Origin of the sequence: Paenibacillus profundus (genome assembly GCF_021369635.1) — a bacterium.
In the GTDB taxonomy this organism is placed as follows: Bacteria; Bacillota; Bacilli; order Paenibacillales; family Paenibacillaceae; genus Paenibacillus_B; species Paenibacillus_B profundus.
The window spans coordinates 155,024-212,694 of record NZ_JAJNBZ010000002.1 but is presented as its reverse complement, the minus strand read 5'-3'; the positions used below and the strand labels follow the sequence as shown (position 1 = coordinate 212,694).

Here is a 57,671-nt window from a genome sequence, read left to right as displayed (position 1 = left end):
TTCCTTATACAAACGGGGTACTTCCGCAAGCTGGCCGTGCGCGGAGCAGATGCCTGCGCTTGCCGTCAGCTTGAGCGACGTCTTGATGTGCTCCAGCATTTTGCCAGCTATCGCATGAATGCCGAGCATCGCGTCGCCGTCCGCTGCAACGCTATCGCCACCGGCGTGCCGGAACAGAATGCCGATCGGCTTATCGACGTCACGGCACACCAGAGCGGATCCGGCCCCCATTGCCCTGAGCGTCTCTTCGGCCACTTGGCCAACGGCGAATTGCAAGAGCGCTGCATCTTCGCCGAAGGCTTGCATCCGCTCGGGCGGAAATGGATCGGGCTCGATGACCATGACGGCATAGCGCTCCTCCTGCACAAGGTCGATGCCAAGCTCCGCCAACCGCTGGCGGAAGGCGGCGGCGGAGAGGCTCGCTTCCATGCCCAAGCGCAGCGTGCGCTGCTGCAACACCGGCAGATGATCATGCCACTGCTGCCGCAGCGAGGCGTAATCGTGCTTGCGCTGAATCTCTTGGCGGCGCTCCGCGACCGCCTCCGAGACGGCCTGCACAATCGCCTCCTGTCCCGCCGGCTTCAGCAAATATTGCTTGACGCCCAAGGCTAGCGCCTCCTGCGCGTAAGGAAAATGATCGTGTCCGCTCAAGATGACCGTCTTCACCTCGGCGTTCCATTCCATCGCTTGACGTGCCAGAGCTAGGCCGTCTCCATCCGGCAGTTGGATGTCCACGAGCAAAATATCCGGCCGCTTCACCTGGAGCCAACGTCTTCCTTCCTCCACGGTCGCGGCCGACGTGACTCCCGTTATTCCCGCTTGCTCCCACGGCATCATGTCCGTTAAGCTGTGGCGAAGGCGGGGTTCATCCTCCACGATTAATAAATTCATTCCACTGTTTCCTCCTTTGAACCTTATTAAGCAGAATTCATCTCGGTTGAGTTGGCCATCTGCCTGTCTTCTTATTAATGGAATCGATTGCGATGATTACGACATTTCATGCCATTGCGGCCTTGGGCTCGTACGGCTCGGACAAGGGCAGAATGAGCGTTACGGTCGTGCCCTTCCCCAAGGCGCTATCGATACGGATATCGGCATGCGGGCCATAATTCAAGCGCATGCGCGCCACGACGTTTCTCAGCCCGTAGCCCGCATCTGCATCGCCTTCTAACTGCATGCCATGCTGCACGGGCTGCTGCAGCACGGCCGACAGTTGCCGCTGAAGCCGTTCCCGCACCGCTTCGCTCATACCTGCGCCCGAATCGGACACGGCGATGATGAGCGCTTGCTGCGGTCCTGCATCTTCAAGCCGCACCGTGATGCGCAGCAGCTCCTCTTGCGCTGACTTCTCCACGCCATGGATGAGCGCGTTCTCGACGATCGGCTGCACGAGCAGCTTGACGATAGGCAGCGGCTCGGCCCGCGGATCGACGTCATATTCGACCCGGAACTGATCCATGAACCGCAGCTGCTGAATACGGACATACGCGTGCAAATGCTCCAGGCTTTCCTTTACAGTGAGCGCATCCTTGCCTTTGCTCAGGCTCAATCGGAAAAAGCGCGACAAATTCAGCACTATTTCCGAAATGTCCTCCGCATCCGATTGCTTCGCCATCCAATAGATGGAATCTAGCGTATTGTACAAAAAATGAGGGTGGATTTGCGACTGAAGCAGCTTCAGTTCTGTGTTGGTCAGCCTAAGGCTCTGTTCATAGTGGTCTTGAATGAGATGCTGCTGCTGCGAGGCCATGTGGTTGAATAGATACGTCACCATGCCGAACTCATCTTGCCGGTCCGATACCAGACGCACGTCCAGGTTGCCGCTTGTCATGTCCCGCATGCCGCGAGCGAGCTTCCGCATGGGGGCGGCGATGCTTTTGTAAATGCTAAATGCCATAACTAGAGCGAGCACGACGCTCAAGACGATCATGAAGACCGCATAATGCTCCAATTGATAGGATTGGGCAAAAATTTCATCCTTCGGTTGAGCCAACGTCAAAGACCAGCCGTAATAAGGCGATTCGGTGCGAATGAGCACTTGGTTGTGCTTCTCGGCGTAAGAGGCATAGCTGTCATACGATTCCGGCCGCTGGGCTGTTCCCGTCACCCATTTTCCATCGGCCGTATACAGATGAATCTCCGCCTGCGCAGAAGGCAGAAGAGAGCGGATATATTGCTGTATGCGCGGAGTATTGAGACTAATAATGAGCGCATGCCGTTCCCGGTTCGGATTATAGATGTCCATGGAACGCACCACTGCCAGACTATCCGCGCCGAATACTTGGCCGAACGGCTTGCCTCCGCCAATACGCTCATCGGGCAGCATGTACACAATCCCGGTGCCCATCCCATTCAGCGTCTGCCGCAGCCATATGCGTTCATCCGCGCGAGCGACAGGCAGCACGCCATGCGCCGTCGATATGACCGAGTTCGAATGATCATGATACACGGCAATCTGTGAGAACATCGGATGTATGGACAGGAAATCGGACAGTTGGCGGCGCATGCGAACGAACGCCATCACGTCTTTTGCTTCCACAGTGCGTCTGGATTGAGCCAGCGTAGCGTTCATTTCTGGGTCCGTCGACAGCATGGCGGACAGTTCCTCTACGTTCTGCAGCACGAGTTCAATGTTGTCCATCAGGGCATGCATCGCGCTTTCCGTTCGCGCCGTCGTCTCAGACAACAACAGCTGCTGCGAGCGCTCATTCGAGAACCAACCCGTCAGCAGCAGCGGAATGAGAATGAGCACGAAATAGACGGTCAGGCGCCACTGAATGCGCTGGCGGAATCGGTTAAAAAGAGCCTGAAGCATGGCCACTACTCCCCTCTGGTTCACTGTGGAATGCTGCCGAACCCACCCGGTTCCTGCTGTATTGGAACCACGCATTCGCTTCGCGGGTCATCTCTTCCCCGCCTTCGGCCAACCACTCGGCTGCATATCGTTCGAAATCGTCCAGTGGCCGGTTCCCGAGCACAATATCAATTAACATATCGTTTTTCTTCAACAGGAGCGGCGCATACCGAGTCATCGCCGGAGTCGGAAGCGATTGAAAGGCGCTCGGCCGCACATAGGTGGCCATATACCGAAGGTTGTCGTACAAGTGATAGCGCATACCGAGCGCATCGAGCCGACTCTGCGTATAGCCTTCATCGGGAATGTCGGACAGATTCGCATACAGTCCGCGGTAATGATCCCGATTGTGCACCTCCATGTTCGTCACCCGATCTCCATCCTTCCACTCCCACACTTTACCTTCAAATCCGAACTTTAACGTGTCGCGCCCCTCTCCAGAAATAAAGCTCAAGAGCTGCAGCGCTTCGACTGCATGCGGGCTTGATGTCGGAATAACTTGATAAGAACGTACCGTCGGCAACGCATAAATGCCGGTTCCTCCAGGACCCTGCGGATACGGAATTGAAATCCATTCCGCACTTGGATGACGCGCCGCGCTTCTCTCCAGCACACCGCGGGTATCATACCATGTGCCCGCGAACAGTCCGAGGCGCCCTTCCATCACTTGCCGTTCCAAGCCCCGCTGCGTCTGGATTGGAAAGAGCGGATCGACAAGTCCTTCCTCCACGAGCCCGCGTAAAAAGGCGAGGGCGTCCTTCATTTCCGGCAGCATATTCGAATACACCAGCTTGCCATCCCGCTCCACCCATTGGTTCAGCTGAACTCCAAATGCGCCGAACCACGGAGAGGAGCGTCCGAATTCTTCGATAAAGCTAGTGCCGTACGTATCCCGCACTCCGTTGCCATCCGGATCGAGCGCGACAAAGGCCCGCATCATTTCCACCATATCCTCGAGCGTCTCCGGCGGCTTAAGCCCGAAGCGGTCCAACCAGTCTTTGCGGACGTACATCATCTCCAAGCCTTCCGCTTCATTCAGACTCGGAATGGCATACACCTGCCCGTTAAAAGACACTTGCTCCCATACCTCAGGCGGGATCCGCTCCTTCAGCTGCGGGGCATAGCGCGCAATCAAATGATCGAGGGGCGCCAGCATCTGCTTGCGCGCATAATGCGACACCCAATTCGGGTCGGAAATGCTGATGAGATCAGGCGTATGGCTCGACATCATCATTGCGCCGACGCGATCCTCGTATCGGTGCGACGGAGGAATGATGACTTCCACATTAAGTCCGGTCTTCGCTTCTATGTACGACAAATATGGGTTGTCATTCTCCGTCAACGGCTCGGGGAAGGTTATGCCGAGACTGTTCAACACGACCGTGACCGGTGGATTGGACACGTCCCGCTCCACATTTTTTTGTTCCAAGCTCGCCGAATGACAGCTGACTAGCGACAATAATAGCGAGCATCCTATTCCTATAGCTATGACAGGCTTACATTTGGACAAATCAAACCACCGCATCCCTCTCGAAAACGCCCTCAAAACAAGCCCCGCTGCCGTTATTTCAGATTCATGCCCTTGCATGCACACATCTCTCCCTTCGCCGGCAAGGGTGCTGCACCATGCCGTCAAATATAGAAAAAGGGCCTATCAGTATGTATGTCCTGACAGACCCTTGCCCTAGCTTATTCTACTCTTCTGCCGACAATCGCTTCAAGTCGCTGACATGCTTGTCCAGTCTCGCGTATCCGTCGACCAACGCCTTAATATCACTGTGCTGGTGCTCCATATTGGCCAATGCCTCTTCGACGGAAGCCATATGCTGCTCCGTGCTGTCCGTAACGGTGACTACGCCTTGCGCCATGCTCGCGTATTGCTGCTGCAGCTCCTGCACTGCTTCGCGCATCGCTTCGGATTGGCGGTTCACCATATCCGTGTTCTCCGTCATGCTGCGCATGATGCGCTCGACCTCGCCTGTCGCCTCAACGCTTGACGTCACAGCGGATTGACCACGCTGCACCTGTCCGGCTGCTTCATTGATCTGCGCACCAATCGCTCCGAGAATGCGCGTAATATCTTCCGTCGCGCCACGCGTATGGTCTGCCAGCTTGCGGACTTCTCCAGACACGACGGCGAAGCCCTTCCCGTGTTCGCCCGCGCGGGCCGCTTCAATCGCCGCATTCAAGGATAGCAGATTCGTCTGCGCGGATATATCGCTAATCGTACTTACGATATCGCGTACCTGTTCCGTCTGAGCGTTCAAATCGTTCATCAGCTCCACCGTCTTCCGCACCACTCGTTCCACACGGTCGATTTCATTGACTAGCATGTCAATTTGCCCGCTGCCATGCTCTACCAACTGGCGTGTAGCCGAGGCCACCTGCTCCAGTTGATTCGTTCCGTCCGCAACATGGCCCACGGCGCGATCCACGAATTGCACCGAGCTGCCGATGCCGTGCAGATTATCCGTCTGCCGCTCGATAGTCGACGAGATCTGGGCGAATGTCCCTGTCACCTCGCGAGAGATGGCTCCAGTCGATTCCGCGCGCCCCTTCTGCTCTTGGCTGAATTCATCCAGCATCGTAATCGAAGATTGAATTTGCTCAAGCAGCCCTTCGGCCCGCTCCTTCGCCTTCAGCGCCTCTGTACCGCGAACGAGCACTTGACGCTGCAGCCTTTCGCTAAAGACGGCTGATGCGCTGAGCGCAATCGTCACAAAGAGGAGATACATTAATAAATATAGCAACGGCTCGCCCTCAAACAACTGTTTACTCAGAACCGGATCAGACACGACGTAGACCGTCATCGCCATGCTAATAACTCCGGTAAATACGATAGGACGGTAATTCTGATATAACGTCATCAATCCAATAACGACATAGAACAATAAATACGTGCTAAATATCGGATTCGGATCCGACTTCATCAACATCAATACGAGGGAGCATAAAAATACCGGAATCAGGTACATGATGTACTGTGTCCCGATGCGCTTATAGGTCAAAAAGGTAGCCAAGCCGCAAGCGGCAGCCCCGATACCTATCAGCATATATAGCATGGCTCCTGTAATCCCCGCTGCGACATCCGCAACAATGCCGATGCCGAGCATGACCCATATAATTTTGACAAACAATCGGTTGCGCTGGTCAAGTATTGAATGTTCATTCACGCCATCTACCAACTTTCTATCGTTCGAGTTTAATATATTAATAATATGAAATAGTAATGCCATTAAAGTTCACATCAACCAGGTTGACAGCTCATCGAAATATACCATGGATAGGATTCAGGGTCGTGCCAAATGTCGCCGACATGAATGAGTGTCGGAACGACATCATCTCCTTTATAATACGTCTTCTTGCCTACTTGCCTCATTGGGACGTGAAATGAGATGCGAAGAGCCCGGGCAAATACCGGTTCCATCAAGCAAGCGCAATGAACAATGTTATACTGTCGAGAATAATGGACAATGGATGATAAGAGACGTGAAACATTTTGACCTCGATATTCTCGCAGCAAAGCAACCTTATCGACTTCAGCCACAGAGCAAGGATCGGCAGTAATCTCGGCTTGCTCCCGAAACGGGGCGATTTCGTTCAAAGGACTTCCGTTAAAGTGGTACGGCTTTAACTCAAATGTGCCGACAGGAACATTTGCTTCATTAAAGACCAGAACTTGTGCCAACGTATGGGCCGAAGGCTCTATTTCATATCCCTCTTCCTTCCAGACTGTTGTCCAAATGGATTGAAAGACGTTGCGATCCGCTTCATGAATTACCACTTTGTGCATTTTTCCAGTGACTCCTTTATGTAAATGATGATGTAGTTATCGGTCACGGATATGGATTTGTTAATGAACAAATATTGAAAATATAGTGTTTTTTCAGGAAAAAAGCATCCTTTCACATTGTAAATAAGCTTGTTCTTTATGCCAACCAAAGTTGCTAAAATTCATACTAATGACCTATATGTGTAATTGTTCATATATAATTTATGTACCTTTTTACAGCTGCAGATGTTCTATAACACGATCCACTTTGTAACTTTACATTTGTCAAAAATGTAAACCTCAATTATACTTGTACTAACTCTACACGGTACGTATTACATGTTTGCTAATCAACCACTAATCGGAGCGATGAACAAATGGCACAATCAAAGATTACCCAACAGCATATCGCCGATGCGCTGAGCTTGTCCCGCAACACCGTCTCCAAGGCGCTCAACAACGATCCGGGTATGCCCGAGGATACGAAACGTCGCGTCATTCAAAAAGCGCTCGAGCTCGGCTATACAAAATTTCATCAAGACCTGCCTTCGGCGGAATCTGCGCCGGCCAAAAATCGGCTTGTTTCCTTACTGACTCATTCTGATTATATGGGCAACCATTACTGGTCGACCTTCCTGAGGGGCTTGAACGGGACGTTGAAGGATGCCGGCTATACGCTGGCTATGACCATCGTCGATATGGAAGAGGAAAGGGAACTGCGGCTGCCTGCGTTTTTCTTGCAGCAGAAGCCGGCAGGCGTCATTATGATCGGGCCCTTCTTGCGCGAATATTACGAAGTGATTGAATCGGCCGGCATTCCATCTATATTTATCGATACGCATGCCGAATTTAACTTAGGGCTGCTGCGCAGCGATATTATGTTGGTGGATAACACTCATAGCGTATATATGCTAACGCGAGAATTGATTGCTCAGGGACATCGCCAGATCGGGTTCGTGGGCGATATCGGTTCGTGCCTAAGCTATCAAGAACGCTGGACTGGCTTCCAGCAAGCGCTGCGTGAAGCCGACCTGCGTGTGAACGAATCGTGCTGCATCATTAACACGATGCCACGGCACTATTATAATGAGGCCGAGCTTCAAGAAGCGTTCGCAGCCATGAAGCACAAGCCGACGGCCTTCGTCTGCGTCAATGACGCCATCGCGCTTGAAATGATGCAAGTAATCCGGAATGCAGGCTTGCGCATCCCGGATAATATTGCCTTAACCGGCTTCGACAATATTACCGAAGCGATGCTCGTGCAGCCTTCCTTAACGACGGTGCATGTGCCGAAGGAAGAGCTTGGCATGCGCGCAGGCGAGCAAATCGTATGGCGCATGAGCAATATCGGCCGTCCGAAGGAACTCGTTCGCCTCGCTGTCGACATTATCTGGCGCGATTCGGTTAAACAGCCTGTTTAAGTTTACATTTGCACAATAAATGTCACATATTTCAGGTATTTTGCACACAATATTGGATGTAAAATGCCCAAAACCAACTTGACATTATGCATGCTCTGTTTTACTCTTTAGGTATACGGTAACGCTCCTACAAGAGGGGATCACCGGTTGATTATGTACACAAGTGAGTGTTCAAATACCAAAAGATCATCGTGATCAAAAGGGAACTTTTTGAACAACCTCTACAAGCAACACGTTGCGGCACAGGTCTATTGACGATGTAACATGACAACAATACTAACAAGGCTCTCAACCTTAGTCTCAAGGTCTCAACGATGTCATTGTACTTATGCTGCACAGGTTCAACATGAAAATTAACGCAAAGCGAGGTTTGCATCATGAGCCAAATTAAAATCATCGGTCCAGACATTCCGAACATGCCATGGGAAGAACGTCCAGAAGGCCATCGCGACGTCTTGTGGCGCTACAGCCAAAATCCTGTTATTCCACGGGACCTGCTGCCGAACTCGAACAGTATCTTCAACAGTGCTGTCGTTCCATTTGAAGGCGGATTCGCCGGCGTATTCCGTTGTGACGACCGCAATCGCTACATGCGTTTGCATGCTGGCTTCAGTAAAGACGGCTTGAACTGGGACATCAACCCAGAGCCTCTCACGTTTGAATGCGACGATCCTGAGATCGGCAACTTCATCGAGGGCTACGACCCGCGCGTATGCTGGATTGAAGACCGTTTTATCGTTACTTGGTGCAACATTTACCACGGACCGACGATCGGTGTAGCGTACACGCATGACTTCAAAACATTCCACCAATTAGAGAATGCATTCTTGCCTTATAACCGGAACGGCGTTATGTTCCCACGCAAGATTAACGGCAACTACGCAATGGTGAGCCGTCCGTCCGATACGGGCCATACTCCATTCGGCGATATCTTCTACAGCGAGAGCCCGGATCTGGAATTCTGGGGACGTCATCGTCACGTAATGGCACCGCTTGGCGGCTGGCAGAGCAAGAAAGTCGGCGCAGGTCCGATTCCGATCGAGACAAGCGAAGGCTGGTTGATGATTTACCATGGCGTATTGAATTCCTGCAACGGCTTCGTATACGCATTCGGTGCTGCGATTCTCGACCTGGATCAACCATGGAAAGTGAAATACCGCAGCGAACCGTACTTGCTGCAACCGTCCACACTGTATGAGTGCGTAGGCGACGTGCCTAACGTAGCGTTCCCTTGCGCATCACTTGTCGACGCTGCAACAGGCCGCATCGCGATTTACTACGGCGCTGCCGATACAGTAACGGCGATGGCATTCGGTTATGTCGATGAAATCATCGACTTCGTGAAGAACAACTCCCGCGTGGAGTAAACCCTAATGCAACCACAAAGAATGCAAGTCAAGGACCTTACGGTACACTCGCTTTCTTTGTAACCCCTATAACCTATGGCAATACGAAAATCCCCTTAAGACTAGACCGTTGATTACGGTCTGCTTAGGGGGATTTTTGCTTCACATCAACTGCATATTCTGCTCGTATTGCTCGTATTGCTCATACTGCTTATACCATCGCTTTTTGCAATTGCCGGAGATATCGCCACCGAATGATGAGGAAGTATACGATTTGCACGGCGAAAAAGCTGGCGAGCACGGTTAACGTGCTTTTTCCGACCGAAAAATGGACCAATTGCTGCAGTGCTGTAAAGGCAACTCCGCTATGAATGACAGCAACTACGATCGGCAAGAAGAACATAATGAGAAGCTGGCGCGTCACCACTTGATGCAGTTCTTTTCGGGTCAAACCGATTTTAGACAGTAATTCCACCTGCTGTTGATCCCGTTCCCTATCCGTATAGAGACGGAAGTACAAGAAGCTTGCGGCAAAAGTGAAAAACACGACTCCGATCAATACGCTGACGAGCAATAACAAGCCATTGGCCTGCTTGGCCATAACCCATTGAGGATACAACGCAACAAAGGAGAATGCCCCTTCTTCGTAATTATTCTTATTCTCAGGGTAGAAAAATGTCATTAATTTATCCGTCACGGCTCCCGCCTTCTCCCAATGGTCCACGACAAAGCCATGTACCGTATAAGAAGCTCCCCCTTCCCGGTCGTTATCCGGCAGCTTGTCATACATGGAGTCCGACACGACAACGAGCTGAATAATTCCATAATCTTGCGGAAGCACCTGATGAGAGGCCGCCTTGATGAGTTGGAATGCCATTTTCGTCTTTCCTTCGGTTAATTGAACCTCATCAACCGCACCCTGATTGCTATATATTCTTTCCTGATACACGGAAGTAGGAACGACGAAAGCCTCGTTGTCCTGTGTTAACGTCTCTGTCTCATAGCCGAGCGCTGCAGCCATATTGTTATAGTCGGACAACTTCATGAATGTCAAATCGTTCCCGGCATATTTCAAAGCAGCGGATGCTTCCCGGTATGAAACATTCGCCTCATCAAGCCGCTTCTTAATCTCTGCAGCATGCTCAGCTTCCCGCTCATTTCCCTTGTAAGAGTAATAGGTGAAGGCATACGGATTCGTCATTTCCGCCAAGCCTTGATGTCCGATCGCGGTACACGTGCCGATAGCTGTAAAAGCGACCGCGGAAATAACCGCGACAATAAAAAACAGCTTCGCATTGTCCTTCAACCGGTACGCAAGCTCCGAGATCGTAAGCAGATTCGTCTTCTTAAAGTACATCCGTTCTTTTCGCTTCAACGCGCGCATCACATATACGCTCAATTGGGTGAACAAGAAATACGTTCCTACGACAACGAGTACGACACCTGTCATGAGCACAATCAGTGAATAACTCAATCCCGTGGCAAAGGAAAACACAGTCATGTACCCTGCTCCAATGAGAAGGATGGCTAAGAGCGACAACCAAACCGATGCTTGCGGATCCGGTTTGGGCTTCTCTGATCCTTTTAGCAAGTCAATCAACCGATTGACTCTCACCATTCTGGATGTAACTAGGGAGATGAGAACAAAGAGAACCAGAAAGGCTGCTAACGTAGTAACGACCGCTTGAACGGGAACATAGAACGAAAGACCATTATCTATCGCCAATAATTTTGAAATCATAGCTAGAATGAACTTGGAAAATAGAAGCCCGATCGCAATCCCAGTCATACTGGCAGCACAGCCTATCAGCATATTCTCGATGAACACCAGGTTGCGGAATTGCCGATGAGACATCCCGTGCATCATCAGAATGCCGAATTCTTTGTTTCGGGTCTTGAGAAACGAACCGACAGAATACAAGATAAAGAAAAATGAGAAAATAACAAGTAAAACTTGCGATACGCGCAGTCCCATCGTCCCTAGCAGGCTCATCGTCACGCTCGATGACGCAAGCTCGCTATCCAAATCCGGGTGAAACAAGAGCAAGGCATAGGTGAAAAACATCAAAACAGAAAACGCGCTGCTCCAAAAATGCGCCGCATACATTCGTTTATTGCGAACGATATTATGATAGGCCAACTGTGAAAAGGTCATCTCGATTTCCTCCTAGCACAGATAGAACATCCATAATATTGCGCATGAAAATATGCTGATTGTCACTGCGTGAAATTTCATGATGAAGCCGGCCGTCTTTGATAAACACGACGCGATCGCAATAGCTCGCCGCCATCGCATCATGAGTAACAAGCATCATCGTCGTTCCGTCCTCCTTATTGAGCTTGGACATCGTCTCCATCACGTCGCGGGATGCTTTGGAGTCCAAGTTGCCGGTCGGCTCATCGGCCAGCAGCAGCTTAGGACGGTGAATGATGGCGCGTGCAATCGCCGCACGCTGGGCCTGTCCTCCGGATATTTCATAGGTCCGCTTATGCAATATCGTGGTAATCCCTAATTTTTCCGCGATAGCTTCTACTTTGCGATTCAATTCTTCTACGCTAACTCCATCCAGCGTTAAGGGAAGCACAATATTTTCCTTCACCGTCAATGTACCTAGCAAATTAAAGGCCTGAAAGACAAATCCCAGTTCACGACGGCGGAATATGGCCAGCTTTTCCGATGACAAATGGAATGGATTACTTCCATGAATCAACACTTCGCCCGACGTCGGAGCATCGATTGTCGCGATCATATTCATCAGAGTCGTCTTCCCGCTTCCAGACGGCCCCATAATACCGACAAATTCCCCTTCCGCTATCGAGACATTAATATGGGACAGCGCTTCGTAACTTATTTTCCCTGCATATGTTTTGCTTATATCTTTTATTTCTACCATCGACATCTTTATCAATCTCCCACGTTTTCTTATAGTTGAAAATTATGCTTTGAACCGCTCAAAACCGTAATCGAGCAGTTCTTGCGAATCCGACCATACGCTGTCTGCGTTCGAATGAAGCACGACCGCGATAATCCGGTGTCCCTCCCGCTCGGCGGAAGAGACGAGGCAGTATCCCGCTTCATCCGTGAATCCGGTCTTTATTCCTGTCGCGCCCTCGTAGTAGTAGCCGCTGTCTTGCTGCAGAAGCCGATTCCGGTTCGTCAGCGTCTTCATCACCGCACTCGGAGCAGAAGAAACGAGCTTCACTTCTGCCGCGACTTGGCCGACAATGCTGCGGAACAGCTCGTTCTTCATTGCTTCCTTCGCTATTACTGCCAAATCATAAGCGGAGCTATAATGATTCGCATTATGCAGTCCGTGCGGATTCGCAAAGTGGGTGTTGCGCAGCCCCAGTTCTTCCGCCCGCTTATTCATCAGGTCCACAAAGGCGGTCATAGCCTCTTCTTCGCTTAATGAGGCATCTTGCCGTGACTGCCTCCCCAGCTGAACGGCGATCGTGCGCGCCGCATCATTGCCTGAGGGCAGCATCATCGCTTCAACGAGCTGCTTCCACGTGAGCCGTTGCCCGAAGCTTAATCCAGCCACGCTTTCCCCAGGCTCGGTCCATAGCACTTCCTTCCCGACGGTCACCACCGTATTCATATCCGCCATTTCGAGCGCCAACAGCGCTGTCATCATTTTCGTCGTGCTGGCCGGAGCCTTCCGCTCTTGATCGTTTTTATAAAACAAAACTTCCCCCGTATCTTGGTCCATTACAACTGCAGACTTAGCTGATAGCTCCTCCATGGCAAATGCCCGATTGCTGGAAGATACCTCTATATGTTCCACGACCTTATTCACGAGATGCTTGATACGGTTAGAAGAAGGATGAATAACCATCCAAATGCCCAAGGCCAAGATTCCGCCTATAAACAACCAATTCTTTATCTTGAATTTCAATGCTATCACCCTCGAATATCATTATAATCTCGAATTTCGTTTCGATAATCGTAATGATAAAGGAGAGGCTTTAACAATGTTCTAAGCAAAGATGAAGAAAACTTAAAAAAAGATGAAGAAAAGATGAAGTTGTAACGATGAGCGGCGAATGTAGAAGGAAATAACAATTCATTTACGATTTTGTGAAAAAAAGTGCAATTCCATCTTAATGTCCTGCCGAACTGGACTTTAGCAGGGGGTGATTCGCATGAAGAGATTTATAATGGAAGTATAGCTATGAAAGTTGAAACATGATGAAGGAGGTACACCCATGAAACGTAACATCATTGCTTCTGTTCTCATCTTAGGAGGAAGCCTCTTATTAGGTACTACCGTCTACCAAGGCGTCGCTCAACTCGCGGGAAGCGATTCCGGATTATCCCGTGACCGCGGGGGGAACGATAACGATACACATATGATGGAGCGCGCGAATATGAATGAACACATGAATCGAATGGAGCGCTCAGGGATGTCGATGCACACGGACCGTATGGAGCGTGCGAATATGCCGATGCGCACGGAAAGATCGGACATGATGGAGCAGTCCGGAAACCATTGCCACAACATATAGATGAAGGATGAACCGAAGGACGTGACTTCCACGCCTTCGGTTCTCGTCTGTTCAGCCAGTGCCGGACGGCGAAGCGATGCAGGGAAGTTCGATAGTGAACCGGGTGCTCTCCATATCGCTGGCAGCCGTAATCGTGCCGCGATGCAGCTCCACAATCGTTTTTGAGATCGCGAGTCCCAGACCGGAGCCGCCCGTTTCCTCCGAACGCGACTTCTCTATCCGGTAGAACCGATCGAAGATATAGGGCAGATCCTGCTCTGGAATCGGTTCCCCGCAGCTGTTCACGGTGATGGCAACCCGGTTCCCGCTCCGCCGCAGGCCTATTTCCACTAGGGTGCCTGGTTGAGCATAGCTCATGGCGTTCGTCAACAGGTTGTCGAATACTCGCACCAGCTTGTCCGGATCCGCTTCCACCCAGTATTGATCCGCCTGACTGTTCATGCGGATGGAAAGTCCCGCCTGCTCCATCGGATATCGGTAATGCACGCACAGCTGTCCCGCCATTTCCGCCACATTCAGCGGCTTCGTCCGCAACGCCATCCCCCCGTTCATTCGGGTATACTCGAATAGATCGTTAATCATGACGTTCAGCCGCTGCGCTTTTTCATACGCAATGTTCGTATAATGTCTCAGCTCTACTTCATCCCGATATCGATCCTGCTCCACCAACCCGAGATACCCGATAATCGAGGTGAGCGGTGTACGCAAGTCGTGCGATACGCTGGTTACGAGCTCATTTTTGGTGCGCTCCGCTTGGCGTTCTTCCTCCATAGACCGTTTAAGCCGCCGTGTCATCATATTGATGTTGTCAGCCAGACGGCCTAACTCGTCATTTGTTACAATGTCGCACTGCGCATCCAGATTGCCGTCCGCAATGTGCTGCACGGTCTCCGTTATCTTCTCAATATTTTTAATGAGTCGGCGGTTCAGCAAGAAATAAATGAGGATAAACAGCACTAGTCCTGCGATAACAAGTGACGGCACCTCTCCTAAATTATTGTCGGCAAACCTGATCAACCTGTTAATAAACGGAATGCGAAATTCAGTATATACCAGAAATACCACATAAACGAGCAATGCCAGACTCCCCAGTGTCAGCACGATGCTGAGAGCAAACGTAAACAACAGCTTCCACCGGATGCTTCTATACCAAGGCTTGTTCAATCTTGTATCCTACTCCCCATACGGTCTGAATGAACTTGCCGCCGCTCGATTCCAGCTTGTCCCGCAGCTTGCTAATATGAACCGCCACCGTATTGTGCGATCCGTTAAAGCCTTCCTTCCAGACGCGTTCATACAGCTCCTCTGCACTGAACACCCGCCCGGGATGCCCGGCCATCAAATACAAAATATCAAACTCCATGCTCGTCAGATGAACGACATGTCCGTCTACCTTCACCGAATGAGTCTCCTTATTAATTTCCAACCCCTGAATACGGATGATGCCTTGAGGTGCCGTATTCACCTGCAGCTGAGCATTCAATTGGTACGCACGCCGCAGCAAAGACTTCACGCGCGCGACCAGTTCCAGCGGATTAAATGGCTTTACCATGTAATCGTCGGCGCCGGTCATGAGCCCCATAATTTTGTCCATATCCTCTGCCTTCGCACTCAGCATCAGCACCGGAGTAGCCTGCTTCTCGCGAATCTTCATGCATGCAGCAAGCCCGTCCAGCTTGGGCATCATCACGTCCAGTATGACTAAATCCACCCGCTGGTGTTCGATCACATTCAATGCCTCAAGACCATCGTACGCTTTTATGGACTGGTATCCTTCATTTTTCAAATAAATTTCAATCAATTCAGCAATTTCCTTGTCGTCATCGACAATTAAAATGTCCGTCACGTTCCGTTCCTCCTTGCCATTTCCTCGCGGCAATCATCTGGCAATAGAATACCTTGATTTCCCCTGAGGTTCAACTCGCATGACCAAGCTCCCGCAATAGGAGCGACTATCTTGTCATTTTCTCCGTTCTGTCCCCTACTAATTAAACGAAAAACTACATAAAGGATCGGAAAAAATCTAAAAACCGTCTTCCCTCCGTCACATCGCGCTTCATTATCGCATACGTCCGTGCCGTCGGCAGCTTCAGCTCTGGACAGTCCACCTGCAAGAGACGCCCCTCCATCCGTTCTCTCCGCACCGTAATTTCGGGCAAGAACGAGATGCCGAGGCCTTCTTCAATAAAACGCTTCGTCACATGCACCTGCGTGACAAGCATCGTTCTTAGATACGGGTACCTCATCTGCAGCTCCTGCATAATCGGTTCCCAATACTCCGGATGATTATAGGTAAGCAGCATATGTCTCGCGAGCAGTTCCTCTAGATCCAGCGGGGCGGCGACCTCGTTATCATAACCATCATGCGGCGCCACGAGTATAACCCGATCCTCGCCCAGCACTTCGCACGACAAGCTATCATCGTTAGCCCACATACGTGACAAGCCGAGATCGACTTGATTTTGCAGAACGGCGTCCGCAATATGCTTAGATTCAAGCACCTGCACCTGAATCTCCACATCCGGGTTCGTGTCGACGTACTGGCTCAGCACATGCGGGATGAGATATGCAGCAACCAGCGGCGAGACCGCCAAATTCAAGCTGCGTGAGAACCCCTGCTTGAAGCGGAGCAAATCCTGCAGCCCCTCCTTGTGCACGTCGAGCAGATGCTTCGCGTGCGGCAAAAAGCGGCGCCCTGCTTCCGTAAGCTGCACCCGCCTCCCTACCCTTGTAAAGAGCTGGCAGCCCAAGTATTGCTCCAACTGCTTCATCTGTATCGTGACCGTCGGTTGGGAAATGTACAGATCTTCCGCAGTCCGCCGGAAATTTTCATGGGCCGCCGCATGCACGAACGTATGAATCCATTTTAAATCCATTGCGAGCCCTCCCTGATTATGATTTCTTATCAAATCAATAGAAACGTTTCAATATCTTTAATCAATTTCATTGTATATAATAAATCATAATTTGTGGAGGAGGAAGATGATGGTTGACAAAGGGTTAAAGGGTGTAATTGCTGCCGAGACCGAGTTAAGCTTTATCGATGGAGATCAAGGTATTCTGTTGTACCGGGGATACGAGGCGAAGCAACTGGCCGTTCGTTATTCATTCGAAGAAGTTGCTTATTTGTTGTGGTACGGCTCTCTGCCTACACCGGCTGAGCTGACGGCTTTTAAGGCAAAATGGGTGCGCTATCGACAGCTTCCTGAACCCGTCATCCATTGTCTCAAGCAGATTCCTTCCGATATGGATTTGATGAGTCAACTGCGGACAGCCGTCTCCTCTCTGGGCATGAAGCCGTTCGAGGGAACACCGCAGGCGGATCATGCCATTGCATTAACGGCAATGATGCCTGCTCTTATCGCGAATCTGTATCGAGCTCAGAACGGACAGCCGCTCATAACGAGCATACCAACCAATGAATCGTTAAATCATACGGCCCATTACTTATATTTGCTGACAGGCGAGCTTCCGTCGGACGTTCACGTTAACGCGCTTGAGGCGTATATGATTTTGACGATGGAGCACGGATTGAACGCCTCGACCTTCACGGCGCGCGTCATTGCATCCACCGAGTCGGATATCGTCTCAGCCTTGACCGGTGCTATCGGCGCCATGAAAGGCCCGCTGCACGGCGGAGCGCCGTCCGCGGTTACCAACATGCTGGAAGCGATAGGCACCCCCGAACGGGTGGAGCCGTGGCTGCGGGAGCAGCTGGAACAGCGCCGCCGCTTAATGGGATTCGGGCATCGCATCTACCGGACGAGAGATCCGCGCGCCGAGGCGCTGAAGCAGCGCATTGCGCTGATGGAATCTCACGATCCGTGGCTGAATCTTGCCCTTCTGGTGGAGGATACCGCCGTCCGGCTGCTGGCTGAATACAAGCCGGGGCGGGGGCTCTACACGAACGTCGAGTTCTACGCAGCCGCCATCATGCGAGCCATCGGAATGCCGAGCGAGCTATTTACGCCGACATTTACCGCCAGCCGCACAGTGGGATGGACCGCTCATATTTTGGAGCAAGCCAGCGACAACGTCATTTACCGGCCGGAGGCCAAATATGTCGGACCGAGACATTCATCGGTGAACGTCTCCTAACGATGCAGGCACGGCGCTTCTGCGATAATGAGCTTACCGTTCATCGCCGCTTAAGAAGTGCCGCGCCTCTTTTTACGTTCATGAAAGAGTGCTCCCAATCCATCGCAGGCGGGCTTCACGCCACCACGCCAGACGATTATGCGAGTCCGTACTCTTTGCACATTTCGCGTATCGTCCATTAAATCTTCATCTGAATCTGTCCATTTCCCGTTCATGCCAGCTCCCCCTAATATATGCATGTTTTGAAATGATCGTACAAGAAATGCCTGTACAGCTCCGAGACGGCGCGAGTCACCCGTATATTTATAATTGATGACTTACGTAAGGCCACAGCACGTGATGAGAAATCGATTAAGTTGATGGATGCTCAATGGATAGTCGATGGATAATACTACATCGTTCCCCCTCTTGCTTCACTCTCCCATTTAATCAGAAACACCTTTAAAAAAGTCAAAAAAACCATTGCAGTTACTACGAATATGTGCACGTTCTGTATGACCTCGTGATTACATTTTTTGCGAGCAGGACTGTCAATGGACTGTAATTTGATAAATGTGGCGCTTTACCGCAGCGGCCACTGCACACGCCCGGCTACCAGAATCTCTGCCACTATCAATCCTTGTACGCATTTGCCTATCTGAGTTTCGGCAGACAACCCTCTGATGTCGCGATTACTGCGATCCCTGAGCATGCGGGAGAGTGGACGCAAGGAGCAGATAACGAACTATTGGCGGCAGCATGGTTATCAATAATCTGTGCGAGTCACGAACGGCTTGCAGCCAACCGTTAATGAGCCCTCATCATCATCAGCTGCATCAATTCAGGATGCCGAATAAAGAGCGGCTGAATGCCGTACTCGCGAATCCGTCCGCGCAACCGATACACATCATATAGCTCGGCGCCAGCCGGTAAATCCATGAACTGCTTTATATCACGGTGCGTTATTGATAACTTGAGTCATGTGGTCTTGGAATTGAACGTCGAGTTCTGTGCTGGAAAGAGAAGTACGTAAATATCGTGAAATCCACAGGTTCCATCCGAGGTCGCCGCAAAGAAATGCGCAGGGCCTACGTACAGCCTTCCTTGAATGAACTCTAAGCCAAGCCTATAAGGAAAATAAAACCAACGTAATGAGGAAAATTATGTTCTCTTGTAAATTCGTTCCCCCTTTTCCTTACGCCGCAACCATACCGACACACAAATAGATATGAAAAAGCGAACGATTTCCTATTTAAATAGGATTCCGAATTGGAACACAATTGAGATGCCAGAATAACAATATATATGGTTTTTTTATCCACAATCCCTTTTCCGGAAAAAAACAATCGTCCTCTCGACGGGGACAATCTTAAACGGCTCCAATCCGCTCTGCTGTAAGGGTAGTATCACGTCAACTATTTCCTTCATACGGTTCACATTCGTTCCTTGTCCTCTTGACAAGGACGAAGAAAGCGCTTCATATTGACATATTTTTTCTATAAAAAGGTTTTATACCCATAAAAGAATAATTCGATGTAAGAAAATTTATCACCCTGTGTAAAATAATCTTTTAACTTTTTTATGAATTTTGATAGGTTATGTATTTCAAAATACGCACGTTGACAGTATAATGTTTGAAAAGTGTTCCTATATAGCTTGAGAGGATGGGTGATGAGCCTTGGAAATTTTACAACGTGAACAATCAGAAGTGCTAAACCCGTACGAAATCGTACAGAAGCAAATTGACGCTGCGGCCGCAAAATTACAATTGCCTAAACATGTAACGGAATTGTTAAAAAAGCCCAAGCGCGTTTTGTCAGTGAGCTTTCCTGTTCGGATGGACGATGGTACGGTACGCATTTTTGACGGATACCGTTCGCAGCATAACGATGCGATTGGCCCGACAAAAGGCGGCATTCGATTCCATCCTGACGTTACGTTAGACGAAGTTAAAGCACTCTCGATGTGGATGACGTTCAAATGCGGTGTCGTGGGATTGCCATACGGCGGCGGTAAAGGCGGCGTCATTTGCGACCCGCGCCAAATGAGCAAGGGTGAGCTCGAACGCGTCAGCCGCGCTTTCATGGAATCTATCGCAGACATCGTAGGACCTGAGCGTGATATCCCGGCTCCAGACGTATACACCACTCCGCAAATCATGGGCTGGATGATGGATACTTACAGCCGGTTGCGCGGTCATTATTCTCCTGGTGTCATCACAGGCAAGCCGATTATTATCGGCGGATCGCAAGGACGGAATGCAGCGACCGCTCAAGGCTGTGTCTACGCCATTCAATCAGCGCTGGAAGATATCAGCCTGCCGATGGAGAAAGCAACTGTAGCGGTTCAAGGCTTCGGCAACGCTGGACGCATTGCGGCACGCCTGTTGACCGACCTCGGAGCAACCGTAGTTGCGGTGAGCGACTCCCGCGGCGGAATCTATGATGCGAACGGCCTCGACTTGAACCGCGTCGAACAATTGAAAGATGAAGCGACAATCCTGGACTACGGCGTGCAATATCATATCAGCAATGAGCAATTGCTGGAGCTGGGTGTAGATATTCTTATTCCGGCAGCGCTTGAAAATGTCATTACGAAAGAGAATGCACCTCGCGTACAAGCGCGCATTATCGCTGAGGCGGCGAACGGTCCGACTACGCCGGAAGCAGATGCCATTCTCAACGAGAAAGGCTGCATCGTTATTCCGGATATTTTGGCCAATGCAGGCGGCGTGACCGTATCCTACTTCGAATGGGTGCAGAACTTGATGAACTACTACTGGAGCGAAGAGGAAGTCCTCGAGAAGCTGCAGGTCAATATGGTGAAATCATACGATGCAGTTCGTAATATGGCGAAAGAGTATGAAACTGACTTGCGTACGGCAGCGTACATGATCTCACTTCAGCGCGTTACCGAAGCTATGCGAGCTCGTGGCTGGGTATAATGGTGTAAAGGCTGTAATTTTGCCACAGCTTCAAAATAAATGAAGAGGCGCCTGCCCTTATGGGAGGCGCTTTTCCTGTTGCAATTCATGTCGAAGATGAGTTACCTCTGCTGGAAGGATCAACATTTCATTTGGTCAGAAGCAGATCCTATTTTATAATGGAAATGATAAGAAATGATATCATGTTCAAAGGAAACTCTGTTATGACCAAACCTAAAAAGAAATCCCGATTTTTATCCTTTCAAACTACACGGGACATCCTGCAAGTATGGACGCATGCGCACCGCCCTTTTCTACTGTTCGAACTGGTATACAAGCTGATGACTATCGGACTGTTTATTCCTTTACTTTCGGTTATTTTTAACAAAGTATTGGATATTGGCGGCTTCGACGCTGCGGCCAATCATGATCTGCTCCGCTTCGTCTTCAGCCGCTATGGACTGCTCAGCCTGATCCTCATGGCGCCAGTGGCGATGATGCTCATTTATACCGAATTTGCAGTGCTCATCTACATTGCCTATTACGGCATGCAAGGAAAAAGAGCACGTATTCGCGCCGTACTGCTGAAGGCATTGTCACGCCTGCCTAGCTTATGGCGAATCGGAGTCTTCGGGCTATCGCTTTACTTGCTGCTCTTAATCCCGCTGCTTGATGTGGGCTTCGGTCCGTCCTTGCTGCCAAATGTCACAATCCCGAACTTTATTACTGGAGAACTGTTGAAGACCGGGCTCGGTACCATCATGTTCTTTCTGTTTTTTCTAATTATTCTCGTATTGAACTGCCTTTGCATTTATGCGCTGCCCATTCTCGTATTGGAAAATACGAACCGATTTTGGTACGCAGTTCGGAAGAGCGGCCGTTTATTTTGGAAGAGCAAATGGTCGATTGTAAAAGCAGTGTTGGAGTGGGTGCTCGTATTTGTACTTGCCGTCATTGTCTTGCTCGTCATCTTAATCGCGTTACTGTGGCTACTCCCTGAAGACACGGGCATTCCGGCAGCCGCCGTTCTGGCACTTGGCGTCATAATAAGTATCGGTGTATATGCGCTCACCTTGGTGATGACCCCGCTATTCATTACACTTATTACCCGCCTGTACGTCAAATACGCGGGCAAGGACGCCGTCGCTATCGAGACAGATGGATTCAATGCTGCCGTGTGGGAAAGCAGAGAAACGCGCCGCAACTTTATCCAGCGCCACCGTCCGAAGCTGGCGACATTTGGATTGCTCGTATTAATCGCAGTCGGCTGGGGAGTATCGGCGCTGCTTACCGATGTTGGAGAGGCTAAGGATGAATTTATCATCATGGCCCACCGCGGGGATGTCTTATCTGGGGTCGAAAATACGCTCGGCGCTTTTGAGGGTGCCATTGAGGCCGGAGCCGATTATATCGAGCTGGACATTCTGCAGACGAAGGACCACAAGCTTGCCGTCATTCATGACGAAAACCTTAAACGGCTCTCAGGGGAAAATGTCAATGTGTTTGACCTGACTTTGGATGAATTGAAGAAAATTCAGTTACGCCAAGATGGATTCGAAGGTTATGTTTCCTCACTGGATGAGGTATTGGAATTTACGAAGGGACGCATTCGGTTAAATATCGAATTGAAGACGCACGGGCACGAGCGCAATTATGTTCCCATCTTTATCGATACGGTGCGCCGCCATAAGGCGGAGAAAGACATCGTGGTGCAAAGTCTCGAATACGATCTAATTCAACACGTGAAGGCGGCGGCTCCCGATTTGACGGTGGGTTACGTTATCTATGCAACTTTTGCACAGCTTGGCCGCTTTGAGGCGGACTTCTTCGTTGTGGAGGAAGCTTTTGTAAGACCGCGATTGGTGGCTTCCGCCAAGCTAGCCGGCAAACCGCTGTATGTGTGGACCGTGAATGACCCCGAACAGGTAGAGCATTTCTATACGCTCGGCGTGGATGGCATCATCACGGATATCTCCGCGGAAGCGAGAGACACGATTGAGCTGCTGAACGAGCCTGCTGCCAAGACGGAGAACGAACCGTAACGCAATATGCCATATAACGAACAAAGCGGCGTCCCGGTTGCTTTGCGCTCATGCGCAAAGGCGGGACGCCGCTTCATCTCATTAAGCATTCAGCTTCTCTCTAACCGATTCAAGCTTCTGTACAACCGAAGACGCTTTGTCCCGGCGGTCGTCGATCTTAACAACGGTTGATACGCGCTTCGCCCCCGCTTGAAACGGACTCTCATGCAGGGCTTGTATGGCCGCAAACAATCGGTCGAGCGGACCTTCAATAATCGTCCCCATTGCAGTCAACTCGTACGTTATTCCCTCCACTTGGTCAATCGCCCGCTGCATATCAGCGACATAGCGGCTCAGGCTCGTGGAACCCGTGCCAACCGGAATTACGGTAATCTCGGCTATCGCCATATCCTCAACTCCTTTTCCTATGAGTATACATCCATCCTGAAAGCATTGCTTGCATGATTTCCAACTGTCCGAAAAGTTGCTTTTGTCCTCATCATACCTCAACGTTCGTCTCACCTCAATTCCCCCTTCATTACACTGTCACTGACTTTGTGCGTACAATCACAAGTCGGATAGGTTATCCATGCTACTGTAGCATTACAGGTATGAGAATAGTTCTCATTCTTGTGATGTGCTGAACCTGTGTAATCCCTAATCCATTAGAGGTGCTTCTACCATGAACAAAACACTGGATTTGACGAAATCCGTTTACGACCTATGTACATCAGACCCTGACGTCATACGCATCATGCAGTCATTAGGGTTTGATCAGATGGCGAACCCCATTATTTTGAACACCGCCGGACGGGTCATGACCATTCCGAAAGGCGCAAAGGCCCGGGGAAAGGATCTGAACCACATTATCGGGACGTTCGAACGCGAAGGCTACCACGTTATGGGAAAGGAGCGGTCTCATCATGAGTGAAATGATTAATAATCGCGAGCAAGACAGCGCAGCATCCAACCACCACCGCCAGCAGTTGTTGAAGGAGATCATAAAGGAACTACATGATGGCAAAAGCGTAGAGGAAGTCAAAGCCCGGTTCGAAAAAGCAGTAGGCGACGTCACGGTGGCAGAAATCTCGGCAATGGAGCATGCTCTCATGACCGAGGAGGGCATTCCTGTCGAGGAGGTGCAACGCCTCTGTTCGGTTCACACGGCCATATTCAAGGGATCGATTCAAGAAATTCACCGTCCTACGCAGCCAGAAGAACACCCCGGTCATCCGGTGCACACATTCATGCTGGAGAATCTTGAATTGGAGCAGCTCGTTCAATTCAAGCTGTCCCTTCATACCGAGCGCTTCGCGCAGGACGGCAGTGAGCGGAACAGATTAAGGCTGCTGGAGGACCTGAATCTGCTGATGGATGTAGATAAACATTACAGCCGCAAAGAGAACCTGCTATTTCCGTATCTTGAGAAATACGGCATTAACGGTCCGACACAAGTAATGTGGGGCGTTGACGATCGGATACGCGCCGCGCTGAAGACGGTGAAGCAGGCGATTATCGACTATCCGCAGGACGGCAGCCTGGACAGGGGAACCATCGCAGCACAATTGCAGGATGTCATTCACGAAGTGAGCGAAATGATATTTAAAGAAGAAAACATATTATTCCCCATGTCACTGCAAACGTTAACCGAAGATGAGTGGCTGCGCATCGCCGCTGAAAGCGGGGATATCGGGTATTGCCTCGCCGAACCCGCCGGCGTATGGAAGCCTGAACGCGCGCCAGCCGCAGCAGAAGATACGGCCATAAGCAAAGGGTTCATCCGCTTGGACACCGGCGTGCTTTCCTTGGCCCAACTGGAACTGCTGCTGAATCATCTGCCCGTAGATATTACATTCATTGATGAACATGATGTCGTTCGCTACTATTCTCACGGCAAAGAGCGCATCTTTACCCGCACCAAGTCCGTCATCGGCCGCACCGTACAGAACTGCCATCCGCCGCAAAGCGTGCATGTCGTGAATCAGCTATTGGTCGATTTCAAATCTGGAGCGAAGGATGTGGAAGATTTCTGGATTCGAATGAAAGACAAGTACGTGCTCATCCGTTATTTTGCTGTACGCGATGCGGACGGCCGTTATATGGGAACACTTGAATTTACGCAGAACATTGCGCCCATCCAAGCTATTGAAGGTGAAAAGCGCATTTATTCCGCAGTCCCGCAATAAATAAAAAGGAGGACGTCCCTTCGTCATCAATCCTGACTACCGGGACATCCTCTTTCTTATCGTTCACCAGCTTAAGCATCTCGCGCACGGCTAGGGTCATCGACACCATTGCGCCCGATTCAGCCTTCACTGATTCTCCCGCCTCCAACTGAATCACTAAGAGCGGAAATGCCGCTTTTTCTCACTTAGAGGTAAAATGAAAACGAGGACCTGATTATAAGAAACCAAGTCCTCAATCTGTAATCACGTTTGGAGCTAGCAGCAAGCAGCGTTACACCTTCAGCAAGTTCACCCGTTCCTCCGCTCCTCCGTTCTCCGCTTCCCGCCCGAATCATTCCATACTTCGGACGTTTAGGAACGCTTCAAGCACTACAGAAGCCCGACGATACGATCCTGCCCGTCAAGCTTAATCCGCTCCGCCGCAGGGGCCTTCGGCATGCCCGGCATGGTCATCACTTGACCCGTATGCACGACAGCGAAGCCCGCCCCCCTCGACCAACGAATATCCTGAACTTCGATCGCAAATCCTTCTGGCGCACCGAGCAAGCTCGGCCGATCCGTGAACGAATACGGCGTCTTCGCCATGCAGACAGGCACATTCCCTGCTCCGCGGCGCGCGAGCTCCTGAAGGGCCCGCTTCGCTGCCGGGCGGTATTTCACCTCAGACCCGCGGTAGATGCGTGTTACGATTGTGGCGATTTTGTCTTCGATCGTCATGTTGTCCGGATAGAGAAGACGGAAGTTCTCCTTCGCCTCCGATTGGTCCGCCAGCTCTGCCACCCGCTCCGCAAGCGCCCGGCAGCCTTCGCCGCCCTTATCCCACGCTTCCGAGATGACGGCTTCCGTACCCGCATCCCGGCATAAGGACATCACCGCCTCCAGCTCCGCTTCTGTGTCCGTAGCGAACCGGTTCACAGCCACCAGCACCGGCGCGCCGAACTGGCGCATATTCTCAATATGCCGCTTCACGTTGCAGAATCCGGCACGCACCGCCTCGACCTGCTCATGCGCAAGCTCCTGCTTCGGAACGCCGCCGTTGAACTTCATCGCCCGGACCGTCGCAACAATTACAATCACCGACGGGAAAAGGCCCGTCTGGCGGCATTTGATGTCCATGAATTTCTCAGCGCCAAGATCGGCTCCGAATCCCGCTTCAGTCACCACGTAATCCGCCAGCTTCAGCGCGTATCTCGTCGCGCGCACGCTGCTGCAGCCATGTGCGATATTGGCAAATGGACCGCCATGCACAAGCACCGGATCGCCCTCGATAGTCTGCACGAGATTCGGATGAATGGCGTCCTTCAAGAGCGCGCACATGGCATCGACCGCCTGCAAATCGGATGCGGATACCGGCTCGCCGCTATCGTTATACGCAATCACTATTTTACCCAGCCGTTCTCGCAGATCGTTCATATCTTCCGCAAGGCACAGAATCGCCATCACTTCCGAAGCGGTTGAAATCATAAATCCGTCCTCGCGCACCACTCCGTTGCCCTCGCCGATGCCGATGACAATGTTGCGCAAAGCGCGGTCATTCATATCCACAGCACGCTTCCACATCATGCGCGACGGGTTGATACGCAGTGCATTGCCTTGATGAAGATGATTATCCAGCAATGCCGCAAGCAAATTATGCGCCGAGGTAATCGCATGAATATCGCCGGTAAAGTGAAGATTGATATCCTCTGCCGGAACAATCTGCGCACTGCCGCTTCCGGTCGCGCCACCCTTCATGCCCATGCAAGGCCCAAGAGACGGCTCCCGCAGAGCGGCTGCCGCTCGCCGCCCGATACGATTCAGGCCTTGCGTCAGCCCGATCGTGGTCAATGTTTTCCCTTCCCCGGCCGGCGTCGGATTCATGGCCGTTACCAGAATTAGCTTGCCATCCGGACGGAGGGCGATATCGTCCCACACTTCACGTCCTAGCTTGGCCTTGTACTTGCCGTAAAGCTCAAGCTGTTCCTGTGCAATTCCTAGCTGTGCTGCCACGTCAACGATTGGTTTCATGATGCCTCCCGTAGGTTTCATTGGTAATATAGGTGACTCTATCTGCCTATTATTATACATGGTTGCGGTCACGAAGCTATACGTTCCCACACACGAAAAAAAGCCATGCCCAGGCTGCGGACCTTCGACATAACGACAAAGTGCCCGCTAACGGTACATGGCTTTCGGTTATAGTTATTCGTTGCCTCCGATGCGAATTGCAACGCCCCCGCCAATATGGATCGAGCCCTCGGAGGATTCAATGTGCAGGCTCCCATCCTCATTCGTATAAATACTTCCTTCCGGCGATTCAATCCGGAAGCCTCCATCTGAATCCGACTCAATGATGCCGTGCTTGGATTCCACACGAAAGTTATCCTGCGAGTCTGCCACAGGAGGCACGAATTCATTCGTTTCCGTTTGCGCAAACCGTATCTCTTGCACTTGCTTGATCCCCATAATTAAACCTGCTGCAATAAGCAAGAGTGCACAGCTAACGGTCAGATAGCCAAACCGCTTCATGAACAAGCTCCCCTTCCTCATTTTAAATCATATGCACATATAAACGTAAATTTCTTTTAACTCGACACATTCCAGTATAAGACAATCAATAAAACCGGCACTTCGGACTTAAGTCTAGTCTTATCTACATCTGTAGAGTGAAATGTGTACTAGGAGGAGGACCAGTCATATTGACACGATGCATGAAAAATCTTACATTACGATTATGAAAAGAAATAGTAGATATAGAGTTCGAAAAACGTCCAATCGAGAAGTCGTTTTGCAGATCGCCTCACAGCTTTTTTTGACAGCTGGTTATCAACAGACGAGCATTGAAGATATCGTAACCGCAAGCCGGGTATCGAAGGCTAACATTTATTATCATTTTAAAAATAAGGAGGATATCCTGTTATCTGTTCTAGACCAGCTCATAAGCCACTATCATGAAGGCATCACCTCCATCATGTCCCAACATCATGTTCCGGTTATTGCTCGAATCGAATTCATTCTCCGCATGTTATCATACGAATCATTGCAACGAAATTGCCAAGCGGGTTGCCCTTTTCTCACCTTACATGCCCAGACCTCAAGAGAATGCGAACCCGTGCGGGATAAAATCCGACATTTCGTCCACCAGCAAACGCTCACCATAGAACAGCTTCTTATAGAAGGCAAGAGCAAGAACGAGCTTCACACTGCTCTTCCTGTCAAGCAGACCGCAGCGCTTATTATATCGCTGTGGGAAGGCGGACTGTTTCTGGCTCACGCCAGCGGAGACAGAGACTTCCTGCAGCATGTATTTGTCTCCTTGGAATGGATGCTCCGCGACCACCAACAATAGCTTCTCCCTCAAGATGGAATGGCAGCTTAGCACGAAGCGTGGTAACCTTTTCTTAAGGACTTGTCTGATAGGAAAACGTTATAAGTGGCACTGCTGCTGCAAAGAAAAGCGCACGGAATGGATCAAGCTGCGCATTAAGGGGGGATAAAGCTTGATTTTAACTGTCGAGGAACGGGATTCCATTCTATCCGAACTGAATGAACAACAGCGTGATTTTCTGTCAAAACAATTGGTTCGCTCTCGGCGAACGGTGTTTGCCAATGCGATGGCCAAGGAAAAGGGCTTCCATATTCCAGAGAACGCTGATCCTGAAGACATTGAAGCTTTACTAGACGAATGGGTGTACACGGGATATATTGACGCAGGATCAGTCTCTCCCGAGCTTCGTTGTGAATGTGGCCGCTCCCTTCGTTACCAGCACCAGGTCGAGCACAAAAAGACCGGTGAAGTCAAGAAATTCGGCATTGAACATTTAAAAGAACACCTTGGCATCGATGCTTCGATGGTATCCGCTATCAAGAAAGGGTTCGATGCGATTGACTATGAATTGGACGAAATGCTCATTAAAAGGAAGAGCGACTGGCAGCCCAATCCGGAGATGCTGGACATAGAGGGCTTGCCAGAAGATGTGATGTCCCATTTGAAGCTAGGTCTGCCTTTATTAGACCGGCAGGTGAAACGCCTGCGACAACAGCCTCCAGCCCGTAAAGTATGGATCGATAATTACACCCCTCCTGTGCAGGAACCATCCTCCAATGAGGATATGTTGTTGGACCTGTTCACATGGCAGGAAGAACCGATGGCACCGAAGCCGTCAGCTGCATCATCTGGATTGCCGGCGTCGCTTCATGCTCCGATCCAGGCATATATCGCGGGCGGTGTGCGGAGTGCAAGAGTGATATGCGAGTTGCTTATACGGGAACAGCACGCTGATGAAGAGCGGTTTTTGACGGGAAAGCCTAAAATATTCATCGAGGTGTGCAGGTTCATCGAACAGAGCTATCCGAATGCATCCGTTCAAGCATTGGACAAAGAGGATAGAAGCTACTCCATTCCTGAATAATCCTTGATGGCAAGCGAAGACACGGCAGTTCGGCAGAGATCTTGACAGGCTGCTCCCACTAAGGGAACAGCCTGTATGGATTGCCGTTTATTCGCGTCTTACCCATTTGATATTCCTGCTGTGCTCAGATTGTGATGCATGTGCTGAAGGAAGCGCCTCAGCAGCACTTTTTCTTCCTCACGGAAGCCTGCAAAGCACTGCTCCTCAATCTGATGCACCACCTGCTCGACATGGCCGATAACGGCTGTTCCCTGTGGCAGCAAATACACGCGTGATACGCGCATGTCTACGCTATCCGCTCGCCGTTCAATGAGTCCGGACTTCTCCATCCGGTTCAGCATGACCGTAATGGTCGCCGGCTTCACCTTCATCTTATCGACAAGTTCCTTCTGACTGCGGCCATCCTGCTCGTGCAGCAGTAGAAGCAGCGGCATTTGCCCCGGATGGATCCCGGCATCTTGGACCATCCTCATCATTTGGTAGTTATATGCCCGTACAACCTGAGACAGGAGCACCTCGATAGAATCCAAATAAGTATCTTCCAAATGAGTCACCCCTTGTTTCGTCGGCGCTATCCTTGAATGAGGAGCATTCTAGCATAATTGACGATCGAGTTCAATTGATGAGGTCCATGTGGCCCTCATCAATGAGTAAGCCGAGCTGGCGCGCCTTTTCTACTGCTTCGATCCGTTTGGATACATCCAGCTTGCCGTAAATGTTCAGCACATGCGTCTTTACGGTCGCTAACGAAATACATAACACTTCACCGATCTGCTTGTTCGACGCACCGCCCGCCATCACCTGCAGCACTTCCAGCTCTCGATCGCTCAGCAGCTTGCGCTCTTCACGCGGTGGCTGCATATAAGAGATCAGCTCCAGCAGAAATGCTCTCTCCGCCGCATTCAAGTCGTTGCCTAACGTATCCAGCAGCTTGCGAACATGGGGGAATGCAGCTGTCAGCACAAACGGGTAAAAATAGTGATTGACGTAGCTGTAATGCACAGCTTCCCTCATCAGGTACAGCCTTTCCCGCTCGCGTGCCTGTTGACTGTTCCGCTCCGCCGGAGCTTCGTCCAGCAGCTCGAGCTTTAATAGCAAGGCCTCAGTCAACAGCACCTTCACCTTATGCTTGCGCGTTCGTTCTAACACATCGTCTGTCAATTGCAATGCTTGTTCCCATCGTTCTTGGTCAGCAAGCAGCCGGGCATAGACGAGCTTGTCTTCATAACGCATATAGCTGCCTTCACTCGCGCGTTCATTCATATGGGAAAGAAAACGATCCACCAGTTGGGCATCGACAGCTCCGACTAGACGCTGGAACTTCAAAAGCGAAGCGATCGTGGATGGCTGCTGATAATAATCGTAAGCGCACAGCTCCGCCAACCGTTCGGATGCCTCCCGCTTCTCGCCCCGCAGCAAATGAAGTTCAATCACGTTGATTAAGTAGCCCCGTTCCATAGACACATACGAACGCTCTGACTGCTTCCGCGCTTCGTTCAGCATCTGTTCCGCTTCGTTCAGGCGCATCGTCTTCAGGTAGATGCCCGCGACCCCGATATAACTGTTCATGCTAATCGCCGATAAATAAGGAGCGCTCTGCAATAAGGCAAATAGAGACGCATATACTTGCTCGCACTCCCTTAATTCGCCAAGCAATTCCTTCAACTGCCCCTTGAGGATAAGAGCAAAATAACGAATATACGGATTACTCGTCTGCACCTCCGACCGCAGTACACGTTCAAGACCATTCAGCGCTTCCGCATACTGGTCCCTCATCATAAACATAATGGCGCCTGTAATATCGATGATTGTACGCGTACCTTCGCTTATCTCCGCCAGATCGAAGCTCTCCATGAGCGATGCGGAGGTCAGCCCTTCCTCCACCGCTTCATCCTCCAAGAAGAAGCGGTAAATGAACGTAAGGCGATCCAGCATGTCGCTGCGCCCGTTCTCCCGCATCTGATTCATCATCTGCGCGCATAACTCGAACTCCATATTGCAGAAATGCAAAAACAGCCGTTGAAATAATAAATCAAAGCTATCGGTCAACGCAGGAACGGGGATTTGACGCAAATAAGCCCAGCCGCGGACATTCGCTCCCCACTGCTTCAACAGCCGCATCGCCCCTTCATAGTCGGAGATGCACAACCGATGCTTGATGCTCTCCTCCACGTCATCCCATTGCTCGAATATGTCAGCTGCCCGCATATGCAGCTCCCGCTGCCTCGGTTCTTCCCATTCGGAGAACTTCGTCTGCAAATAGGTGCCGAACAAGTGATGGTAGCGGTATATTCCCTCCTGCTCATCAATCGTGATAATGAATAAGTGATGATCGAGCAGCTTGCTGAGAAGAGTACGCGCCTCAGACTTATGCAGCACAAGCCTGCATATAGACTCATTGAAGTAACCGAGGATGGAGGTCGCGATCAGGAACTCCCTCTCTTCTTCCGATAATGAATTCAATATTTCATTGGACCAGTACTCGAGCATGTACGGATTCAGCTCCGGCAACTCGGCGGAGGGCACATTTCGCTTCCGATGCAGAGCCAGCGTCATGAGCTGCATGCCGCCAACCCAGCCTTCCGCGCGCTCGATCAGCCGGCGCTCGATATCGGGAGCGAGCCGCACGCCAAGCGTATGCTCAAGGAAGTCCGCCGACTCTTCCGGCGTAAACCGCAGCTCTTCTTCGCGAATATCCATATACTTCCCTGACATCATCCACTCTCCGAAGTAGAGCGGGGGCGTCGTCCGGGTAAGCAAGATTAATCGAACCGAATCAGGCGTATGCTTCATGAAGAAGGACAGCGTATCCGTAATATCCGGTTCGTGAATGACATGAAAATCGTCCAAAATCAAGGTTAAATCCGTTACTGCTTGAAGCCTATTTACAATGATAACCAACATATTGTGAAGATCATGCTGCTGCGGCATCGCTTCCAGTCGTTCCGACAGCATTTCCCACTCCTCGCCCAAGTCTGCCCGCATCGCTTCCAGCATGTAATACCAGAATGTATACACATCGTTGTGTTCCGGCTCCAGCGAGATCCAGCGCACATGTTGCTGCGGATGCTCCGCCAGGAACGATGTTACGAGCGTCGTCTTGCCGCTTCCGGCGGCACCCTGAACGACGACGGCTTTGCATTCGGCCATCTGCTGCAGCTTATACGTCAACCTGCTTCGCATCACGTAATTGGCGCGGGGCGCGGGCGGCTTCAATCGGGTCGCTATCAGCTTCACACGTTCCACTCCTAACTCTGCCTTGGCAATCTGGGATCACTCTGGCTCCCATTCAGCGCTTCTGTCTTCTATCATACGGTGCTTGGCATGAACAGAGAAGCTTTTTTATCCATTAACCTCTTGTTCAAGTCCTTTTTGAGCACGCGTTAATAGTGCCCTGCCCGATACCGGCGCGCACAGACGGCCCAGCCCGCGATCATGAACGCAGCAACCCATGCGAGCACGTATGACAGCGGACCGATCCATTGGCTGATCGCAAGTCCTTGTTCCAGCTTCCCCACCACGCTCATCCACTGTGTCTGCGGAAGCCACTGTGTGATGTACTTCCACCATGTCTGCTCATTCGTCACCGCATATACCGTGCCGGACAGCAGGCAGGTGAGCACGGTGAGCGCTCCGCCGGTCATGACCGCATTGTCGCTGCTTCGGCACGCTGCCATCACGAATAAAGCGAAGCCCACGGCAAGCAGAACAGGGACGATAAGCAGCATAGCTATGGCGGGCAGGGAATAACCTAGCTCCAAGCCAAATCCGAGCCGTGCGGCACATATAATGACAACCGTCGGCACATAGAGCATGAGGAAGGCAACGAGACATTGCGCGCCAAGGTAAGCCTTCAAGCCAGCCGGAGACAAAGCCGTCCGCCGCAGCGTCCCGCTCTCGCGATCCTCGCCGAATAGCGTAAGAAACATGACGCCTTGCAGCAGCAGGATCATGAGCAGAAAGCCCATCATCGTCGTCCCAATGCCGCGTTGCGGCTCATCCGGTATCGTACCACCAGCCAAGACCTCCCGGATCTCGGCTTCCAGCTTCTCCCCCTTGATCGTCAACACCTCGAATGCGCCATCAACTTGCACCGTGATAATGCCGTCATATTTCTGACGGACGAGCGAGGATACAGGCGGCGCGTCGTTCACACTCTCCACTTGAAACCGCTCCAGGCCCGACAGACGGTCAAGCGCCCCGACGACAGCCAGCTTCACCTTCATCCCGCCGTAGTTGGCCAGCAGAACGGCCCCTGCGATCGCTAATACAATCATGACATACGTGACAAGCAAATAGGCTTTGCGGCTAGCCATTCTCTGCATATTCAACCGCATTAAGCATCCGAATGCATTCATACCATCTCCTCCGTTCGAAACGTCCATTTGCAGCCCAGCAGGAGCAGTGCAGTTCCGATCAACAACCCGCTGACCAGCGGTATGAAGCTCCACAGGCTTCCGTCATACACGATGCGGAACAGCCCATCCACCACCCATTTGACCGGCGAGAAGTACGATAACGTTTCCGCCGTCCTGCCCAAGCTGTCCCAGGAGAAGAAGAGTCCCCCCATCAAGGCAAGCACATTATTAACGACATTTAATATTTTGTTCGCTAATTCTTCACTCTTCCACAAGCAGCAGAACCAGACGCCAAATGCAGCCGAAAATAAGTGAAAAAGCGCCAGCGCGACGAATACGTAAACCGCATCTTTTCCTCCAAAATAAACGCCAAATAAGACAACGAGCAGCACCGCAAGCATCCCCATGCACAGGGTGGTAAATACAAAGGTCGCTAATATTTTGGATAAATACACCCACGATGTTCGAATCGGGGAATACAGCACTCGCATATTACTTGCTCTCAGCTTCCGTTCCATAAAGCTGTTGGATGCTGTCATAGATACATTCAGCGCATGAAAGACTAGCAACGTAATACCGTAATAATCGTACGAAGTGACCGTGTCGCCATATTGTCCGCGCGTCAGATAACCGAGGATGAGAATGAGCAGCAGCGGGAACAACGTATTGGTGAGCAGCATCACAGGGCTGGTGAGCAAATTCATAAAGTCCCGCTTCCACAACATGCCGAACCCGCGGGTCGATTGAACAAATTGAGCCATCGTTCTCCCTCCTAATCCCGCAGCTTGCGACCGGTGAGCTGTAGAAATACGGCCTCCAGGCTTGCCGCCAAACTTGTGAAGTGCTTTACTTTGATGCCATGGTTGACGAAAAAGGCCATTAATTTGTCCGTGTTCTCGATCCCTTTAACCGTAGCGATGCGCAGCAGATTGTCATGCTTCTCCACTTGCTTCACGCCATCGACGCGAAACAGCCGTTCTTCGGACAGCTCGCTTGCGTCTTCCAGCTCGACCTCAATCCACTTTTCGTCCCCCAGCAGTTCCTTCAGTTCTTCCTTCGTACCGGAAGCGATGACCTCTCCTTGATCGATTATAAGAATACGGGTCGAGATTTCCTCTACTTCCTCCATATAGTGGGTCGTATAGAGAATGGTGCTGCCCTGATCCCTCAGCTCCCGAATCGATTCCAGAATATGATTGCGCGAATGTGGATCGATGCCTACGGTCGGTTCATCCATAATCAATATTTCCGGACGGTGGGCAATGGCGCATGCCATATTGAGCCGCCGCTTCATTCCTCCCGAAAAAGTGCGCGGCTTATCGCCACGCCGGTCATACAATCCGACGAACTGGAGGGCTTCCGCAACCCGCTCCCGCAGCATGTCGCCCCGCAGCCCATACAGCGAAGCGAAGAACGTGACATTACCCTCTGCCGTGACGTCCTCATAGATCGCTAAATCCTGCGGCACGATACCTAGCTTGCGTTTATAATGGGACAACTGCTCCTCTACTCTCGTTCCACGGAACGAAATGCGGCCTTCATTGTAGCTCAGCACCGTGGACAAAATGTGAATAGCCGTGCTCTTGCCCGCTCCGTTCGGTCCAAGGAAACATAAGATTTCGCCTTCATGCACTTGAAAGGAAAGGTCCTTCAGCGCATGATGCTCGCCATATAACTTGGATACATGATTCATTTCCAACATCGGTGTCATGGATAATCCCCTCCTGAACCCATCGTACCGGAAAGGGAAACAACACAAATCAACCGAACGGTTGATTTGTGAGGTGGATATGAAAGATAGATAGGAATAAACGCCCATTAGCCGCTGTGGACGCTGGTTCAATATGAATCTACCCGGCCTACTCTTGCAAATAAGTGCTTACTTTATTTGGGATCAATTTGGCCACTTCTTCCGCCGATTTCCCCGCCCTTCTCCAAATCTCGCACCGTCTCGCTGCGCACCACCGTTTTCTCGTCTTTGTACGTACCCAACACTTTGTCCATGACCGGATTAGTGACGCCGAACCAAAAATGCTCGCTTTTGAAGTGATGCCACAAATGCATCTTCTTCATAAAACGCCCCCATGGAGTAAGCGGCTGAATGGGACGATGAGCGCGAAAATGAACCCATTCATAATAGAGCAGATAGGCAATGACCCCAGTGACGGCCGCAAGCGTTAAGCTCCAGTCACCCGTAACAGCAATGGCGATGGCGCCAGCGACGGCGATGAGGGGAAAGCTGTACCAAACCGGCAAAAAAAGCAGCTTCAAGTTATTCGGATGGACGTGGTGATCGTAATGGAGACGTCTTAGCATGTTCCTGAGAAATGTGTTGCGCGGCGGCTTCAAATGAAAAAGGTAGCGGTGAATAGCGTATTCGCTGAGCGCGTAAGCAATCATGCCGGCAACGATAGCAAGCCATGTCGCCCCCCGCGCCAGGTGCGGTATCGTAAAGCCAAGACAGACGAGCCCTGCCGCGAGTGTGAGCATGATGTCGAAAAACGTAAAAAACTCTTTGACGTACACCCTCATCTGATTCATCCTCCTCCGATTTCAGACTGTACGTTTCTCCCCTTTAGCAGCACATGAGCCGTCGGATGAAAATCCAAGGCTCGTTGGTCGATTCTACTTCCAATTTACTTCCTTTATCCCGAAATTAGTACTTCGCATCAGTCACATCATCGGCTTGTTGTCCTTTTCTTCGATTTGCGCCAGAAATAATGGTAATCCGACAGAGGACCTGACAATGGTAGTACAGACGACTTCACCCTTTGGCTCACTTTCCCTTTCAGACAGAACATCAAACCTGAGACGATGTCATCCACTCTACTCTTATACACGTTCTCCCCTTCAATCAGGACATCACCTTGCGGAAGAGCTTGTGGTGAAGTGTTTCTGAACCGTGGGGAGAGTGGAACTAAGGTCGTATTAGTCAATGGCTTTGTAATTTCAAGGTATAAATTGGAGGTTTCGGTTCAACAAATCCATAAATAAAAAGCGTCTGCTGCGGGCAGGCGCTTTCGATATCCGTCCTATTTATGGCTTGCATTCATCTCATGCATGTTCTGATGCAGCTCTTTGATCATGTGCTGCAGGAAATGCTGCTCCTGCGCGCTTAGGCCGTATTGATTGTCTTGGGCAAGATATTGCTGGATGTTTCGTCTCAGCATCTCGTTCCGACGGTCTAACACATTTTCGTTACTCAAGTGAAAGTCACTCCTCGCTCGTTAGTCATCTATCCGAAACAATTACACTCTTGTATAAGTATAAAGAAACCGGAATCGTATGGAAAACGGAGCGAGAAACACTGTGACCTTCTCAGCTTTGCACATTCACCGTGACAACGCTTGCAAATAGGGGTGCTTGCAATAATGCTCGCCAATGCTCCTCCTCAGGGCTAGGAACGAAAGGCAGTCAAGCTCCCATTTCACTGTGTGGAACAGATCTGCTTAAAAATATCGACGATTTCGTCGATCTTCATACGGACTAATCCGCTTGAGGAGGGAGCAACGAATTCACGCACGCCGGGTACGACCGGTTCGCGCTGGTATCCCCAGCTTACGTCCCTCCTGCCGCTATATGCTTCATATACCCCTTTCCCGACGAAGCAGACCGTCTTCGGCTTGTACCTCTCAATCTTGTGCCGCAGCTCGTCCCGACCCTGCGCATATTCCTCTGCCGTAATCTCTGCCGCCGTACGGGTCGGCCGCGCTACTATATTTGTGAAGCCATAGCCCAGCTCCAGTAAATCCCCGTCCTCTTCTGCCCGATACAGCCGCGGCGTCAGTTCGGCCCGATGGATGATATGCCAGAAGCGATTGCGGGGATTGGCATAATGATGCCCCGTCTCGCCCGACTTCAAGCTCGGATTATAGCCGACAAACAAAATGGACAACTCATGCGCCAAATGATCCGGTATTGAATTCATGTGCTTCGACCTCCTGAATTGGCCTATTGACTCGGCAGCCTGCTTTTACGGTATCTATGTCTACCCGAATGTCGTGCATGAGTTACTGCCGACGACTAATGACCAGCCCGATTCGATTCATCCCGTTGATGAACAAATTCATATAAGACACGGAATCGGATTTAGAATACCCCGATTCCCGTATCGAGTCAATTCATCCTGGTTCGTATATATCATACTGGCGATCCCGTATAGCTGAACGTTTGGCTCATGATATGCGCGTTCTTCTGTCTTGTCCCCGAACTATATGCAGGCAATCGTGTTTTTGTAAAAAAAGGCTGTAACCAGAGTAGTGAACCTATCTCTGATGCAGCCCTTATTCCTTATCCAACATTAGTTGACGACAACTTCAACGACAACAGGTGTAGCCCCGTCGAGCGTATCTCCACTCGGTATCGTTATGGTCGTTGTCGAAATCGTAGAAGTATCCCCCATTTGAACAACTCCATTAATATACAGGTTGTAAAAAGCAAACGAGGCAGGAAATGTCGCCGCCGCCGCCCCTGCATCATTCGTAAACGCAGTAGCCGCGATGGCGAAGGCAGCCCCTGTCCCCGTTCCAGCCCCGATAGTCGACGCAAATCTTCTGGCTGCCATAAAGGGTTTAATAATTGCCATATTATATGCCCTCCTGTAGTCACTCTAGGATTAGCGAATTTTGAAACAATTCGCTATTACATATAATGAGGCAATTAGAAAGATTGACAGTAATTCATTCCCTGATGGAGTGCACATTTTCATAAGTCAGAAGGTTCCAACGTTCATCTTACACGCGGCCGGCCGTCAGTTCTATCCCGCGATTGCGGAATTCTCCAATCATGACGTTGAACGCGCTGAGCGCCTTTGGAAATCCCGCATAGGCCGTGCACTGTATGACAACCTCGATCAGTTCTTCCGGAGTCAGGCCGATATTCAATGCCGCATTCACGTGCATCGGCAGCTGTTCGGCCGCCCCCTGCGTGATAAGGGACGATAGCGTGATCAGTTCCCTCTGCTTCAAGTCCAGTCCCGGACGGGAATAAATATCTCCGAACCCATTAGCTACAATAAACTCGGCCATATCGGGATAACATTGGCGTACCTCTTCCAACGCCGCCGTTCCTTGTGGTCCGACCATGTTTTGAAACAGCTTCAAGCCCCGTTCATACCGATTCTGATTCAAGCGGTTTTGAGTCAAGTCATTCCCCTCCTTGTGCATCTTCACCCTGCTCATCATCCAAACTTAGCAGTCTGGTCAATATCGGCGGAATCTCCAACGGATCGACCATCACTTCAATGACCGCCGGCTTCCTCGTCCCCAGCGCCTCCTGCACGGATGAGATAATATCCGCTTCCGTCCGGCAGCAATGCGCGTCCGCTCCCATCGACTGCGCGTACTGCACGACATCCAGCGGATGAGCGTAAATGGCGCCGACAGAGCGTCCCGTTAGGTACGACATCCCTTTGTCGACCATGTCCAAGCGGCCGTTGTTCAGTACGACAATAATAACCGGAACCTGGTGATTCACCGCGGTGGAAATCTCATTGCCGTGCATCATGGCGCATCCGTCGCCCGTCAAGCAGACGATAGGCTTGTCCGGGGCACCGATGCTTGCGCCGATGGAATAACCGATGGCATGTCCCATCGCTCCGAACACGTCGTCGAAATAAAAAGTGCCCGCTTCTCTTATATCGTAATGGCGGATAGCATAGAACGAATGGCTTCCGTCATCGCCGAACAGGACGGCATCATCAGGCAGCGCCTTCCGCAAGGCCTGTACAGCGGTCACGGCAGACATGCAGCTGCCCGTATCGGCAGACGCAGCAGTCTGGCTGGTTCCAGCTTCGACGGGTGCCGTGGAAGCCGCAATGTACGCCGCCTCATTCGTGAACGGAATCCCTATCTCATCCGGTGCCTGCACCCTCGAAGCGCCTGCCTTCTGAATGAGCATCTGCAAATTCAGCTTGGCATCGCCAGGAATAGCGAGCGTAGGCGCAGCAATCGACTTGCCCACGAAGGTCAAGTCATAATCGAAATGCACGATCTGCTTAGGAGCCATATCCTCGGTAAATCCAGACAGCGTCATATCGCTCAGCTTGGTGCCGATGGCCAGCATGAGATCGACGCCTGACTTCAAGTAACTGCGGGCTTGTTCCGTTCCGCCCAATCCGAAGTTGCCGAGGCAAAGCGGATGCCGGGTAGGGAACGCGCCTTTCCCGCCCGGCGTGCAAATGACCGGGATTCGCCAACGCTCCGCGACGGCCCTTACTTCATCGCACGCCTCTGCGGCTAACACGCCTTTGCCGATGAACAGAACCGGTCTCTGCGCTTGCTCCAGCAGCGGAATGACCGCTTCAACGTCCGGCGATACGACACGGCGATGGCTCTCTGGCAAAGGCAGGTCGAAAGGTTCTATATCCGCCATCAATATATCGAATGGAATACACAGGTGAACAGGCCCCCTTACGCCCGTCAACGCCTGTTCCACCGCATGCTGCAAATATCGGGCTACCAAGTCCTCCCGCTCAATGCGGGCGCTGAATACCGTGACAGGCTCGAACATTTTCACCAAATCGGTTGTAAACGGGCTCGAATCCTGACCTAGCGCTTTCCCGCTATCACGGATGGAAGGCTGTCCTGTAATGAACAGAACAGGCATGTTGTAAGCTTTGGCTTGTCCGGCAGCGGTGAGCATATTCGTTCCGCCCGGCCCTGACGTGCCGATGGCTACACCGAGCGTCTGATGCGTCATGGCATAGCCTCCAGCCATAAATCCTGCGCCTGCCTCATGCCGCGTCAGAACGAACTCGATGCCGCGCGCCTCGCATTCCAGCATCAACGGTGAAATCGATTTTCCAGGAATGCCGAATACGTGGGTAACCCCCCATTTCCGAAGATGTTCTACAAGTAGCGAATAGACCTTCATCATTACTGTTAACTCCTTTTCCATATAAGTACGTGATCAAAAGAGAACTTTTTGAACAACCTCTATAAATTATCGCATCGGCTTGGACCATGACCCGCGCAGCTTCTCCACAATGACATGGGCCGGCAGCGGAGCGCTGAACAGATGGCCTTGCGCCTCATCACACTTTTGTTCGGACAAGAAGGACAGTTGCTCCACCGTCTCCACTCCTTCCGCCACAACCTCAAGCCCAAGCTGATGCGCCATCGCAATGATCGTGCCGACTATTTGCCGGTTGTGCTCGTCACTCGTCACGTCTTTCACGAACGAGCGATCGATTTTGAGACGATGTACGGAAAACTTCTTCAAATAATTAAGCGAGCTGTAGCTTGTCCCGAAGTCGTCAATGCTAATTTGCACGCCCAAATTACGCAGCTGATGAATGAGTGGAGTCGCTTGTTCCACATCCATCGTCATGCTCTCCGTAATTTCAAGCTCCAGATGCCGCGGATTGATTCCGGTTCGCTTCAACACGCGCTCGACAGCATCGACGCAGTTGCTGTTCAGAAATTGGTAAGGCGACAAATTGACAGAAATCTTCATCGGACGCAAACCGGATTGCTCCCAATTCAAAATTTGATGGCACACCTCATGAAGCACCCATTCCCCAATCGGGACGATAATTCCCGTTTCCTCTGCCAACGGTATGAAATCAGCCGGTAGAATGAGCCCATTTTTCGGATGCTTCCAGCGCAATAACGCCTCCATGCCGACGATCTCGCCCGTTTGAATGTTGACTTGAGGCTGATAGTACAGGACGAGCTCTTGATGCTCCACTGCTTTGCGCAGATCGGTTTCCATCGTCAGCTTCTCGTGGGATTGACGCACCATCGACGGAGTATAGATCATGTACCGATTTTTGCCGATCGCTTTCGCCTGATACATGGCCATGTCCGCGTGCGTGAGCAGCGTCTCTGCATCCAGACCATCATGAGGATAAATCGAGATGCCAATACTTGTCGACAGTCTGAATTGGTAATGGTCAATGACAAAATCCTGTTCAAACAGCTGGAGCACCTGCTGTGCGGCTTGCACCGCGTCGTTAGAATCTCTCACATTGGACAGCAAGATGGAGAATTCATCCCCGCCCATACGAGTCACCGTGTCGTCCGGCAGGCATTTGCGCAGACGCTCGGCCACTTTTTGCAGAAGATGGTCCCCTTTACTGTGACCCAACGTATCGTTAACCAGCTTGAAACGGTCTAAATCGAGATAAAGAACGGCAAGTATGTGCTTGTTCTTCTTGGCCTCCGTCAAGAGTTCATTTAAATGATCGTTATAATGTCTGCGGTTGGGGAGCCCTGTCAGCTCATCATGATAAGCGAGATAGTTGTATCGTTCCTCTGCTTCGTATCGTTCTGTAATATCCCGGAACTGCCCGAACGCCCCAATCGGGTTATCGTACTCGTCCAGAATCGGCAGCGCATCAAATAAGCAGACACACTTGGTCTGACCGGACGGATGCTCGATAACAATCTCGATATCTTCATGCTTGTCTCCATGACGAATCACTTTATCGATATATGGCCCCATAGGGAATAGATTAATTACGGGCTTCCCGATCAAATCTTCCTTTGTGAGACCTGTCAGATTCTCAGCATACGTATTGAATTCCGTAATGTGTCCTTCTCTGTCGGTAATAATAATGCCATTGCGGGTCGTATCCATCATAATATGGTTTAAAATGTCTAATTTCCTGTTCTGCCTGCGGAGAAGGAGTTCACGCTCGATAGAATCGACGACCGTAATGAGCATCGTCAAGAAATAGGGATGAGCTTGTTCGAGCGATGTCATAATGGAAATCGAACCCAGCAAATTATTGATATCGGTATAATGAAAAGGTACAGAGTAGCATACCCTGGAGTGAAAAAACTGATGGTAATGCTGGTTGCCGATTAATTGCACCGGACTTCGGTGATTTAGAGCGAGGTTAATCCCGTTCGTACCGCACTCCTCTTCTGCAAACTGTACACCTTCCTTAATGCCCAATTGCGTAATCGTTTGCTTCATCGTCTCATCCCCGGCCAATTCCAGCATGTAGCCTTTTTCATCGGAAATGACGATAATGATGGGTGTCCCTTGCAGCTGATTCAACAATTTGTCCATAAAAAAACGGATGACCGACAAAATTTCCTCATAAGCTAAGCGTTTACAAATGAGTTCCGATTGCGTCATTACGGTGCGAAACATTGGGATCTTCATTGAGTTCAAGCCTGATTCCCTAGCCCTTCGCCTGGATGTGTCGATCCATTCGATCATTTGATCTTGCGCTTGCCGCTGAATCACGTGATTCAGTTCCATGGTTTCCCTCCCGATTCACTTCATTGACCCATATCATTCTCATGCTAAATATAGTGCACCAGCGTCAGCATGCCATCCGCCGGTTCCCTTCAAATTTCGATCTTGTATATGTGAAAATTGTGGAAATAAAGTAGAGGGATGTTCTAAGGTGTGATAAAAAGGTGAAGGTTGCTTGGAAGAAGTTTCATATGGAACAAGTATACTACGTTTGCCGATCTTGTAAAACGAATATTCCAATAGTACCGTCTATTCGACAAAAACAGAACGAGGACGACATGTTAATCGTCCCTCTTATAATAGTTGCCTCTATAGAATCGTCGGTGCATTTTACATGCCGGCGCCTTTGTAATATGCTCGGTAAGAAGATTGGATGCGGAGGTTGGTCATAATTCATGAATAAATGGTGGAAGACAATCGCTTTTATCGTAGGAGCAGCCATCTTGACGCGCTGGATTCCGTTCTCGTCCTTTTTCCGCAACGTCGATACATTAGTGCATGAATTCGGTCATGCGATCGTTACGCTGCTCTTATCCGGGAAGGTGCAGTATATTCATCTGTTCGCAGACCACAGCGGGGTCACCTACTCATCCGTGGCCCATTCGTGGCGGTTCATTCCTATCTCCCTTGCGGGATATACGATTTCCGCCTTGTTCACCGTGCTGCTGTTCTATTTGTATTCGCGCGGGAAGCAGCAAGCCGGGTTAATTACTTTATCCGTATTGGCCTTGGTGAACGTTCTCTTCTTCGTGCGCAATTCATTCGGGGTCATGTGGTGCATCGGATTTATCGTGCTGAGCGCAGCAATATATTTCGTTCCTTGGCGTTGGCTGCGAGATTTTTATTATTTGCTGGTCGCCTTTATTTGCTTGGTGGAATCCGTGCTGGGACCGCTGTTCCTTATCGTCGCGTCCATCCAGCAGCCGACGCAAGCGGGCGACGCTTCCAATCTAAGCGCAGCTACGTTCATTCCCGCCGTGTTCTGGTCCCTTCTGTTTACCGCCGTGGCGATAGCGTGTGCCCGAGTGGCGATGGGATTGTTCTTCAACGCGAACCGCCGGCCCCCGGCTGGAACGAGACCAGCATTCGGGTGGTCCAAGCATGCAAGACGGACGTAACGCTCAACTTATATGTCTGATCCAAAACGAAAAATGGCGGGGCAGAGATAGTCTCTGCCCCACCATTTTTCCATCCCTCAAGTATTTTTATCCACTTTCGGAACAGCTCTGTCATGCTCAACTGTTACAGCAATATTCAATTGGCTATTCCGCCGTTTGCTCCAACAACACTTGCTTCGCCGGCACAGCGCCGGATTGGCCCGCAGACGTTCCATCCTCTTGACCGGAAGACGTGCGGCTGGTCATGCGCAGCGGAATTTCCTTCAGGAAGAAGGCCAACATCAAGGCAACGACGAGCAAGGCCGCACCGGACAAGAACACCGTCGATAATGAACTGCTTAACGCATCGCGCAGCATATCTATCATCTGCGTGAAGATCGTCTTCAGCGCTTCTGGCAAGCTCTGCTGGATCTGCTCCAATTTCGGTTGGTCCAGCAGCATTTGCGGATTATGAAACGCTTGGAACTGTTCGGCAACCTTCGGATCCAACTGCGACAGATCTACCGCTTTACCCGAAGCAGCCGCCTCCGCAAGATTGCTAGTTATCTTCGAAGACATAATGGTACCCATCACGGCGATCCCGATCGTCCCCCCCATGTTGCGGAACAGCTGCGAGGAAGCGGTGACGACGCCCAATTGCTGAGGCGCAACTGCGTTCTGTGCAGCAAGCGTGAATACTGGCATTCCGAGTCCGAGGCCGAAGCCAAATACGATCATGCTGATTACAGCCATCCATACGCTATCCATGAAGCTCATAATAATCATACCGAGAATCATGACCGGCATGCCCAAGAGGGCAAATCGTTTATATTTCCCTGTCTTCGTAATCAATTGACCGCTAATGGCGCTGGAGATGACCATGCAGATGGACATCGGCATCGTCACATAACCGGAATAGGTCGGAGAGATGCCCATTACGCCCTGCACGAAAAACGGAATATAGATAAGCGCCCCCATCATACCCGCATTCATCAAAAATCCGATGACATTGGAAATGGTCACGACACTATTTTTAAATAAGGACAACGGAAGCACCGGGCTCTTCACTCTCGTCTGCACAAACAGGAAGATAAGCAGCGAGACCAATGTTCCGGCAAACAACAGGATGATCTGCGGTGAACCCCAGGCATATTGCGTGCCCGCCCACGAGAAGGCGAGAAGCAGCGGTACGATTGTCAGCGTCAGGAATAAGGAACCTGCGTAATCGATCGATTCCGATTGCTTGCGCTCCACCTTCGGAAATAGGATGAGAATCATAAAAAATGCAACGATACCTAACGGGAGGAAAATCCAGAACACCCATTTCCAATCCATATGGTCCACAATATAACCGCCCAGCGCTGGCCCAATCACACTGGAAAACCCGAACACGGCGGTCATGACTCCCGTCCATTTGCCCCGTTCGCGCGGCGCGAACAAATCACCGACAGCGGTAAAGGCCGTAGCCATAATAATCCCGGCACCTATCCCTTGAATCCCGCGGTAAATAATAAGCTGAATAATATCCGCTGAGGTTCCGGACAAGAATGCGCCAATCATAAAAAATATAATACCTGAAAGAATAAACGGCTTGCGCCCATAAATATCGGACAGCTTCCCCACTAATATCGTCGCAATGGTAGAGGTAAGCATATAAATGGTGATGACCCATGTATAGTAATCCATGCCACCAAGCTTGGCGATAATTCGGGGCAGTGCCGTACCGACAATCGTCTGGTTAATCGCAGAAAAGAACATCGCTGCGATAATGGCCATCATAATGGTCATTTTTCGTTTGTGTGACAAATGTTCCACGGTTTTTTCTTCTACTCCTTTGACTGTCCCTCTGTATTTTCTAAAATTTGCGTAAATATTCGTTTCAAATGCCCGACATCTTCATTTGGCAAGCTTTCAAAAAACATGGAGATCGTTTCTTTTTGACGCTCAAGCATCATCTGCACGATATCTCTACCTTTATCCGTAATATAAATGTAGACGACCCTGCGGTCATCCTCCGCTCTTTTTCGTTCTGCCAGTCCCTCTTTAATCAATTTATCAGTGCCTCCGGTAATCGCACCGGAAGTAATGCACAGTGCTTCCGCCAATTCAGAGACCTTCTTCTTCCCCCCTTCATTGAGCTTGTAAAGGATGCGAAATTGCGAAAATGAAAGGTTCGCAATCATCCGCTTGTTCCATTCCTGCGTCATCCGTTTCAGCAGCAATCTAAAAAGGGTGGACAGTTCAAGCAGTTGTGATCTTGCCTGCATCGAAATCGATTCCTCTCGGTAATTACTTTAGAATTAAAATAATTAGCAGTAAACTATTTAGTAGTATATATCTTGAACAAGATATTCGTCAAACAAAGAAATCCGGCCTTGAAAGGCCGAATTTATGTCAAAATGAACGTATGATGTTCATTTTCTTCAGATTCCGCATATCGCCCGTTACATGCAGGTATTTTTTGTCCCCATTTCGTACTTGCGAACCCGATTGCCAGTAATGCGGAACCGGTCCGATTGCCCATAATGGCAGCAAAGCTCGACAGACAAAATCGCTTCCTTACAGTTCCTTGCGGTCTGGTCTCCGGCAGCGTGCGCGCGATGACCACCGCAAGCAGTAGTCCGATGACGTAAAAAGACAAAAAGAAGCCCTCTTCTTATGAAGAAAGCTTCTTTAGCGTTAATGCTGCCGAATGACCTCGCTCAGACTGCCCCCGAACTTTTCTCTACAGGCGGCCGCAAAGTATTCGGGGTTCGAGCAGCCTGCCGAGCAGGCCACCTCAGAACTATTCATTTGTCCCTGCTGCAACAGACAGAGCGCCTGTTCCAGCCGCTTCTCACGCAAAAAGCCGAACACGGTCGTTCCATACAGTTCTTTAAATCCCGCTTTTAGCTCGAAATCATTCAACCCCGCCTGCCTTGCCAATTCAAATAGCACAACAGCTCCAGCACCTTGCAATTGGTGCGGCTATACGCAAAAAGGACACCTCGTGAGGTGTCCTTTTACATGGCGGAGGCTGTTCACAACCACAATGATACGTCGTCCGTCAATCCGTCTCGTTACGCAGAAGAGGTAAGCTGTTGTAGCAACAACTACTCGATCTGCACACCCTTCTTGATCGATTTCAGATCACCATTCGGGTTAACAAGTAACGGTAGCATCTTCATATCACGGACCATCGGAGAGTTGCATAACCGACAAGTCGGCTCATTCTCGAATGCAAAATTGTCGCGCATCCAACCCTTGCAGCCTTCTTTCGTGCAAGACCAGATGGCCGTATTTTCCTCCGGAATTTCCTCTAATGGTTTCTTGCGATAATTCATCGTTACCCTCCCTTTCTTTTGATCTTGCAACCAAAAGAAAAACTGCTCTTCACACATGTCAAGAGCAGTCGTCTGGCTTTTCTTACAGCTTCGTTACGTCCTCAGCTTGTGGTCCACGGTTGCCTTGTACCACGTTGAATTGAACGCGTTGTCCTTCGTCCAAGGATTTGAAGCCGTCGCCTTGAATCGCGCTGAAGTGTACGAATACATCGCTGCCGCCTTCAACTTCGATAAAGCCAAAACCTTTTTCTGCGTTAAACCATTTTACTGTACCTGTTTGCATTGTTCTTAACCTCCAAAAGGAAATATAACATGTTTATTTTTTCAACTTTAAAAAAATTCACACATTGAAAAAAGTTCCATCGTAAAAATGATACCCTTTTCAATGTGTGAAGCGTGGTTCAAATTTATCAATTGACATCATAATATCATATAAAATTGAGATATGCAAGTCGTTGAACACCTACCTTTACAATTTTTTTTGGAAAACTATTCATGTAGCAGCTTTTCCGCATGTCCAGGCAGGTTAAACAAATAATTATCATATATTCAGTACTTAATTCACATACTATATAAAGAGCGGTTCCTTTACCTCATGTAATCCGCTTTTGTGTGGCAAGACTGTAGCCAATTTAAAAAGGGCTGTCCTCCGGGCAGTTCTTTTTCATTGCTCGTAGCCCCTATAAGTGCCTGTTCAAAACAGATACTCTTTGAACAATCTTTATAACAACATAAGGAGGGTTTCGCGATGTATTATTCTAAGAAAAATATCGAGCCGGTTCCGGATGAGCAAACTTCTATCTGGAGTTGCAGCAGTGAGGACTGTTCTTGCTGGATGAGAGAAAATCTCACGTTTGAAAAAACTCCGAGCTGTCCCCTCTGTCAGTCATCAATGGTCATCAATACGAAGATGCTTCCTCCTCTTATGTATCACACAAGGTAATCCGGATAACGGCGACCGCTTCTCGGTATTCACCGGGAAACGCCGCCGCTCCACATCCAACACCCGGGTAAGCGGGGCTAGTTCGTCAGTTCATCGAGACGCGCGCCGCTACCGGGTAATGGTCAGAAGGATATCTTCCGTTAATCTGCTCCCTGATTACTTTCGTCGCCATAACGCGAACGTCGCTGGACACAAAAATATAATCAATGGCCTCTCCGTCTTCCCCGCCCTTGAAGTCATGGAATGTGGGCCCGACCTTGCCGGCGGCTGCCGTATAAGCGTCTGTCAAAGATAGCAAGCTGCCATCCGGATTCGAGTGGAGGACGTCCAGCACGGGACTGTCAGGCGTTGAATTGAGGTCTCCCATCAGCACCATAGGCAGCGGACGCTTCCGGAAGCGTTCCTCCATTTGCTGTCGAACGAGACGAATTCCGTTCACTTGGGCTTCCTCGCTCTCGTGATCCAAATGCGTATTGAACACGATAAATTCGTTGGCAGCCCCCTTGATGAACTGGAACCGGGCCCATGTGCAAATGCGCGGCAGACTGCTGTTCCAGCTTATGCTGCCAGGCTGAGACGGCTGCTCCGACAACCAGAACTGCCCGGATTCAACCGGTGTAATCTGTTCTTTATCATACCAAATGGCATTATGCTCATCTTGCTGTCCGCCGTACCGCCCCTCGCCGATGAAGCCATATTGCGGCAAGCTTTGCTCTATATCGAGCAGCATCGGGTGCAGCCCTTCCTGAGTGCCGATGACTAACGGTTCGTGACTCCGGATGACCTCAGCCACTTTTTCAACCCGATAGGGCCATGCATTTTCCCCATCCTGAATCTCGTTGTACCGCAAATTAAAACTCATGAACGTAACGTCCATAACTCCCACCTCTAATTTATTGTGACTGTTTACTGTGTCTATATATCGCTTTCTTGCGGCACCGGATTACCCTTCTCCAAAGTATGGATAATGTCCTCCAGTCCCATATCAAGGAGCGATGATAACCGAATGTCGACGTGATCGAACGAGCAGTTCGCCGTAACATGATTCGGCACCGCGACGCAAAATAGTCCCGCCGCCTTCGCCGCTTGTGTTCCTACCACCGAATCTTCGAACGCAATCGTCTCGTCCGCTCTTACGCCAAGTCCGTCCACCGCCTTCAAATAGATTTCGGGATCGGGCTTGACCTTGGTCGCATTGTCGCGCGTCTGCAGAAAATCGAAATAATCGAGCAAGCCGTAGCGCTTGACATGATTCACGGCCCAAGCCGCCGAAGCGCTGGAAGCAAGCGCGACTTTGAGGCCCAGCCTTCCGGCCGTATCCAACACTTCCCTCACGCCTGGAAGCACGTCCCATTCCGCAATCATCTCATTATAAATGTGCCGATGGTGGCGGTGCAGCTCTTCGCGATCCACTGATTTGCCCAGAAGCCCTTCCAAATATTCGCACGCCAATGGCCAGGTGCGGATTCCTCCGGCCCACTCCCTCCAGACGGCAAGCGGCATATCGTGCCCGTACTCCTGACAAATCTCGCGAAAGGATAAATAACTCGCCGTTTCCGTATCCAAAATAAGCCCGTCAAAATCCAATGCAATCGCTTTAATCGCCATGCGTAATCCCCCTCCATCATCATCAGATTACGGGGCTTGCAGCACTCGCCTCCCACGTTCCCCGACATTATATTCTCATTGTACGCTAATTCGCGCAACCGCTTCCAGCCCTGTATGCAGAAACTTCATAACGAATTTTATATTTCTTTTATAATGCATGGCAGCAACCCTGTCCGGGCCAATTTAAGGTATCGTTGTAAATTTGGAATTGACACCCTTTGTACGGAATGATAAATTTGAATGGTCAAATAAAATAGAACGTTCTAAAAAGGGTGAACATAATGATGCAACAGGACTTGTTTATTATCGACACGCTGGAGAAATTGAAAGTGATTAGCGACCCCCTGCGTACAAAAATATTGATGAATCTGGTGAAGCAAGAGTACACGGGGCAGCAATTGGCGGAAATCCTCGCCATTCCGAAGACCAAAATCTATTTTCATCTAAAAGAGCTGGAGAAACACGGCATCGTGCGGATTGTGCGGGAAGAAGAGAAGAACGGCATCATGCAGAAGTTCTATAAGGCAGTGGCGAGAAGGTTCATTCCGAGCGATGATCTGCTCCCGAGCCATGAGCTCATCGAGACGTCGCGGCAAGTTTTTTTGGAGACGGTGCTGACGACGCGGCAAGAAATCGAGAAGGCGCCGGGCGAAGCTTTCCAGTTAAAGAGCCACAACCAGGACATGAAGAAAAACTTGGCGGCCACCTATCAATTTCATGCGACGGAGGAGCAGTTTACAGCCTTCCTGAAGGAATTTAAAGAGCTATATCATAAGCATTTCAAACAGCAGGAGGCGAATGGGCCTGCAGACGCGAAGCCTTATATGATGTCGCTTATCGGCTTTCAGCGCAGCGTCGGCGGAGCGGCTGTGTTCGGAGACGGACAGGAGGACACGGATCACGATGACAATGCAATCGAATAGAAATATGTGGCTCATCTTGTCCGGAGTATTCGTGTCCGAATTGGCGGCATGGATTGGCACGATCGGCAGCCTGCAGTTTTTAAGCGAGCAGTTGTCTTCCCGCTTCCTGCAATCGTTCATCTTGGTGTCCGGGGCTATATTCGGCATCTTCTTGGCCCCTTATGCCGGCAATGTCATCGACCGGTTGCACCCGAAGAAAATCTTGCTGTACAGCGGCATGCTGCGGATCGCCGCCATCGGATTCATGCTCGCCGCCATATGGGACCAGAACGTCTGGTATATGATCGTGTTTCAACTAATCATCGTCATATCCTCCTCGTTCTATTTCCCGACGGTGAATGCCGTGCTGCCGGTCATTGTGCCAGAGGATCAGCTAATGAAGGCGAATATGCTCAACTTCAATCTGACTACGATCGCCCGCATCTTCGGAACCGCCATCGGCGGCGTCTTGCTGACCATTCTGTCCTTGCAGAACGTATATGTCATCTCCGGGATCACCTATGTCGTATTAATTATTTTGACGTGCATGCTGTCCTTTGACCGGTCGCAGTTGAGCAACGTCACGCATCGCGCTCGCTCCAAGGCGTCCTTCTCCGAGTTGTTTCCGCTCATGCGGCGGGAGCCTATGGTCAAAGCGCTGCTCATTATGACGTGCATTCCGTTTTTATTTATCGGCGGCTTTAATGTATTTGCCATTGAACTGAGCGAAGCCCATCATTTTGACGGCCTGAAGGGGATCATTTATGCTGTGGAGGGCACGTCCATCCTTATCGCTGGCTTGGCGATGAAAAAGCTCGCACAACGTATGAGCAAACCCGCGCTGCTCTTCGGCGGGGCCATGCTCGTCATTGGCAGCCTGATCATCCTGATCATTCCGCTTATGCCGGTTCAAATGATCGGCTTTGCCGTATTCGGGTTCGCCGGCGGGCTATTCATCCCGCTGTCCAATACGGAGGCGCAGGTGCGTATTTCCAAAGATGCGCTGGGACGCTTCTTCTCGCTGAAACGGATGATTGAAACTTCCGTTCTGCAGCTATCGCTCATTTTTACCGGCATCATTCTCGATGTGTCTTCGTTCCAGACCTTGATGATTATGTACGCGGCTGTCTGCGTCATCTGTCTCATCGTCGCCCGCAGCGTATTCGCACGTACGGCCGCAGCCGTTCGTTAACAGGGCACCCACTCACGATCGAATCAAGACGCGATTCGAATCGGGACACCTATTCCGTAAACGGCACAACATATGATATGATACGTAAGGGTAATTAACTATATAAACAATGACATATGATACTAGAGTTTAAAGTAGGGATGATATTATGCCATTTATTCGTTTTAAAGGGTTTAAGCAGCCATTTGTTGAACGCATTTCCTCTGCAGTCATCCATCTGGTTGCCGACACCGTCCATATTCCACCGGACATCGTGAAGATTGAGCTTATTCACGCGGTGCCAGTCGCCAACTCGCCTTTGTCCGTCGAAATTTATATGTTTCAGCGAGAACAAGAGAAGCATGATGCAGTCGCTTCCAAGCTCTACACCCTATTGCAAGAGCATGGATATGACCATGTCCATATTTTCTACGTCATTCTCACTCCGTCGCTGTACTACAAGGAAGGGAAGCCGCTGCAAGGCGTGCCCGTCATTCCTGAAGCTGCAGGCGAGACAATCGAATAATAGTGCTCCGGTCGTTCTATATCCGAAGCTTCTTCCATTGAGATTCATAACAAAGAGCGCCCATGATGGGCGCTCTTTCGTTCCTTCTATTTGATAACGTCGACATGCTCAATGTTTCTGAGCGCGGCATAAGCGACGAAGACGCCTATGATAGCCAGCGTAATAGGGATAATAATGATGTTATTGAGCGACACCCCGCCATTATTCGAACAGACGATCATTATGATAAGCAAGGAAGTGGTGATGGTCCTCACCGTTGAATACTTTCTCATGCCAAAATATAGCGGAATGAGACTCATGCAGCTGGCTGCCAGCGCATTCATCCCGAAGCTGATCGATGCTTCCGTCAAGATGGAGGCCGTCAGCGGCTCGCTCATTTTATGAGTAAACTCATTGATTGCCAGTATAGCGCCGCTAACTAACAAGTCGGAGATGATGATGGACAGGAACGTAAACAGGAAGACGATGGTCAGCTTCGCCAGAATGAGCTTTTTCCGGTTAATCGGATACATGAAGAGCACCGTAATCGACTTGTTTTTGAACTCATCAATAATGAAGCGCGACAATAACACGGCGGCGAATACAATAAACGTGCCTCTCACAAACGTATCGATACCTATGAATACTTCGGAAAAGGAGGTAAAGACGGCCTCATCCGCATATTCAACTCCATGGATCATCAGCAGCACCATGCCGAGAATGGCGACGTTCGCGATAAGAGCGCCGCGAATATACCCGCCGATCTTATATTTTTTCAGTTCTAGGCTCATTAACTTACGCAACGATGCCACCGCCATTCAGCAAGGACAGGAAGTAGTCTTCCAACGAACTGTTCTTTTTGTGAATCGACTCGATGACGACATCGTTCATGACTAACGTCTTCGTAATTGAGCTCTGTGGTACAGAGGGATCATACACACGGATGATATGATCGTCCATTACGCGCAGATTGGATACTCCCAGATGCTTCTCTAGCAGAAACGCCGCTTTTTTACAATCGTTCGTCGTAAATTCGATATACTCCGTATTTTTCTCCCGGATCTGCTCCATCGACACTTCCTCGATCAACTTGCCATGGTTGATAACGCCGATCGTGTCCGCCATCTGTTCAATTTCCCCCAGGATGTGACTGGAAATCAATATCGTGATGCCGTATTCCTTGCTCAACATTTTGAACAAGTCGCGAATTTCCTTAATCCCGACTGGATCGAGACCATTGATCGGTTCGTCCAGCATGAGTAATTCGGGCTTCGTCGTAATGGCCCTTGCGATGCCGAGCCGCTGCTTCATCCCGAGGGAGAAGTCTTTCACTGCTTTGCTGCCGGTATTCGTCAGCTTGACCAGCTCCAGCGCTTCATCGATGGCTTGCTTGTTGTGATACCCCATATACTCGCAATGCAGCTCCAGATTCTCTCTGGCTGACAGCTTGTCATAGAAGACCGGATATTCGATTATGGTGCCCATTCTTCCCAGCAGATGGTAGGAAGTATCGGTCAGCTTTTCCCCGAACAATTCGATGTCGCCGGCGGTCGGCTTCACCAGATTCGTAATCATTTTCATAATCGTCGTCTTGCCGGCTCCATTCGGTCCGAGAAATCCGTAAATCTCCCCTTTTTGAATATTCATATTGACATTCGAGACGACTTCTTTGCCTTGAAACGTCTTCGTTAGTTGGTTTGTTCTCAACAGGCAGGTCATGATTGTTGTTTCCCCTTTCGCTCCTTCACTTATCTTTTATTGTAAGGAGTGAAATTCTCTTTTTTCTTACCCGATTCTTACGAATTTCTTAAGCTGGATCGCCGGCTCATCGTGCGTGTTCAAAAGGTTAACTTGTCAGCACCGGGAAGATTGTATAAATCTAATAGCGTATTTTCTTCAAGGCAAATGAGAAGACAGTCTTCTCATACGGCTTGCTGTACAGATGGATGGTCCCGCCTAGGCTCTCGACCAGCCGCTTCGTGATCGTCAAGCCCAGACCACTGCCCTGATACGACGAGTTCCGCGAATCCTCGAGGGTGTACATCCGTTCGAATACCTGATCCCGGTGCAGCTCTTTAATGCCTTTCCCTTTATCCCACACCTCTACACGGATCCAGTCTCCGTCTTTTCGCAGCGCAAGTCCGATTGCATTGCCGTCTCCCCCATGCTGAATCGCATTGGAAATCAAATTGTTCAATATCCGATCAAGCGCATCGGCATTTCCCATTACATAGAGCGGTTGATCAGGAATATCAATATGAACCTCGAAGCCTCTCGCCGTCAACACGTCGTAAAAGGCCAACATGTTCGTCCGGCAAATCTCGTTGAGATGGATGCTAGTCAGCGGAATGTCCTTATCTCCCGACTCCAGCTTCGCCAAATCGAAAAATTTATGAATGAGTTCTAACACTTCAAGCGTCTTTTTCTGCACTTTGGACAGCATGGAGGCCCGTTCTTCCTGACTCATCTGTCCGTCCAGATTTATCGTTTCCAAGTAGCCCAACACAACGGTCAACGGTGTCTTCAAATCGTGCGATATGTTGGAAATCATTTTTTTCATTGCGATTTCCGTCTTGGCATGGTTGGCCAATGATTGTTGGTTGCGCTCCAAAAGGCGGTTGATTTCGACGAGCAGCGGTATAAGCTCCTGATCATCCGTCACGAGCAGCAGCTTCTCCCCTGTGCCGCCGTTGACAATTCGGTTCAACTGCTCATGAAGACGACGAATGCTCGCGGTTCTCGTTCGGTTGAACGCATATTGCATGGCGATGATGCCCAGCAGGACGGCGACGATGGCGGCCAGTGCTATCGTCATACTAATGGCCCGCCCACTTGTATCCAATTCCCCATAACGTCTTAATATATTGCGGCTCGGACGGATTATCCTCGATCTTCTCGCGAAGTCTCCGTATATGAACGTTAATGACGTTCTCATCACCCATATAGTCATCATTCCATACGAAGCCGTAAATTTGCGCTTTCGTGAATACGCGATTCGGATTCGTAATGAACAATTTCAAAATATCGAACTCTTTGGATGTCAGCTTGATGTCCTCGTCCCGCTTCATGGCGGAGAAGTTGTCCAGATCCACTGTCAACTGCTCGAACGTAAGCACATTTCTGCGTTCCTCCTGCTGGACGGGATGGGTATACGCCGTGGCGCGGCGGATCCCCGCCTTGATTCGTGCCGTCATCTCAATGAGGGAGAACGGCTTGGCAATGTAATCATCCGCTCCGAAACCCAATCCCAATGCTTTGTCCACGTCGCTGTCCTTGGCTGACATAATTAAGATCGGGATAGAGCTCGTCGTCCGAATCAGCTTGATTACTTCCATGCCATCCAGCTTGGGCATCATCAGATCGACCACAATCATATCGAAGGCTTTCTGCTGGAACGTTGTCACTCCCTCTTCCCCATTGTACGCCGCCGTGACGTGAAACCCTTCCTTAGCCAAATGATTGGTCAGCATTTCAACAATCGAAATATCGTCCTCCACCAGCAGTATGCGTTCTTGTTGCATAACCCTCTCACCTTTCCTGGAAAAAACTACATTGGGGTATTTAGCTCGAATACAACGAGCAGTAAGTACGGGAAAAATCGCGCTTCAGCAAATCTTCCTTGCGCATGAAGAAGTGAATGACCCCGCAGTCCCACCATAGAAAGCCAACCGGATCGCTGCTATCGATCTCTAGCAGCATGACGGTATCCTTCACTTCCTGTTCCGCACGCTCCCGATCACCGCCGAAGTGCGTCGTCAGTTTCTCCAGCGAACGTTCCGCGCTGTAATCATAATGTTCGTTCATGAGCAGCATCAATGCCGCCTCCACTTCCGCGTCGTCGTGCTGTCCAACCGGATAGCCGAACATGCAGCCCCAATTGCGCGACGAGCTATCGGCCAATTCGTCGACCAGGTCGTAATAGCTCTCGATATCCTCGAGGTCAAGAGCTTCCTCATCCGCATATGCATAGTTCGGCAGCTCCAGCGAGGAGCGCGCGCTTACCGTGTATGGCCGGAACTCTTCTCTGTCCTCGTCCTCCTCCTGTAGCGCGGTAATGCCATCTGGCTTCTGCAGTTGCAGCGTTCCGGCCTGTTCTACGTAAATGACCTGGTGCTCGATGTTGTAAGCCGGCTCGTCAATGCCGAGAAAGAAATAGAGCATCCCCTGCGGCGGAAGCAATTGGGCGTTGTCATGCGGCGCAATTTCCGCCAGATTAAGCTGGGCGAGGAACGTCATCTTCGTTCCGTCTTTCGTCACCGGCCAAGCCGTATGCTCCGGCAGATCTGGGTGCCCGCCGACGCGCGAGCCGCCCGTATGTTCGTATTCATCCCGTTGCACCAAGTCTAGCCGAACTCCTTGCTTGCACGCAGAGAGCAAATAGTGTTCTGCCGCGGTTAGCTCTCGCTCCTCCAGATGCCTCTTTAACTCTATCGTCATTGGATTGTCCAAATTCATGCTCATTTTGTGGCCTCCCTATTACATCTCCCTTTATTCCATTGTCCTACGACCGAACTGTCGTTGCAACCATTTTGAACAAATGGCAGCGGGAGTCTGTCATCGGGCCCTTACCGGGCAGGATTGCGGGGCGGGCTTGTAGAGCACGTTTACGGAGTAGCATTGTAGAGCTCGCTTGCGGGCTGAGTAGAATGGGGGCAAATGACAGCTGCAAAATGGGGCTCAGACAAGCGGTGCCTGTGGGGCAGAGCTTGCAGCGGAGGCGAGGCCTGCGAGGCCGTTGGGAGGCATGTTCTGGCGGCATTTATAACGCTGCGGGGTCCACAGACGAGGGCTCAGCGGGCGGTGCAGGGGCTTTCCCAGTAGGCTGAGCGTATGAAGCTGTATTGGGAAGCCCGCTGTAGCGACACCTGAGGCGATGCGGGATTTTGCTGGCGAAGACTAGGCTTGCCAGCCAGCACGCGCTCTAGCGGCACCTGAGGCGATGCAGGGGGGGCTTGCCGGCAGAGGCTCAACGTGCCGCGTTGGGGGCTCACGACGAGGACTGAACGTGCCGCGTTGGGGGCTTCACGACGAGGACTGAACGTGCGGCGTTAGGAGCT

At 50.5% G+C, this 57,671-nt stretch carries 56 protein-coding genes (1 of these 56 cut by a window edge); 15 read left to right on the top strand and 41 right to left on the bottom strand.

What is annotated here, in order from left to right; all coding sequences use genetic code 11:
• The 5 genes from LQV63_RS03815 to LQV63_RS03795 form a co-directional block, all read right to left on the bottom strand.
• Positions 1-891 carry the 5' portion of a response regulator transcription factor gene (locus LQV63_RS03815; RefSeq protein WP_233695702.1) on the bottom strand. 741 nt of this gene lie to the left of the window's left edge, so only the first 891 of its 1,632 coding nucleotides appear in the window; it begins with the start codon at positions 889-891; the stop codon falls past the left edge of the window.
• A gap of 106 nt (positions 892-997) precedes the next feature.
• Positions 998-2,815, bottom strand: a complete 1,818-nt coding sequence (locus tag LQV63_RS03810; protein WP_233695701.1) for a cache domain-containing sensor histidine kinase — start codon at positions 2,813-2,815, stop codon at positions 998-1,000.
• Entirely contained in the window at positions 2,796-4,313 is a 1,518-nt protein-coding gene (locus LQV63_RS03805) for an extracellular solute-binding protein (protein ID WP_233695700.1), read from the bottom strand. Before LQV63_RS03805 ends, LQV63_RS03810 begins: the two co-directional genes overlap by 20 nt.
• A gap of 235 nt (positions 4,314-4,548) precedes the next feature.
• Complete coding sequence (locus tag LQV63_RS03800; RefSeq protein ID WP_026011004.1) at positions 4,549-6,027, bottom strand: methyl-accepting chemotaxis protein; 1,479 nt, start codon at positions 6,025-6,027, stop codon at positions 4,549-4,551.
• A gap of 74 nt (positions 6,028-6,101) precedes the next feature.
• On the bottom strand, positions 6,102-6,647 hold the full coding sequence (locus tag LQV63_RS03795) for a hypothetical protein (RefSeq protein WP_233695699.1): 546 nt from the start codon (positions 6,645-6,647) through the stop codon (positions 6,102-6,104).
• A gap of 356 nt (positions 6,648-7,003) precedes the next feature.
• On the opposite strand from LQV63_RS03795, the gene LQV63_RS03790 reads away from it, so the two are divergent.
• Both LQV63_RS03790 and LQV63_RS03785 read left to right on the top strand, forming a co-directional pair.
• On the top strand, positions 7,004-8,047 hold the full coding sequence (locus LQV63_RS03790; RefSeq protein WP_019420856.1) for a LacI family DNA-binding transcriptional regulator: 1,044 nt from the start codon (positions 7,004-7,006) through the stop codon (positions 8,045-8,047).
• 377 nt (positions 8,048-8,424) lie between these two features.
• On the top strand, positions 8,425-9,414 hold the full coding sequence (locus LQV63_RS03785; protein ID WP_019420855.1) for a glycoside hydrolase family 130 protein: 990 nt from the start codon (positions 8,425-8,427) through the stop codon (positions 9,412-9,414).
• Positions 9,415-9,604: 190 nt separating this feature from the next.
• Here the strand turns inward: LQV63_RS03785 and LQV63_RS03780 are convergent, their stop codons facing one another.
• Genes LQV63_RS03780 through LQV63_RS03770 form a run of 3 tightly spaced genes read right to left on the bottom strand, consistent with a single transcriptional unit; the run spans position 9,605 to position 13,298 of the window.
• Positions 9,605-11,548 carry an ABC transporter permease gene (locus tag LQV63_RS03780; protein WP_233695698.1) on the bottom strand — a complete coding sequence of 648 codons (1,944 nt, stop codon included), beginning with the start codon at positions 11,546-11,548 and terminating at the stop codon, positions 9,605-9,607.
• Positions 11,520-12,293: an ABC transporter ATP-binding protein gene (locus LQV63_RS03775; RefSeq protein WP_019420853.1), complete on the bottom strand. Its 774-nt coding sequence runs from the start codon at positions 12,291-12,293 to the stop codon at positions 11,520-11,522. The genes LQV63_RS03780 and LQV63_RS03775 overlap by 29 nt, the downstream gene beginning before the upstream one ends.
• A gap of 36 nt (positions 12,294-12,329) precedes the next feature.
• On the bottom strand, positions 12,330-13,298 hold the full coding sequence (locus LQV63_RS03770; RefSeq protein ID WP_233695697.1) for a D-alanyl-D-alanine carboxypeptidase family protein: 969 nt from the start codon (positions 13,296-13,298) through the stop codon (positions 12,330-12,332).
• 301 nt (positions 13,299-13,599) lie between these two features.
• On the opposite strand from LQV63_RS03770, the gene LQV63_RS03765 reads away from it, so the two are divergent.
• A complete protein-coding gene (locus LQV63_RS03765) occupies positions 13,600-13,899 on the top strand; it encodes a hypothetical protein (RefSeq protein ID WP_233695696.1) in 300 nt (99 codons plus the stop codon).
• Positions 13,900-13,950: 51 nt separating this feature from the next.
• Here the strand turns inward: LQV63_RS03765 and LQV63_RS03760 are convergent, their stop codons facing one another.
• From LQV63_RS03760 to LQV63_RS03750, 3 genes are all read right to left on the bottom strand, one after another.
• The gene (locus tag LQV63_RS03760) at positions 13,951-15,063 is read right to left on the bottom strand and encodes a sensor histidine kinase (RefSeq protein WP_233695695.1); all 1,113 of its coding nucleotides are present in this window, start codon (positions 15,061-15,063) and stop codon (positions 13,951-13,953) included.
• Positions 15,044-15,745, bottom strand: coding sequence for a response regulator transcription factor (locus LQV63_RS03755; protein WP_019420849.1), 702 nt, complete (start codon positions 15,743-15,745; stop codon positions 15,044-15,046). Before LQV63_RS03755 ends, LQV63_RS03760 begins: the two co-directional genes overlap by 20 nt.
• A gap of 154 nt (positions 15,746-15,899) precedes the next feature.
• Positions 15,900-16,775, bottom strand: coding sequence for a LysR family transcriptional regulator (locus LQV63_RS03750; protein WP_019420848.1), 876 nt, complete (start codon positions 16,773-16,775; stop codon positions 15,900-15,902).
• A gap of 109 nt (positions 16,776-16,884) precedes the next feature.
• Here LQV63_RS03750 and LQV63_RS03745 point away from each other — a divergent pair, with 109 nt between their 5' ends.
• The gene (locus tag LQV63_RS03745; RefSeq protein WP_233695912.1) at positions 16,885-17,997 is read left to right on the top strand and encodes a citrate synthase/methylcitrate synthase; all 1,113 of its coding nucleotides are present in this window, start codon (positions 16,885-16,887) and stop codon (positions 17,995-17,997) included.
• Between the two features lie 50 nt (positions 17,998-18,047).
• Here LQV63_RS03745 and LQV63_RS03740 read toward each other — a convergent pair whose 3' ends face one another.
• Positions 18,048-18,212 (bottom strand): hypothetical protein, encoded by a 165-nt coding sequence (locus LQV63_RS03740; RefSeq protein ID WP_233695694.1) that lies wholly within the window; start codon positions 18,210-18,212, stop codon positions 18,048-18,050.
• Positions 18,213-18,783: 571 nt separating this feature from the next.
• The gene (locus LQV63_RS31285) at positions 18,784-18,915 is read right to left on the bottom strand and encodes a hypothetical protein (protein ID WP_267933874.1); all 132 of its coding nucleotides are present in this window, start codon (positions 18,913-18,915) and stop codon (positions 18,784-18,786) included.
• Positions 18,916-19,654: 739 nt separating this feature from the next.
• On the opposite strand from LQV63_RS31285, the gene LQV63_RS03735 reads away from it, so the two are divergent.
• Positions 19,655-20,920 carry a Glu/Leu/Phe/Val family dehydrogenase gene (locus tag LQV63_RS03735; RefSeq protein WP_267933873.1) on the top strand — a complete coding sequence of 422 codons (1,266 nt, stop codon included), beginning with the start codon at positions 19,655-19,657 and terminating at the stop codon, positions 20,918-20,920.
• A 203-nt stretch (positions 20,921-21,123) separates the two neighbouring features.
• Positions 21,124-22,941 (top strand): glycerophosphodiester phosphodiesterase, encoded by a 1,818-nt coding sequence (locus LQV63_RS03730; protein WP_233695693.1) that lies wholly within the window; start codon positions 21,124-21,126, stop codon positions 22,939-22,941.
• 81 nt (positions 22,942-23,022) lie between these two features.
• Here the strand turns inward: LQV63_RS03730 and LQV63_RS03725 are convergent, their stop codons facing one another.
• Positions 23,023-23,328 (bottom strand): MTH1187 family thiamine-binding protein, encoded by a 306-nt coding sequence (locus LQV63_RS03725; protein WP_019420840.1) that lies wholly within the window; start codon positions 23,326-23,328, stop codon positions 23,023-23,025.
• Positions 23,329-23,602: 274 nt separating this feature from the next.
• On the opposite strand from LQV63_RS03725, the gene LQV63_RS03720 reads away from it, so the two are divergent.
• Together LQV63_RS03720 and LQV63_RS03715 are read left to right on the top strand one after the other, a co-directional pair.
• Entirely contained in the window at positions 23,603-23,851 is a 249-nt protein-coding gene (locus LQV63_RS03720) for a DUF1858 domain-containing protein (protein WP_233695692.1), read from the top strand.
• Positions 23,844-25,106: a DUF438 domain-containing protein gene (locus tag LQV63_RS03715; RefSeq protein WP_233695691.1), complete on the top strand. Its 1,263-nt coding sequence runs from the start codon at positions 23,844-23,846 to the stop codon at positions 25,104-25,106. The genes LQV63_RS03720 and LQV63_RS03715 overlap by 8 nt, the downstream gene beginning before the upstream one ends.
• A 369-nt stretch (positions 25,107-25,475) precedes the next feature.
• Here the strand turns inward: LQV63_RS03715 and LQV63_RS03710 are convergent, their stop codons facing one another.
• Entirely contained in the window at positions 25,476-27,113 is a 1,638-nt protein-coding gene (locus LQV63_RS03710) for a formate--tetrahydrofolate ligase (RefSeq protein WP_233695690.1), read from the bottom strand.
• A 174-nt stretch (positions 27,114-27,287) separates the two neighbouring features.
• On the bottom strand, positions 27,288-27,614 hold the full coding sequence (locus tag LQV63_RS03705) for a hypothetical protein (protein WP_233695689.1): 327 nt from the start codon (positions 27,612-27,614) through the stop codon (positions 27,288-27,290).
• Between the two features lie 142 nt (positions 27,615-27,756).
• Here LQV63_RS03705 and LQV63_RS31955 point away from each other — a divergent pair, with 142 nt between their 5' ends.
• Together LQV63_RS31955 and LQV63_RS03695 are read left to right on the top strand one after the other, a co-directional pair.
• Positions 27,757-28,434: a TetR/AcrR family transcriptional regulator gene (locus tag LQV63_RS31955; RefSeq protein ID WP_407672881.1), complete on the top strand. Its 678-nt coding sequence runs from the start codon at positions 27,757-27,759 to the stop codon at positions 28,432-28,434.
• A 151-nt stretch (positions 28,435-28,585) separates the two neighbouring features.
• The gene (locus tag LQV63_RS03695) at positions 28,586-29,497 is read left to right on the top strand and encodes a DUF3895 domain-containing protein (protein WP_019420834.1); all 912 of its coding nucleotides are present in this window, start codon (positions 28,586-28,588) and stop codon (positions 29,495-29,497) included.
• A gap of 98 nt (positions 29,498-29,595) precedes the next feature.
• Here the strand turns inward: LQV63_RS03695 and LQV63_RS03690 are convergent, their stop codons facing one another.
• The 12 genes from LQV63_RS03690 to LQV63_RS03635 all read right to left on the bottom strand — a co-directional run bounded on the left by LQV63_RS03690 (position 29,596) and on the right by LQV63_RS03635 (position 43,068).
• A complete protein-coding gene (locus tag LQV63_RS03690; RefSeq protein ID WP_407672880.1) occupies positions 29,596-30,051 on the bottom strand; it encodes a MarR family winged helix-turn-helix transcriptional regulator in 456 nt (151 codons plus the stop codon).
• A gap of 61 nt (positions 30,052-30,112) precedes the next feature.
• The gene (locus LQV63_RS03685) at positions 30,113-32,734 is read right to left on the bottom strand and encodes a LuxR C-terminal-related transcriptional regulator (RefSeq protein WP_233695687.1); all 2,622 of its coding nucleotides are present in this window, start codon (positions 32,732-32,734) and stop codon (positions 30,113-30,115) included.
• Between the two features lie 146 nt (positions 32,735-32,880).
• On the bottom strand, positions 32,881-33,855 hold the full coding sequence (locus LQV63_RS03680) for an ABC transporter permease (protein ID WP_233695686.1): 975 nt from the start codon (positions 33,853-33,855) through the stop codon (positions 32,881-32,883).
• Complete coding sequence (locus tag LQV63_RS03675; protein WP_019420830.1) at positions 33,852-34,616, bottom strand: ABC transporter permease; 765 nt, start codon at positions 34,614-34,616, stop codon at positions 33,852-33,854. The genes LQV63_RS03680 and LQV63_RS03675 overlap by 4 nt, the downstream gene beginning before the upstream one ends.
• 11 nt (positions 34,617-34,627) lie before the next feature.
• Complete coding sequence (locus LQV63_RS03670; protein ID WP_019420829.1) at positions 34,628-35,566, bottom strand: ABC transporter ATP-binding protein; 939 nt, start codon at positions 35,564-35,566, stop codon at positions 34,628-34,630.
• Positions 35,567-35,739: 173 nt separating this feature from the next.
• Complete coding sequence (locus LQV63_RS03665; protein WP_233695685.1) at positions 35,740-36,387, bottom strand: sterol desaturase family protein; 648 nt, start codon at positions 36,385-36,387, stop codon at positions 35,740-35,742.
• Between the two features lie 500 nt (positions 36,388-36,887).
• Positions 36,888-37,061, bottom strand: a complete 174-nt coding sequence (locus LQV63_RS03660) for a hypothetical protein (protein WP_019420827.1) — start codon at positions 37,059-37,061, stop codon at positions 36,888-36,890.
• 221 nt (positions 37,062-37,282) lie between these two features.
• The gene (locus LQV63_RS03655; RefSeq protein WP_233695684.1) at positions 37,283-37,783 is read right to left on the bottom strand and encodes a mismatch-specific DNA-glycosylase; all 501 of its coding nucleotides are present in this window, start codon (positions 37,781-37,783) and stop codon (positions 37,283-37,285) included.
• A gap of 372 nt (positions 37,784-38,155) precedes the next feature.
• Positions 38,156-38,440, bottom strand: coding sequence for a DUF4183 domain-containing protein (locus LQV63_RS03650; protein ID WP_233695683.1), 285 nt, complete (start codon positions 38,438-38,440; stop codon positions 38,156-38,158).
• Positions 38,441-38,588: 148 nt separating this feature from the next.
• On the bottom strand, positions 38,589-38,999 hold the full coding sequence (locus LQV63_RS03645; RefSeq protein ID WP_233695682.1) for a carboxymuconolactone decarboxylase family protein: 411 nt from the start codon (positions 38,997-38,999) through the stop codon (positions 38,589-38,591).
• 1 nt (position 39,000) lies between these two features.
• Entirely contained in the window at positions 39,001-40,731 is a 1,731-nt protein-coding gene (locus tag LQV63_RS03640; protein ID WP_233695681.1) for a thiamine pyrophosphate-binding protein, read from the bottom strand.
• Positions 40,732-40,797: 66 nt separating this feature from the next.
• Positions 40,798-43,068 carry an EAL domain-containing protein gene (locus LQV63_RS03635; RefSeq protein WP_233695680.1) on the bottom strand — a complete coding sequence of 757 codons (2,271 nt, stop codon included), beginning with the start codon at positions 43,066-43,068 and terminating at the stop codon, positions 40,798-40,800.
• Between the two features lie 392 nt (positions 43,069-43,460).
• Between LQV63_RS03635 and LQV63_RS03630 the strand changes: the two genes are divergently transcribed.
• Entirely contained in the window at positions 43,461-44,183 is a 723-nt protein-coding gene (locus LQV63_RS03630; protein WP_019420821.1) for a M50 family metallopeptidase, read from the top strand.
• A gap of 144 nt (positions 44,184-44,327) precedes the next feature.
• Here LQV63_RS03630 and LQV63_RS03625 read toward each other — a convergent pair whose 3' ends face one another.
• From LQV63_RS03625 to LQV63_RS03600, 6 genes are all read right to left on the bottom strand, one after another.
• Positions 44,328-45,977, bottom strand: a complete 1,650-nt coding sequence (locus LQV63_RS03625) for an MDR family MFS transporter (protein ID WP_019420820.1) — start codon at positions 45,975-45,977, stop codon at positions 44,328-44,330.
• 11 nt (positions 45,978-45,988) lie between these two features.
• Positions 45,989-46,429, bottom strand: coding sequence for a MarR family winged helix-turn-helix transcriptional regulator (locus LQV63_RS03620; protein ID WP_019420819.1), 441 nt, complete (start codon positions 46,427-46,429; stop codon positions 45,989-45,991).
• A 122-nt stretch (positions 46,430-46,551) separates the two neighbouring features.
• Positions 46,552-46,803, bottom strand: a complete 252-nt coding sequence (locus tag LQV63_RS03615) for a hypothetical protein (RefSeq protein ID WP_233695679.1) — start codon at positions 46,801-46,803, stop codon at positions 46,552-46,554.
• Positions 46,804-46,841: 38 nt separating this feature from the next.
• Complete coding sequence (locus LQV63_RS03610; protein ID WP_233695678.1) at positions 46,842-47,099, bottom strand: helix-turn-helix transcriptional regulator; 258 nt, start codon at positions 47,097-47,099, stop codon at positions 46,842-46,844.
• Between the two features lie 155 nt (positions 47,100-47,254).
• A complete protein-coding gene (locus tag LQV63_RS03605; RefSeq protein ID WP_019420816.1) occupies positions 47,255-47,485 on the bottom strand; it encodes a cold-shock protein in 231 nt (76 codons plus the stop codon).
• Between the two features lie 82 nt (positions 47,486-47,567).
• Positions 47,568-47,768: a cold-shock protein gene (locus tag LQV63_RS03600; RefSeq protein ID WP_019420815.1), complete on the bottom strand. Its 201-nt coding sequence runs from the start codon at positions 47,766-47,768 to the stop codon at positions 47,568-47,570.
• Positions 47,769-48,233: 465 nt separating this feature from the next.
• On the opposite strand from LQV63_RS03600, the gene LQV63_RS03595 reads away from it, so the two are divergent.
• Positions 48,234-48,428 carry a cold-shock protein gene (locus LQV63_RS03595; protein ID WP_019420814.1) on the top strand — a complete coding sequence of 65 codons (195 nt, stop codon included), beginning with the start codon at positions 48,234-48,236 and terminating at the stop codon, positions 48,426-48,428.
• 85 nt (positions 48,429-48,513) lie between these two features.
• On the opposite strand, the gene LQV63_RS03590 is transcribed toward LQV63_RS03595, so the two are convergent.
• Together LQV63_RS03590 and LQV63_RS03585 are read right to left on the bottom strand one after the other, a co-directional pair.
• Entirely contained in the window at positions 48,514-49,290 is a 777-nt protein-coding gene (locus LQV63_RS03590) for an endonuclease/exonuclease/phosphatase family protein (RefSeq protein ID WP_233695677.1), read from the bottom strand.
• A 53-nt stretch (positions 49,291-49,343) separates the two neighbouring features.
• Positions 49,344-50,036, bottom strand: a complete 693-nt coding sequence (locus LQV63_RS03585) for an HAD family hydrolase (RefSeq protein WP_233695676.1) — start codon at positions 50,034-50,036, stop codon at positions 49,344-49,346.
• A 281-nt stretch (positions 50,037-50,317) separates the two neighbouring features.
• Between LQV63_RS03585 and LQV63_RS03580 the strand changes: the two genes are divergently transcribed.
• The 3 genes from LQV63_RS03580 to LQV63_RS03570 all read left to right on the top strand — a co-directional run bounded on the left by LQV63_RS03580 (position 50,318) and on the right by LQV63_RS03570 (position 52,635).
• Positions 50,318-50,959, top strand: a complete 642-nt coding sequence (locus LQV63_RS03580) for a winged helix-turn-helix domain-containing protein (protein WP_019420811.1) — start codon at positions 50,318-50,320, stop codon at positions 50,957-50,959.
• Entirely contained in the window at positions 50,940-52,130 is a 1,191-nt protein-coding gene (locus tag LQV63_RS03575) for an MFS transporter (RefSeq protein WP_233695675.1), read from the top strand. Before LQV63_RS03580 ends, LQV63_RS03575 begins: the two co-directional genes overlap by 20 nt.
• Positions 52,131-52,278: 148 nt before the next feature.
• On the top strand, positions 52,279-52,635 hold the full coding sequence (locus tag LQV63_RS03570; protein WP_019420809.1) for a DUF1904 family protein: 357 nt from the start codon (positions 52,279-52,281) through the stop codon (positions 52,633-52,635).
• Positions 52,636-52,721: 86 nt separating this feature from the next.
• Here LQV63_RS03570 and LQV63_RS03565 read toward each other — a convergent pair whose 3' ends face one another.
• The 5 genes from LQV63_RS03565 to LQV63_RS03545 form a co-directional block, all read right to left on the bottom strand.
• Entirely contained in the window at positions 52,722-53,426 is a 705-nt protein-coding gene (locus LQV63_RS03565; protein WP_325175845.1) for an ABC transporter permease, read from the bottom strand.
• On the bottom strand, positions 53,410-54,333 hold the full coding sequence (locus LQV63_RS03560) for an ABC transporter ATP-binding protein (protein WP_019420807.1): 924 nt from the start codon (positions 54,331-54,333) through the stop codon (positions 53,410-53,412). The genes LQV63_RS03565 and LQV63_RS03560 overlap by 17 nt, the downstream gene beginning before the upstream one ends.
• A 160-nt stretch (positions 54,334-54,493) precedes the next feature.
• Complete coding sequence (locus LQV63_RS03555) at positions 54,494-55,429, bottom strand: sensor histidine kinase (protein ID WP_233695673.1); 936 nt, start codon at positions 55,427-55,429, stop codon at positions 54,494-54,496.
• A 1-nt stretch (position 55,430) separates the two neighbouring features.
• Positions 55,431-56,135 carry a response regulator transcription factor gene (locus LQV63_RS03550; RefSeq protein WP_325175844.1) on the bottom strand — a complete coding sequence of 235 codons (705 nt, stop codon included), beginning with the start codon at positions 56,133-56,135 and terminating at the stop codon, positions 55,431-55,433.
• Between the two features lie 40 nt (positions 56,136-56,175).
• Positions 56,176-57,075 carry a YwqG family protein gene (locus LQV63_RS03545; RefSeq protein WP_233695672.1) on the bottom strand — a complete coding sequence of 300 codons (900 nt, stop codon included), beginning with the start codon at positions 57,073-57,075 and terminating at the stop codon, positions 56,176-56,178.
• Positions 57,076-57,671: the final 596 nt, after the last annotated feature.

Coding starts and splice junctions, on each gene's coding strand:
- LQV63_RS03670 (WP_019420829.1), bottom strand. CDS start 35,566: ATGACACCGATGTTGGAAATGAATCATGTATCCAAGTTATATGGCGAG.
- LQV63_RS03635 (WP_233695680.1), bottom strand. CDS start 43,068: ATGGAACTGAATCACGTGATTCAGCGGCAAGCGCAAGATCAAATGATC.
- LQV63_RS03705 (WP_233695689.1), bottom strand. CDS start 27,614: ATGAAGCGGTTTGGCTATCTGACCGTTAGCTGTGCACTCTTGCTTATT.
- LQV63_RS03650 (WP_233695683.1), bottom strand. CDS start 38,440: ATGGCAATTATTAAACCCTTTATGGCAGCCAGAAGATTTGCGTCGACT.
- LQV63_RS03785 (WP_019420855.1), top strand. CDS start 8,425: ATGAGCCAAATTAAAATCATCGGTCCAGACATTCCGAACATGCCATGG.
- LQV63_RS03790 (WP_019420856.1), top strand. CDS start 7,004: ATGGCACAATCAAAGATTACCCAACAGCATATCGCCGATGCGCTGAGC.
- LQV63_RS03590 (WP_233695677.1), bottom strand. CDS start 49,290: ATGAGTTTTAATTTGCGGTACAACGAGATTCAGGATGGGGAAAATGCA.
- LQV63_RS03560 (WP_019420807.1), bottom strand. CDS start 54,333: ATGACCTGCCTGTTGAGAACAAACCAACTAACGAAGACGTTTCAAGGC.
- LQV63_RS03595 (WP_019420814.1), top strand. CDS start 48,234: ATGTATTATTCTAAGAAAAATATCGAGCCGGTTCCGGATGAGCAAACT.
- LQV63_RS03775 (WP_019420853.1), bottom strand. CDS start 12,293: ATGTCGATGGTAGAAATAAAAGATATAAGCAAAACATATGCAGGGAAA.
- LQV63_RS03620 (WP_019420819.1), bottom strand. CDS start 46,429: ATGCAGGCAAGATCACAACTGCTTGAACTGTCCACCCTTTTTAGATTG.
- LQV63_RS03585 (WP_233695676.1), bottom strand. CDS start 50,036: ATGGCGATTAAAGCGATTGCATTGGATTTTGACGGGCTTATTTTGGAT.
- LQV63_RS03795 (WP_233695699.1), bottom strand. CDS start 6,647: ATGCACAAAGTGGTAATTCATGAAGCGGATCGCAACGTCTTTCAATCC.
- LQV63_RS03715 (WP_233695691.1), top strand. CDS start 23,844: ATGAGTGAAATGATTAATAATCGCGAGCAAGACAGCGCAGCATCCAAC.
- LQV63_RS03675 (WP_019420830.1), bottom strand. CDS start 34,616: ATGGCTCAATTTGTTCAATCGACCCGCGGGTTCGGCATGTTGTGGAAG.
- LQV63_RS03780 (WP_233695698.1), bottom strand. CDS start 11,548: ATGACCTTTTCACAGTTGGCCTATCATAATATCGTTCGCAATAAACGA.
- LQV63_RS03580 (WP_019420811.1), top strand. CDS start 50,318: ATGATGCAACAGGACTTGTTTATTATCGACACGCTGGAGAAATTGAAA.
- LQV63_RS03655 (WP_233695684.1), bottom strand. CDS start 37,783: ATGAATTCAATACCGGATCATTTGGCGCATGAGTTGTCCATTTTGTTT.
- LQV63_RS31955 (WP_407672881.1), top strand. CDS start 27,757: ATGTGTACTAGGAGGAGGACCAGTCATATTGACACGATGCATGAAAAA.
- LQV63_RS03570 (WP_019420809.1), top strand. CDS start 52,279: ATGCCATTTATTCGTTTTAAAGGGTTTAAGCAGCCATTTGTTGAACGC.
- LQV63_RS03555 (WP_233695673.1), bottom strand. CDS start 55,429: ATGACGATAGCACTGGCCGCCATCGTCGCCGTCCTGCTGGGCATCATC.
- LQV63_RS03600 (WP_019420815.1), bottom strand. CDS start 47,768: ATGCAAACAGGTACAGTAAAATGGTTTAACGCAGAAAAAGGTTTTGGC.
- LQV63_RS03545 (WP_233695672.1), bottom strand. CDS start 57,075: ATGAGCATGAATTTGGACAATCCAATGACGATAGAGTTAAAGAGGCAT.
- LQV63_RS03740 (WP_233695694.1), bottom strand. CDS start 18,212: ATGAACGGGAAATGGACAGATTCAGATGAAGATTTAATGGACGATACG.
- LQV63_RS03720 (WP_233695692.1), top strand. CDS start 23,603: ATGAACAAAACACTGGATTTGACGAAATCCGTTTACGACCTATGTACA.
- LQV63_RS03765 (WP_233695696.1), top strand. CDS start 13,600: ATGAAACGTAACATCATTGCTTCTGTTCTCATCTTAGGAGGAAGCCTC.
- LQV63_RS31285 (WP_267933874.1), bottom strand. CDS start 18,915: ATGGATTTACCGGCTGGCGCCGAGCTATATGATGTGTATCGGTTGCGC.
- LQV63_RS03750 (WP_019420848.1), bottom strand. CDS start 16,775: ATGGATTTAAAATGGATTCATACGTTCGTGCATGCGGCGGCCCATGAA.
- LQV63_RS03725 (WP_019420840.1), bottom strand. CDS start 23,328: ATGGCGATAGCCGAGATTACCGTAATTCCGGTTGGCACGGGTTCCACG.
- LQV63_RS03810 (WP_233695701.1), bottom strand. CDS start 2,815: ATGCTTCAGGCTCTTTTTAACCGATTCCGCCAGCGCATTCAGTGGCGC.
- LQV63_RS03665 (WP_233695685.1), bottom strand. CDS start 36,387: ATGAGGGTGTACGTCAAAGAGTTTTTTACGTTTTTCGACATCATGCTC.
- LQV63_RS03680 (WP_233695686.1), bottom strand. CDS start 33,855: ATGAATGCATTCGGATGCTTAATGCGGTTGAATATGCAGAGAATGGCT.
- LQV63_RS03575 (WP_233695675.1), top strand. CDS start 50,940: ATGACAATGCAATCGAATAGAAATATGTGGCTCATCTTGTCCGGAGTA.
- LQV63_RS03730 (WP_233695693.1), top strand. CDS start 21,124: ATGACCAAACCTAAAAAGAAATCCCGATTTTTATCCTTTCAAACTACA.
- LQV63_RS03605 (WP_019420816.1), bottom strand. CDS start 47,485: ATGAATTATCGCAAGAAACCATTAGAGGAAATTCCGGAGGAAAATACG.
- LQV63_RS03550 (WP_325175844.1), bottom strand. CDS start 56,135: ATGCAACAAGAACGCATACTGCTGGTGGAGGACGATATTTCGATTGTT.
- LQV63_RS03710 (WP_233695690.1), bottom strand. CDS start 27,113: ATGAAACCAATCGTTGACGTGGCAGCACAGCTAGGAATTGCACAGGAA.
- LQV63_RS03630 (WP_019420821.1), top strand. CDS start 43,461: ATGAATAAATGGTGGAAGACAATCGCTTTTATCGTAGGAGCAGCCATC.
- LQV63_RS03745 (WP_233695912.1), top strand. CDS start 16,885: ATGGTTGACAAAGGGTTAAAGGGTGTAATTGCTGCCGAGACCGAGTTA.
- LQV63_RS03640 (WP_233695681.1), bottom strand. CDS start 40,731: ATGATGAAGGTCTATTCGCTACTTGTAGAACATCTTCGGAAATGGGGG.